Source organism: Neisseria sp. HMSC065C04 (genome assembly GCF_001815375.1).
GTDB lineage: Bacteria > Pseudomonadota > Gammaproteobacteria > Burkholderiales > Neisseriaceae > Neisseria > Neisseria flavescens_D.
The window spans coordinates 1-57,499 of sequence record NZ_KV820406.1; the positions used below are offsets into that span (position 1 = coordinate 1).

A 57,499-nucleotide genomic window follows, 5' to 3' on the forward strand; every position below is an offset into this window, starting at 1 on the left:
AACCGTAGCCGGTGGCGCACAGCTGAAACTGGCCGATGTATTGAATGTTGGTCAAGCTGCTCCGGTGAAAATCGATGGTGATAAAGGCGAAGTCAGCGGCTTGAGCAATACGACTTTGGGTGGCAGTGACTTTGCCCAAGGCAAACGTGCGGCGACTGAAGAGCAGCTGAATGCGGCCCAAGATCAGTTGGTGAATGTGTTGGGTGGCAATGCGGCCAATAATGGCGGCAACATCAGCATGACCGATATTGGCGGTACTGGTGAGAACAACATCCACGATGCGATCAAAGCCGTTAATGCAACTGCCAATCTGCCTTTGACTTTCGGCGGCGATAGCGGCAAAGACGTTGAACGCAAACCGGGTACGAAGCTGAATATTGTTGGCGGTCAAACCGATGCAGCCAAACTTTCAGACGGCAATATCGGCGTTGTAGCGAATGGCTCTGATAAGTTGGAAGTTAAATTGGCTAAAGACTTGGCAGTTGACAGCGTGAAAGCCGGCGATACCACAGTCAATACTGACGGCGTGAAAGTTGGCGATGTCAATCTGACTAAAGCCGGCTTGAACAACGGCGGCAACAAGATTACCAACGTTGCAGCCGGTACCGATGATACTGATGCGGTGAATGTTGCTCAGTTGAACAAAGCTGCGGCTGCGGCTAAGACAGAAGTCGTTCAAGGCGATAACATTGTTGTCACTCAGGATGTCGGCGCCAATGGCCAAACCATTTACAAAGTGGCTACCGATAAAAACCTGAAAGTCGACAGCGTTACCGCAGGTGATACCGTGATGAATAATGACGGTGTGAAAGTTGGTGATGATGTTGCATTGAACAAAGACGGCTTGAAAGCAGGCGATGTGAACCTGACCAAAGCTGGCTTGAACAATGGCGGCAACAAGATCACCAACGTGGCAGCCGGTACGGATAACACCGATGCAGTCAATGTTTCTCAACTGAAACAAGCTGCGGCGGCATCTAAAACTGAAGTCGTTCAAGGTAAGAACATCGTTGTGACTGAAAAAACAGGTGACAAAGGTCAGACCGTTTATGAAGTTGCTACAGATAAAGACTTGGACGTTGACAGCGTGAAAGCCGGTGATACTACTGTTAATAATGATGGTGTGAAAGTTGGTGACGATGTTGCATTGAACAAAGACGGCTTGAAAGCAGGCAAGGTAAACCTGACTAAAGACGGCTTGGACAATGCAGGCAATAAAGTAACCAACGTAGCTGATGGCGACGTCAACGCCAACAGCAAAGATGCAGTCAACGGCAGCCAGTTGTACGCAACCAATCAAAACGTAGCCAACAATGCTGCGACTATTGCCAAAGGCATCAACTTCGGCGGTACGACCGGCAGCAACAACTACGCATTGGGTGACACCATCAATGTCAAAGGCGACAGCAACATCATCAGCGAAACCGTAGCCGGTGGCACTCAACTGAAGTTGGCTGACGAGATTAGCGTGAAGACAGTGAATGCCGATACCTTCAAAGCAGGCGATACTGTGATGAATAACGACGGCGTGAAAGTCGGCGATAAAGTTGCGTTGAACAAAGACGGTCTGACCGCAGTCAATACCGTGGTCAATAACGATGGCGTAACCATCGCTGCGCCGACTGAAAACAATCCGAACAACCAAGTCAAACTGTCTCCTGTCGGTCTGAACAACGGTGGCCAACGCATTACCAACGTGGCTCCGGGTAAAGACGGTACAGACGCGGCAAACGTGAATCAGTTGATTGGTTTGGGTACCGAGTTGCAGAACAACATCAACCAAGTAGGTAAGAAAGCCTACGCGGGTGTGGCCGGTGCGATTGCCCAAGGCTCGATTCCGCAAGTAACCCGTCCGGGTGCTACCGGTATCGGTGTCGGCAGCGGCTACTACGGTGGTCAGTCTGCCATGGCCATCGGCGTATCTGCGATGAGCGACGGCGGCAACTGGATTGTCAAAGGCAACTTCTCGGCCAATACCGACGGTCATGTCGGTGTCGGTGCCGGTGCGCTGTATCAGTGGTAAGTTGGCAATGACAGGCAACTAGATTTGCTGCCTGAATAGGGAGGCCGTCTGAAATTTTAGGTTTCAGACGGCCTTTTTTTCTGAAAACACTTGAATTTAGGCTATCTGAAACGATATGCTTCATCTATTTACCGCATGACTCTGAAAGAGAACAAATGAGCAAAACCATCCATTATTTGAAAGACTACGCCGCGCCAGCTTACCGTATTCTGAAAACCGACCTGCATTTCGATATTTTAGAACCGCAAACCATCGTCAAATCCAGTCTGACCGTTCAACCTGAAAGAGCAGGGGAGCCATTGGTATTGGATGGATCAGCAAAACTGCTGTCTGTGAAAGTAAACGGTCAGGCCGTAGATTATGTGTTGGAAGACGAAAAATTGACGATTGCAGGCGTGCCGTCTGAAAACTTCACGCTGGAAGTAGAAACCGAAATTTTGCCGGCTGAGAACAAATCTCTGATGGGTCTGTATGCTTCCGGCGGCAACCTGTTTACCCAATGCGAACCGGAAGGTTTCCGCAAAATTACCTTCTACATCGACCGTCCGGATGTCATGTCTAAATTTACCACCACGATCGTTGCAGACAAAAAACGCTATCCGGTGTTGCTGTCTAACGGCAATAAAATCGATGGCGGCGAGTTTTCAGACGGCCGTCATTGGGTGAAATGGGAAGACCCGTTTGCCAAACCGAGCTATCTCTTTGCTTTGGTGGCAGGCGATTTGGCGGTAACGGAAGATTATTTTACGACCATGAGCGGCCGTAAGGTCAAAATCGAGTTCTACACCACTGAGATAGACAAACCTAAAGTCGGTTTTGCAGTGGAATCGTTGAAAAATGCGATGAAATGGGACGAGACACGCTTCGGTTTGGAATACGACTTGGATATTTTCATGGTCGTTGCCGTGGGCGATTTCAATATGGGCGCGATGGAAAACAAAGGTTTGAATATTTTCAATACCAAGTTTGTGTTGGCCAACAGCCTTACTGCGACCGATACCGACTTTGAAGGCATTGAATCTGTTGTCGGCCACGAATATTTCCACAACTGGACGGGCAACCGCGTGACCTGCCGCGATTGGTTTCAATTGTCGCTGAAAGAAGGTTTGACCGTATTCCGCGATCAAGAGTTTTCCGGCGACCGAGCCAGCCGCGTGGTACGCCGTATCGACAATGTCCGCATGCTGCGCTTGTTCCAATTCCCAGAAGATGCTGGCCCGACTGCGCATCCTGTCCGCCCGGCCAGCTATGAGGAGATGAACAACTTCTACACCATGACCGTTTATGAAAAAGGTGCAGAAGTAGTGCGCATGTATCACACCTTGCTCGGGGAAGAGGGCTTCCAAAAAGGCATGAAGCTGTATTTCCAACGCCATGACGGTCAGGCTGTGACTTGTGATGATTTCCGTGCAGCAATGGCAGACGCAAACAGCATCAATCTTGATCAGTTCGCCTTGTGGTACAGCCAAGCCGGTACGCCGGTTTTAGATGCTCAAGGCCGTCTGAAAGATGGAGCGTTTGAATTGACCATTAAACAAACCATTCCGGCCACGCCCGATATGGCGGACAAGCAGCCGATGATGATTCCGGTCAAAACCGGTTTGCTGAATGAAAAAGGCAAAGCGGTTGAGTTTGAATATCAAGGCAAACGGGTGAAAGAGGCGGTTTTGGTATTGACTGAAGCCGAGCAGACTTTTGTGTTGGGCGGCGTCAATGAGCCGGTTATCCCGTCTCTGTTGCGAGACTTTTCTGCACCGGTTACCCTGAACTATCCATACAGCGAGCAAGAATTGGCCACTTTACTGGCTGCAGATGAAAATGAGTTTACCCGTTGGGAAGCTGCTCAAACCTTGTACCATCGCGCCATTAACGCCAACCGACAGGCATTGGCGGAAGGCCGTCCTTTGCCTGAACACAAAGCATTGATGGATGCTTTGGCTTTGGTGGTTTCCGGTAACTTTGATCCGGCATTCCGTGCAATTTTGCTGCAAATGCCGTCTGAAACCGATGTATGGGCGGAAGAAGAAAATATTGACCCGATTCAGGTGCATCAAGCGCGAGAAGCTTTGCTCAATGCCGTTGCCGTCAAGTTCCTGCCTCAATGGCGCGAGCTGAACCGTCAAGCTGCCGAGCAAGAAAACCAAGCCGATGCTGCTGTTCGTTATGAATACAGTCCGGAACTGGCCGGCTGGCGCACTTTGCGCAATGCTTGCAGGGCATTTATCCTTCGTGCTGACGCAGCGCATATCGAACACGTTGCGGAGAATTACGAAGCAATGGCGCAAAATATGACTCACGAATGGGGCATCTTATCTGCAATCAACAGCAATGAAAGCGAAATTCGCGATCGCTTGTTGACGCAATTTGCCGATAAATTCGCCGATGATGCCTTAGTAATGGACAAATACTTTGCCCTGATTGCTTCAAGCCGCCGCAAAGATACTTTACAGCAAGTTCAGACGGCCTTGAGTCATCCTAAGTTCAGTATTGAAAACCCGAACAAGGCCCGTTCTTTGTTGATCAGCTTCAGCCGCAATATTCCGCACTTCCATGCAGAAGACGGCAGCGGCTACCGATTTATAGCCGATAAAGTGATGGAAATCGACCGCTTTAACCCGCAAGTTGCCGCCCGACTGGTGCAGGCTTTCAACATCTGCAACAAATTGGAAGCCAACCGCAAAGCCGTCATGACTAAAGAATTGCAACGCATCAATGCACAAGAAGGTTTGTCCAAAGATGTGGGCGAGATTGTCGGTAAGATTTTGAATGAAAAATAAATCTTGTTTGTTGACCTTATTGTAATTTGACAATAGGGATAGATAGACTAAAGGCCGTCTGAAACCGATTGGTTTCAGACGGCCTGGGGCCTTTGTAAAAATCCTCTTTTAGAAAAAAGATATTACAGAATAAACGACTACTTTCCATATCTAGTCTGTCTGTAAAAAACAACGTTTCCTAGCAAAAATCACTCAAAACAAGAGGAAAATTTGTTTTCCTAGGCCATAACCTTTATATTATGGTCATGGAATCGTTGAAAGAGAACGATATCGTAATAAGAAGAACGAATGCTCGCTTCTTCACACTTAAAAAAGGAAAACAGCAATGAAAAAATCTCTGATTGCCCTGACTCTGGCGGCTCTGCCTGTTGCAGCTATGGCTGACGTAACTCTGTACGGTCAAATTAAAGCTGGCGTTGAAGTATCCAAAGTAAAATTGGGTGAACAAACTGCTGCTAAACTGGGTCACGAGAAAAGCTCTAAAACTGCTACTGAAATCGCTGACTTCGGTTCACGCATCGGTTTTAAAGGCCACGAACACTTGGGTAATAACCTGAATGCTATCTGGCAAGTTGAACAAAACACTTCTATCGCAGGTGGCGACAAAGAGTGGGCTTCTCGCGAATCTTTCATCGGTTTGGAAGGTGGCTTCGGTAAAGTTCGTGCCGGTAAACTGGACTCTACTGTTAAAAACACTAGCGACAATGTTGACCAATGGGAAAGCAGCAACGGCGCTTTGAACATGTCTGTATTTACCCGTGTTGACGAGCGTGCAGTATCTGTACGTTACGACACCCCTGTATTCTCAGGCTTCAGCGCAAGCGTACAATACACTCCACGCGACAACGCTAACCCTTCTGACAAATACACTCACAACGACGCTACCCGTGACACTTACTACGCTGGCCTGAACTACGAAAACTCTGGTTTCTTCGGTCAATACGCTGGTGGTTTCCGTAAAAACGCCGTTTCTGAAAAAGACGGTCACGTACACCGCTTGGTAGGTGGTTACGATGCTAACAACCTGTTCGTGTCTGTAGCCGGTCAATACGCTAAAAACTGGGAAACTTTGGGTGACTACGCCGAAGCTCAATCTAACGGCGTTGTAAATTCTGCCACTACTAACGCTTCTAACGTAGTATTTGGTACTGCTGCTGCCTTGGATAGCCGTCCTACTGAAACTATCGAAGTTGCTGCTACTGCCGCTTACCGCGCTGGTAACGTAACTCCTCGCGTTTCTTACGCTCACGGCTTCAAAGCTAAAGTTGACGGTCAAAAACTGAAAGGCACTCAATACGACCAAGTTATCGTTGGTGCTGACTACGACTTCTCTAAACGCACTACTGCTCTGGTTTCTGCCGGCTGGTTGCGTGGTGCTGAGTCTGGCCCTCACAAAGTTGAAACTATTTCTGGTTTGGTTGGCCTGCGTCACAAATTCTAATCTTCGGATTAGTATGAAAAAGAGCCTGTTTTATGCAGGCTCTTTTTTTATTCTTATTCCCTACCCTCAACAAAAATTAATTTAAGCATTGATATATAAAAAGGCCTGAGATCTTTGCAAAATTCCCCAAAATCCCCTAAATGTTTTGGTGGGAATTTAAGGAATTTTGGGGAATTTTGCACAGCTTTCGGCCTTGGTAATTGGAATTTATAGTGTATTGGGTTTGCAAATATATAAAAAACCTGCCTGATTGCTCGGGCAGGTTTTATTTTATTGGAAGATAGATTAGTTTTTGTCTTGGTCAACCAGTTTGTTTTTGGCAATCCAAGGCATCATAGAACGCAGTTGAGCGCCAACTTTTTCAATTTGGTGGTCGGCGGTCAGACGGCGACGGGCTGTCATGCTGGCATAGTTGACGGCACCTTCTTGGATGAACATTTTAGCGTATTCGCCGGTTTGGATGCGTTTGAGGGCATTGCGCATGGCTTCGCGGGATTTGTCGTTGATGACTTCGACGCCGGTTACGTATTCGCCGTACTCTGCATTGTTGGAAATGGAGTAGTTCATGTTGGCGATGCCGCCTTCGTAAATCAGGTCAACAATGAGCTTCATTTCGTGCAGGCATTCGAAGTAGGCCATTTCTGGGGCGTAGCCTGCTTCGGTTAGGGTTTCGAAGCCGGTTTTGATCAATTCGACCACGCCACCGCACAATACAGCTTGTTCGCCGAAGAGGTCGGTTTCGGTTTCTTCGCGGAAGTTGGTTTCAATCACGCCGCCTTTGGTACCGCCGTTGGCTGCGGCGTAAGATAGGGCGATGTCGCGTGCTTTGCCGCTTTTATCTTGGTAAACGGCGATCAGGGAAGGTACGCCGCCGCCTTTCAGAAATTCGCTGCGTACGGTGTGGCCTGGGCCTTTAGGGGCAATCATGATAACGTCGAGGTCGGCGCGAGGTACGATTTGGTTGTAGTGTACGTTGAAGCCGTGAGCAAACGCCAATACTGCGCCTTCTTTCAAGTTTGGCTCGATTTCGTTTTTGTATACGATAGGTTGGTTTTCGTCAGGCAACAGAATCATTACAACGTCGGCTGCTTTGGTTGCTTCAGCAACGGTGCGCACGTCGTGGCCGGCTGCTTCGGCTTTTTTCCAAGAGCCGCCTTGGCGCAGACCGATGACGACATTTACGCCAGAATCTTTCAGGTTTGCTGCGTGTGCGTGACCTTGTGAACCGTAACCGATGATGGCAACGGTTTTGCCTTTGATCAGAGAAAGGTCAGCGTCTTTATCGTAATAAACTTGCATTTTATTTCCTTAGTGTAAGAGGGTTCCGGATAATCCGGGTTGAGTTAAAAGTAATAAGGGTTAAGCGGGGACTTGGTTCATCAAGACAATTTCCAATGCTTCGGTTTTTCCTTCGATGGATTTGACGAAGTTTTGGAAATGTTCGCTGGCATTGTGTTCGTCAATAGCTGCTTGGGATTTCCAGCTTTCTACGAATACGAAACGGTTGGGTTTGCAGATTTCTTGGTGCAGGTCGTAGCTGATGTTGCCTTCTTCTGCACGGCTGGCTTTGACCAATTCTTTAAACTGGGCAGCCAAAGCCTCGGTATATTCGGGTTTGACGGTAACTAATGCAACGATTTGGATGCTTGACATGTTTGTCTCCTACTGTTTTTCAGACGGCCTTTGTTGAAAGTAAAAGGCCGTCTGAACGATACAGCGTTAAATTTTCAAAATACGCTCGCCGCGGCCGATGCCAGCTGCGCCTGTGCGTACGGTTTCCAAAATTTGAGCACGACCGACTGTCTCGAGGAAAGAGTCGAGTTTTTCGGTAGAGCCTGTGATTTCGATGGTATAGCTGCGGTCTGTTACATCAATAACGCTGCCGCGGTAGATTTCGGTCAATCGCAGGAATTCGTCGCGGTCTTTGCCGACGGCGCGGACTTTTACCAACATCAGTTCGCGTTCGACAAAACGGCTTTCGTTCAAGTCAACCACTTTGACAACTTCAATCAGTTTGTTGAGTTGTTTGGTGATTTGCTCGATGACGTGCTCATCGCCGTGGGTAACAATGGTCATACGGGACAAGGTTTTGTCTTCGGTTGGGGCTACGGCCAGGGAGTCGATGTTGTAATCGCGTGCGGAGAACAAACCTACCACACGGCTCATCGCACCTGATTCGTTTTCCATCAGAATAGATAAGATATGTCGCATTTCTTTCTCCTTACGCTTTTGCAATATCGCGCATATGCGGCGGCAGAACCATTTCATCCAAACCTTTGCCGTTGCCGACCATAGGCAGTACGTTTTGTTTCTTGTCTGTCAAAAAGTCGAGGAATACCAAACGGTCTTTCTGGTTTAATGCTTCCAACAAGGCGCCTTCGACGTCGGATTTTTTGTCCACACGGATGCCGATATGGCCGTAGGATTCGGCCAGTTTGACAAAGTCGGGCAATGAATCGAAATAGGTTTCCGATTCGCGGTTGCCATAATACAGCTCCTGCCATTGGCGAACCATACCCAAATAGCCATTGTTTAATGTAACGACATTGATGGGAACATTATATTGGAAGCAGGTGGACAGCTCTTGGATATTCATTTGAATAGAGCCCTCGCCTGTGATACAGAAGACGTCTTGTTCCGGAGCCGCCAGTTTGGCACCGAGGGCGTAAGGCAGGCCTACACCCATCGTACCCAGACCGCCGGAATTGAGCCATTGGCGGGGACGCTCGAATGGATAATATTGAGCGGCAAACATTTGGTGTTGGCCAACGTCGGAAGTAATAATGGCTGAGTTTTTGGTAATTTCTGCCAGTTTTTGAACAACGTATTGCGGTTTAATGATTTCGCTGTCGTTTTCAAACCACAGGCAGTTGTGCGAACGCCATTCTTCGATGGTTTTCCACCATTTGTCCAATGAGTCGGCTGAAGGCGCAGTTTCTTGTTTGCCCCACAGATGAATTATTTCGGTCAATACGTTTTTGACATCGCCGACAATCGGAATGTCTACTTTAACGCGTTTGGCAATGCTGGATGGGTCGATGTCGATATGGATGATTTTTTTGGGTTTGTCCAAGAATTTTGACGGTACGGAAACAACGCGATCGTCAAAGCGTGCGCCGATTGCCAAAACGACGTCTGCATTTTGCATCGCCAAATTGGCCTCGTAGGTACCGTGCATGCCCAACATGCCCAAGAATTGGCGGTCGCTGGAAGGGTAAGCGCCCAAACCCATTAATGTGCCGGTACAGGGTACGCCTGTCATGCGGATAAATTGGGTCATTTCCTCGGAGGCATTGCCCAATACCACGCCGCCGCCGAAGTAAACGATGGGGCGTTTGGCAGAAGCCAGCATTTGTACGGCTTTTTTGATTTGGCCGATGTGGCCTTGTACAACCGGTTGGTAGGAGCGGATGAAGATGTCTTCTTGCGGATAGCTGAATTTGGCCATCGCTTGAGTAACATCTTTAGGAATATCGACGACAACGGGGCCCGGACGGCCGCTGGCGGCAATTTGGAAGGCTTTTTTAATCGTATCAGCCAGCTCGCCAATATTGGTAACCAGGAAGTTGTGTTTGACACAAGGGCGGGTAATGCCGACCGTATCCACTTCTTGGAACGCATCTGTACCGATGAGGGAATTGCCCACTTGGCCGCTGATGATGACCAGGGGGATGGAATCGCTGTACGCGGTAGCAATGCCGGTCAATGCGTTGGTTACGCCCGGGCCGGAAGTTACCAAGGCCACGCCGACTTTGCCGCTGACGCGGGCATAGGCATCTGCCGCATGTACGGCTGCCTGCTCATGGCGGGTCAGAATGTGCTTGAATTTGTTGAGTTGGAAAATGGCATCGTAGATTTCGATAACCGCGCCGCCCGGATAGCCGAATACATACTCGACACCTTCGGCTTTGAGACTTTGCACGACGATTTGTGCGCCTGATAATTGCATATTGACCTCTTTTATGCGGTTTCTAACCAATAGGAACAATCCGCCTCACCACAGCACCTGTAATGCAATTCCGCCAAGCAGCGATTTAGGGTACGCGCATTGAAGGAATACGGCGACAGTCAGACTGTCCAAACAATTGGAAAGGAACACAGAGTTTGTGAAAAAGAGTAGAAACGATAACGCAAACCGACTGTTCAATCAAGATAAAATCTTTCATCTTTTAACATTTGAAACGGGAAAATAGATTGAAGGTTGATTTTAAAGAAATAAAAAAACAGTTTTATTGATCTTGGTGTGGATGGATTGTTGACAGTTTGAGTAAGGAGAAGGTTTTTGCAAATGAAGAATAGCAAAAAACCTCTTGACTGAATCAAGAGGTTTTTTAAATTTGGTGCCCAGGGTCGGACTCGAACCGACACACCTTGCGGCGGGGGATTTTGAGTCCCCTGCGTCTACCAATTTCGCCACCTGGGCTAGCGAAGAAGTCGTCATTATAGCGAGTTCTCGAATCTTGTAAAGCAGTAATTGAAAAAAAATCGGATTATTTTTATATTTGTTTGATTTTTAATGAATTAAACTTTTTGTGTTTGATGGTTATCTAAATGGGAGGCAGATTTTTAAAACAAAAAAAGCAGTATTTATCTGCAAAAAGGGCTACATTTAATGTGTTAAACGCGTTAATATGAAGATGTTTTGTTTTTATATCGGCCGGGCGGTTGTTTGGCCTCACTTATTTGAAACGGTTTTGGAGAAAATTTATGCTTTCCGTCACACGAACTTTCTTACTCAGTGCTTTTGCATTGGCTGCTCTGGCTGCTTGTCAGCCTAAAGAGGAGGCCAAGGAGGCTTCTTCGACACCTGCCGCTTCTGCTGCGCCTGCTGCTTCCGGTGAGTCAGCACCCAAAGTGCAAGCGCGTGGTACCGATATGCGCAAAGAAGATATTGGCGGCGACTTTACATTGACCGATGGCGACGGCAAACCTTTCAGCCTGAGCGATTTGAAAGGCAAAGTGGTCATCCTGTCTTTCGGTTATACCCACTGTCCTGACGTATGCCCAACCGAGTTGCTGACTTACAGCGATACTTTGAAACAATTAGGCGATCAGGCTAAAGACGTGAAAGTGGTATTTGTCAGCATCGACCCTGAGCGCGATACGCCTGAAGTAATCGGCAAATACGCAAAACAGTTCAACCCTGATTTTATCGGCCTGACGGCTACCGGCGATCAAAGCCTGCCTGTCATCAAACAGCAATACCGTGTGGTATCGGCTAAAGTCAACCAAAAAGAAGACAGCGAAAACTATTTGGTTGACCACTCTTCAGGTGCATATTTGATTGATAAAAACGGCGAAGTGGCGATTTTCTCGCCTTACGGCAGCGAGCCGGAAACGATTGCAGCTGATGTGAAAACTTTATTGTAAAACCGTAGTTGGGGCCGTCTGAAATGGGTTGTGGATTTCAGACGGCCTTCTTGCTTTTGATACGGCAAAGGAAAAGAAAAATGACCGACACACTTTTAACGATTGCTTTATCCAAGGGGCGAATTTTTGAGGAAACCCTGCCGCTGTTGGCTGCTGCAGGTATTGTGCCTGCGGAAGAGCCGGAAAAATCGCGCAAGCTGATTATTGGTACGAATCATGACAATATCCGTTTGGTAATTGTACGTGCGACCGACGTGCCGACTTATGTGCAATATGGTGCGGCGGATTTCGGTATTGCCGGTAAGGACGTGCTGATCGAGCATGGCGGAGATGGCCTGTATCAACCTTTGGATTTGCACATTGCCTCATGCCGCATGATGGTTGCGGTTAAAAAAGGTTTTGATTACGCCGCTGCATCCAAACCCGGCAGCCGCTTGCGGATTGCCACCAAATATCCCGACATTGCCGCCGAACACTTTGCCGACAAGGGTGTGCATGTGGATATCATCAAACTGTACGGCTCGATGGAGCTTGCGCCTTTGGTCGGTCTGAGCGACGCGATTGTCGATTTGGTTTCCAGCGGCAATACATTGAAGGCCAATGGTTTGGAAGCTGTGGAACATGTGGCTGATATTTCCAGCCGCTTGGTGGTCAACAAGGCGGCGTTGAAAACCAAATATGCGCTGTTGAATCCGATTATTCAGGCATTTGAAAATGCCGCTAAGGCCGTCTGAAAAGTTTTTGGCAAAAGTTGTCTGCCAACCCAGTTTGAAAGCCCTGTCATGATGCAAAGCAAACCGACACTCGATACGATTCTTTCCCATCGTTCCATCCGCAGGTTTACTTTCGAACCGATTGCCGATGAAATCCTCAATACGCTGGTTCGCGCCGGACAACAGGCCTCAACTTCTAACAATCTGCAATGCGTTTCTATAATCCGTGTCTCCGACCTTGTGCTGAGGCAGGAAATACATGAAGCGGCAGGAAGTGCGCCTTATATTGTCCATTGTGCAGAATTTTTATTGTTTTGCATCGATTTTTCCAAACACAAGGCAATGTTTCCCGATGCGCAAATTGATTGGGCGGAAGTAACCCTGATTGGCGCGGTCGATGCAGGCATTATGGCGCAAAACGTATTGCTTGCCGCCGAATCACTTGGGCTGGGTGGCGTGTATATCGGTGCGCTGCGTAATAATGCACAAAAAGTATCGGACGTATTGAACCTGCCGGATTATTGCGTGCCTTTGGTGGGGCTGTGCCTCGGTTATCCTGACCAAGACCCACCGCTCAAGCCGCGCCTGCCTAAGGAAATGGTGTATGCCGAAAACGCCTGTCCGAGCCTGAATGCCGAGGCGGTTGAAGCTTATAATCAGGCAGTGGCGGATTATTATGAGTTGCGCAAGGGCAGTCCTATACCTTGGAAGGAATCGCTGGCCAAAACCTTGGGTAATCCTGTGCGGCCGCATATGTTGGCGTTTTTGCAGAAAAAAGGCTTTTTGAAAAGATAATGTTCAGACGGCCTGTGTGTGGCTGGTGCCGTCTGAAAACAATAGGAACGAAACAAGGAAGAGAGCAAACCATGAAGAAACTCGACACCCAATCCCCTGATTTTCAAGCCGAACTCAAAGCACTGCTTGCTTTTGAAACCGCGCAAAACCCTGAAATTGACCGTATTGTTGCCGACATCTGCGCCGATGTTCAAAAACGCGGCAATGCGGCGCTGATTGAATATACCAACCGCTTTGACGGCACATCCGCTCAAATCATCGATGATTTAATCCTGACGCAAGACGATTTGCAGTCTGCGTTTGAGCGTTTGCCCGAAAACATTCAGACGGCCTTGAAAACGGCTGCGAGACGGGTGGAAAGCTACCATAAACACCAAAAAATGGAGTCGTGGACTTACGAAGACGAAGACGGCACGCTTTTGGGTCAACAGATTACACCGCTTGACCGTGTCGGTATTTATGTTCCGGGCGGTAAAGCCGCTTATCCGAGTTCCGTCATCATGAACGCCATGCCTGCCCACGTTGCCGGCGTGAAAGAAATCATCATGGTCGTTCCCACTCCGAAAGGCGAGCGCAACGATATCGTGTTGGCGGCTGCTTTTGTGGCCGGTGTAACCAAAGTATTTACGGTCGGCGGCGCGCAGGCGGTTGCGGCTTTGGCTTATGGTACGGAATCTGTGCCTCAGGTCGATAAGATTACCGGCCCGGGCAATGCTTTTGTCGCTGCGGCCAAACGACGCGTGTTCGGCGTGGTCGGTATCGATATGGTGGCAGGGCCGTCTGAAATTTTGGTGATTGCCGATGGTACGACGCCTGCCGATTGGGTGGCCATGGATTTGTTCAGTCAGGCAGAACACGATGAAATTGCACAAGCGATTTTGATCGGTACTTCTCAAGCGTATTTGGACGAAGTTCAGACGGCCATGAACCGTTTGATCGAAACCATGCCGCGCCGTGCGATTATTGAAGCTTCATTGGGCAACCGCGGTGCAATGATTTTGGCTAAAGATTTGGACGAAGCCTGTGAAATCGCCAACTATATTTCTCCCGAACACTTGGAATTGTCGGTCGAAAATCCGCAAGAGTGGGCGAAAAAAATCCGCCATGCCGGCGCTATTTTCATGGGACGCTATACCAGTGAAAGCCTTGGCGACTATTGCGCAGGCCCCAACCACGTTTTGCCGACCAGCCGCACGGCGCGTTTCTCTTCTCCTTTGGGAACATATGATTTCCAAAAACGCTCCAGTCTGATTCAGGTTTCAGAACAAGGTGCGCAGAAGTTGGGCAAAACCGCCAGCGTGTTGGCGCATGGCGAAAGCTTGACCGCGCACGCCAGAGCGGCTGAGTTCCGTTTGAAAGACTGAGTGAAACGTTGGTTAAAGTCGTAAGAAATCAAAAAAAGGGCATCTTAACAGATGCCCTTTTTATTGTGATGAAGGTTTGGTCGATAAGGCATCAGGCCGTCTGAAAACAGGGTTAACGGTTTTTCAGCCAGTCATTACGCATTTGTGCGGCTTCTTCAAAATAGCGGTAAAGCTCGGTTTTGTTGCCTTCTGAAAGGAGTTGTTCCAATTTGGATAATTGTTCTTTCAAGTCGCCGGTCAGTTTGAGCAGGGCAGGGCGGTTGGCCATGCAGATGTCTGTCCAAACGGCAGGGTGGCTGGAAGCAATGCGGGTAAAGTCGCGAAAGCCGGTGGCGGCATAGGGGAGGTAGTCTTTGCCGTGCGGATGGTCGAACAAAGCGTGGACATAGGCAAAGGCGGTCAAGTGCGGCAAGTGGGAAACAGCGGCAAAAATATTGTCGTGTTCTTCGGCGCTCATGGTGAAAATCTGCGAACCAACCGCCTGCCACAGGCTTTTCAACCGTCTTAGGCCGTCTGAAGCCTCGTGGCCGTGCAAGGTAATAATCAGGCGGCTGTTTTGAAACAAACCGCAACGCGCGGATTTTGCGCCGCTTTGATCCGAACCGGCAATCGGGTGGGCGGCAAAACATTGCGGCAGGCGCTCGGACAAGTGGGTGCGGAAGGCATTTAGTGCCGATTGTTTGGTGCTGCCGACATCGGAAACGCAGGCCGTTTCTTTTAAGAAAGGCTTGATGTCGCGGCATACGTCAGGCAGGACGGAGACAGGCGTGGCAATTAAAACCAAATCGGCATTGCCGATGCTTTCGGCGCAAATATCCGGATATGCATGGTCGATGATGCCGCATTCGAGTGCGTAATTGAGGTTGTAGGCATTGGTGTCGATGCCGGTAACGCTTTGCACCAGCCCCAAACGTTTGAGGTCGAGCATGAACGAACCGCCGATTAAACCGACGCCGATAAGGGTAATGTGGGGGAAAAAGGCGGAAGTGTTCATGGTTTGAATCCGGTTTAAGTGGAAAAGCTTATTTTAATCCGTTATGGAGACCGTCTGAAAGTTGTTATCAAGGTTTCAGACGGCCTTTTTTATGATCGAATTTTCATGATTTAGGCATAGAAAACTCCGTTTAGTAGGAGCATGTAACCGATTATCAGATTTTCATACACTAAAATAATCATCTGAATTAGTATAACGTCTTAAAGTAAGTAATTGGTATCTTAAAATAAATTATTACATCATATTTTATTTTGATTGATATCGAATAAAATAATTCACTCAGAAAGAAGGAATTTATGAGTTTTTCACAAACCGAATTAGTCAACGCAATGCGTTTGCTTTCTACCCGTCTGCCGCAGTTTCCGGAGCAGCAAAACCAAGTATCCCGTATGTTGCGCATCGTAACCGAACGTTTGAGCAGCCATTTGAACGAAAACCTGAAAGCGTTCGGCATCAATGAAAACCTGTGGTTTTCCCTGATGGCGGTTTACGTCAGCCCAAACAGCGAAATCCTGCCTTCGCGCTTGAGCGACCTGATGGACTTGACGCGCACCAGTGCAACACGCCTGTCGGATGACATGGTTGAGCGCGGCTGGGTAGAGCGTTATATCAATCAGAAAGACCGTCGTCAGATTGTGCTAAAATTGACCCCTTCGGGTGAGACCTTTATCCACGAAGTATGGCCGCAAATTGCCCGCCAGAGCGGCCAGGCGTGGGAAGATTTCACGAAAGAGGATTATGATACGCTGCAATACCTGTTGGGTAAACTGTTGAACCGTTTGGGCAATTGACGACAGACGGCCTGATGGTCTGCGGCAGGCACACATAAACGGAGTCTGTATGAAATTAGGTTTGGTCAAATCAAGCGTATGCGTTGCCGCTGTTTCGTTGTTGGCGGCATGTGCGCCGTTCGGCAAACAGTCGCCTTTGGATGAGACAACAGCCTATCCGCTGCCTCAAGGCCAATCTGCCTCTACTGCCCAAGACGGCTGGTGGATGAAGCTGAAAGATAAAAAATTAAACAATTTGATTGCTTCCGCCATTCAGACGTCTACCAATCTGCGTGTCGTCAAGGCAAGGTTTGAACAGGCTCAGGCGCAGCTGGGCGTTGTGGGAGCCGCAAACAAACCGCAAGTCGGCTTGGGTGTAACCGGTATTGGTACCTATGTTTCACCCAAACCTCAAGCCGGTATGGTCGATACCGACCATACATTGGTTTTGGCGCACGCAGCCTTACAAGGCAGTTTGGTTTTCGACTTTTGGGGTAAAAACCGAGAGCAGATTCAAGCTGTTTTAGGAAAAAGTAGGGCTGCGGTGTATGAAGCTCATCATATCCGCACCGAGTTGGCTCACGCCGTTGCCGCCCAATATTTTGCGTGGCAGATGGCGACAGAACAATTGGCTTTGTTGGATACGCGTATAGAGCTGGCGGATAAAGCATTGAAACTGATGCAACAACGCGTTAAAGCGCAGCTGGCTCCTGCCGATGCCTTGCACGCTCTGGAAATGGCGCAACAGCAATTACAGCTTGAAAAATCGGCATGGACTCAGAAAAATGAGAAAATCCGCAACAGTCTGGCTGTATTGACCGGCCGTGTACCGGGTGTATTAAATGGACAGATTCCGGAAAAAATGGCGGCTGTGCCGTCATCGCCGGTTAGCCGTATTGAGGCGGATTTGCTGGCGGCCCGCCCCGATATCGCGGCGCAAAAAGCCTTGCTTGAGGAGAAATGGCATATCGTCAAATCGACCGAAGCAGAGTTTTACCCGAATATCGAATTAAAAGTTTTGGCAGGGATGACGCACATTGATGCGTTCAATCTGATTCGCGGACGGACATCCGGTATGTTGGGCATTGTTCCGGCTTTGAATCTGCCATTGTTTACTTCCGGCGCGCTGCAGTCCAAATTGGCGGGCAAACGCGCCCAATATAACGAGCAGGTTGCCGTGTATGACCAAACCGTTTTGAACGCCATGCGTTCGGCGGCAGATGCTGTAGTCGACTATCAAAGCCTGAAAAGCCGACAAGATACTTGGAATAAGATGGTCAATATTGCCGATAAATCTGTGCAAAATGCGAAAGGACGTGTTCGTGCAGGTTTGGATAACGGCTTGACCGCTTTGCAAAAACAAGACGAAGCTGCGCGTACAAAAATGTCGGCGGTTCAATACCATGCAGAATATCTGACAGCTTGGAGTAACCTCAATGCCCAGTTGGGTGGAGGCTTTAAATTAAATAAGAAATAAACGTTTTATTAAAACGTAGGCCGTCTGAAAGTGATTTCAGACGGCCTTTTGCTTACCTTATTTACATTTGCTACCGGAAGAAATTATTGTAATGAATAGAGTGTAACTATAAAATATGACCCTTTAGCGCGTTAAACGCTCGTATTGGGGCTGATGGTATAAGTCAGCTACCCAGCAAGACAATAATATCGTTATCACATGTGCAGAATTAAAGTTAGGACTTATGGATACTCAATCGGAAAAAAATAATGTCCAAAAAGAACCGGAAGTAGTCGCTTCCGGCGCTAAAACGCATCGCAAACGCAATTTGGTTATCGTTACACTCCTATTCCTTATTGCGGCAGCAGGAGTCGCTTTGGCGTATTTCCTGTTTTGGCAGCATGAAGAAGAAACGGAAGATGCTTATGTGGCCGGTCATTTGGTGATGATTACGCCGCAGGTGAACGGCACGGTGCGCAAAGTCATGTATGACGATACGGATGTCGTGAAAAAAGGCGATGTGTTGGTGGCTTTGGACGATAGCGATTTTCAGCTGGCATACGATCGCGCACAAAATGAATTGATTCAGGCCATCCGTCAAAACAAACAGCAAACTGCGGTCAATTCAAAAGCCAAAGCGCAAGTGTTGTTGCGCAAAGCCGATTTGGCCCGTGCGCAAGCCGATTTGCGCCGCCGCGAATCTTTGGCGGGTACGGAAGCGGTTTCCGGAGAAGAACTCAGCCATGCCCGTGCCGCTGTGGTTCAGGCTCAGGCTGCATTGAAAGCGGTTGAGGCGGAAGAAGTTTCCGCTCAGGCAGCGTTGGGCAGCAATATTCCTCTGCGCCAACAACCGGCAGTTCAGACGGCCATCAGCCACATCAAAGACGCTTGGCTGAATTTGCAACGTACGCAAATCCGTTCGCCGATTAGCGGCCAAATTGCCAAACGTAATGTCCAAGTCGGCCAACGTATCGTACAAGGTACGCCGATGATGGCTGTTGTGCCTCTGTCTGAATTGTGGGTGGATGCCAACTTTAAAGAATCGCAACTGCGCAAAATGAAAATCGGCCAGCCTGTTGAAATGACAGCCGATTTGTACGGCAGCAAAGTGGTTTACCATGGCAAGGTAATGGGCTTGTCAGCCGGTACGGGCAGCGCGTTCTCATTACTGCCGGCACAAAACGCAACGGGCAACTGGATTAAAGTTGTGCAACGTGTGCCGGTGCGTATCAGTTTGGATGCCAAAGAATTGCAACAAAATCCGCTCCGTGTTGGTTTGTCGATGACTGTTAAAGTCGATATTGCCGAGAAGGGCAGCGGTAAAGCCATGACTGCCGAAGCGGAACAAAATACTGCCTTGCCGGAAACGGAAAGTGTGGATTGGAAAGCCGCCGATGCTTTAGTCGATAAAATCTTCGAGCAATACGCAAAATAATCTTTTCAGACGGCCTGAGTCTTTTATTGAAGGCTCAGGCCGTCTGAAATATTGATTCTCTTCAATCGACCGCTTTGGCGGTTGTCTTATAGTTTAAAAATATGAATTATCCGCCGTTACAAGGGTTTAAGCTGGTGTTGGCAACTTTGGCGCTCAGCTTGGCCGTATTTATGGAAGTCTTGGACAGCACCATCGCCAACGTCGCCGTGCCTGTTATCGCAGGGGATTTGGGTGCTGCGACCACGCAGGGAACTTGGGTGATTACCTCATTTGCCGTAGCCAATGCCATCTCCGTCCCTCTGACAGGTTTTTTGGCCAAGCGGTTTGGCGAGGTCAAAATCTTTATCGCCGCCGTGATCGGGTTTGTCGTAACATCATGGCTGTGCGGTATGGCACATAATCTTCAAGCTCTGGTTTTTTTCCGTGTATTGCAAGGCTTCATCGCCGGGCCATTGATTCCCTTGTCACAAAGCCTGTTGATGGCTTCCTATCCGCCTGAAAAACGAACATTGGCACTGGCATTATGGGCAATGACCGTCGTTGTTGCCCCTGTATTGGGGCCGATTTTGGGCGGTTGGATTTCGGACAACTGGCATTGGGGATGGATTTTCTTTATCAATATCCCGATCGGGATTTTGTCTGCAACTATTGCTTGGAAGCAGCTTAGACACAGGGAAACTGAAATCGTCAGGGCGCCAATCGATTATGTCGGGCTGGTGTTGATGATTGTCGGTGTTGGTGCATTGCAAATGATGCTTGATAGGGGCAAGGAATTGGACTGGTTTGCCTCGGGAGAGATTATCGTTTTGGGCGTTACCGCTTTGGTGTTCCTGACCTATTTTATTGTTTGGGAGCTGGGCGAGAAATACCCAATTGTCGATTTGTCATTGTTTAAAAATAGAAACTTCACGATAGGCGTTGTTGCCACATCGTTGGGCTTTATGGTCTATATGGGCACATTGACCCTGTTGCCTTTAGTGTTGCAATCAAATCTCGGCTATACCGCTACTTGGGCCGGTTTGGCTGCTGCACCTGTGGGTTTTTTACCGATTATTCTGTCGCCGATTATCGGTAAGTTCGGGAATCGCGTCGATATGCGCTTGTTTGTCAGCGCCAGCTTCTTGGTATTTGCCTATACATTCCATTGGCGCACCGATTTCTATGCCGGTATGGATATGAGCAACGTCGTTTGGCCGCAGTTTTGGCAGGGTTTAGGCGTAGCCATGTTCTTCCTGCCTTTGACCAGTATTACCTTGTCGCATATGAAAGGTAATCAAATTGCTTCGGCCAGTAGTCTGTCTAACTTCTTGCGTGTCTTTATGGGCGGTGTCGGAGTATCTGTTGTCAGCACCATGTGGGAACGACGCGAAGCTCTGCACCATACTCAACTGACCGAACATATTAATTCATTGTCCTCAATCAGCAACCAATCTATTCAAGGCATGATGGCCAATGGCCTGAGCAAAGAGCAAGCCCTAGCTGCGATAAATAGTACCATTTCCCAACAAGGCTTTATTATTGGTTCAAATGAAATCTTTTTGGCAGGCAGCATCATATTTATCAGCATGATTCCCATTATTTGGCTGGCAAAGCCGCCATTTAACGGTTCCAGCGGGGGAGGGCATTAGATAAAAATTGTGTTGACTGAGTTAGAGGTAAAGCAGGTTGCTAACGGGGAAAGAGTAAGAGTGTATCTAGTCATGATTGCCTTGGACTTATCTTTAAAATAAGCCATTTATGAGACCTAGACTATCAATAATTGGAGTCTTGAGAATTTTAGAGGGAAGAGGAGGGGTAGCATTTAAGGCAATGACTTGTTTGATACATTTTTATAAGATTACATACTCTTATCTTTAGTGACTGTTAGATATAAAGAGGCCGTCTGAAAATGAATTTCAGACGGCATTTATTTTCGTAATGTGATCATTCAGGCTCTTAATGACCTTGTTTTGGAGAGTTTTGTTCTTTTGCTTTGATTCGTTTTCCGCGTTTGTATTTGGCTTTGTTTTGGGTGTTTTCTTTGCAATGTATTTTTGTGTTTTTCTTAAGGTATATGCTTGGTTTTTATCCGTGTGAGTTATCGCGGCACATGGCGGGCACCATCATCGGATCCAGTGTTCCGCCGCATTGCCAGTTGAGTAACCAAGTCGAATCGTTATTATTTCGATAAGGGGTCAGGGTCAGGACTTTGCCTTTGTTTTGCCCTTTATCGAAAGGAATACTGATTTTGCCTGTATCTGCTTCTACAGTTACGCCACCGTTTTGGATGTATGTACCGCCGATGCGTTTAGCAGTAACGCCGATTGCGCCTTGTTTGCTGACATCCTCTGCATTGGGCAGGCGGTTATTTACCGCTGAAGCGATGCTGATTTCGGTTTTCAGGTCATCGGCAAGGTATAGCGCTTCGGAGGCTTGCGCCCTACCGGTATAGTTTTGGTAAGTGGGTATGGCGATAACAACCAGAATACAGAGGATGGCGATAACTATCATCAGCTCAATCAGGGTAAAACCTTTTTGGGCTTGAAATGGGGTATTCATTTGAGTGTATCGTTTTCTTATTTTTATAAACAAATCCCATAACCGCGTTATGGGATTTGCTTTTATTTAGACTGCAATACCAATATTAGCGGCAGTTAGCAGGAACGTGTTTAGGTTCGCTGTCTTTATATTTACATGTCCAAGTAATTGGAGACTCAGAGTTTGCTTGAGCAGGAGTCAGAGTCAGTACAGGCTGTTTAGTTGCACCTGTATTTTGAGTAGTCACTGTGATTACACCAGAGCCTGGTGTGATAGCAATGCTCTTAACATAGTTAGTACCTTTTGCAGGGAAAGTGTAACCAGTATTGGTGGCAGTAATTGCTTTCAGGCTACCCAAAGCAGAAGCAGTTTCTGCTACAGCCAGTTTTGCTGGTTCAGCCAAGCTCAGGCCTTCAGATACTTTGGCGCGGATAGTGTAGTCTTGGTACGCAGGCAGAGCGATTACGGCCAGAATGCCCAAGATGGCGATGACGATCATCAATTCGATCAGGGTGAAACCTTTTTGGATTGCTTTCATTGATTAAAACTCCAGTTTGAAAGTGTGAATAATTATGTTTAAGTAAAAAGTCCGTAATGTGCTTGGCACTTTGTATTATGAGTAAACCATAAAGTAAGAAGGAATATACAGCTTCCGTCGGGCTTGCTGCTTTGAGGCTTGGGCCTTATCGGACGTGTTGTTTCAAGCAGTCGGCGTGCCAAGTGCGCAAAACTGATTAGAAATTTTATTTTTTATTTTTTATTTGTTGTTTTTATTGGGTTTATTTTTTAATTTTAAAGTTTTGTGAGGTTTTGTTTGAAAGTTTCAGGATTTTAGGGAAATAGGACGGTTGACGTTTTTTGTCAGTTTTGTGTTTTTTGTGACAGGGAAGGGAGATAAGTTTGGTTGTGTGACGTTTTTTGTCAGAAATTAAGCCTGTTCAATAATATGTTAATTGATTTGGATGGGCGGTGTTTTTTTGGATTAATCGGTGAGTTTAATATTCTGTAATTTTATTTTCTTGTTTTTTATAGGTTTTATTTTGTATGCGTATTTTGTTTGAATACGGATAAGGAGAAAATTTGGAAGGAAGGATTTTTAAAGAGGGTTTGGTGTAATAGGTGAATGAAATTTTGTCATTGGAATTATATTCATTTGGTTTATGATTTTAGAATGTAGTTTTGTGTCAGGAGGAAGTTCTGGTTTAGAATTTTAAGGCTTTGGATTTCTTGAGTGTTTGAGAAGGATATATTCAGGATGTTTATATATTTGGATGTGATTAGGGTGAGCAAAAAATGCTCACCCTATGTTTTTAAGATATTCAGACGGCCTTTATGGGGTTAAGACTTCGATCAATGCCTGTTTTAGGGTGTTTTGGGTTTGCGGGTCTTGCAGGGATGGGCTGTAGGTGATGAAGCTGTCCTCAATGCGCTGATCCAAGGTGGTGATTTTGGCGTAGCGCAGACTGATGTTGTGTGCGAAGAAGGTCTCGGCGATGTCAGCGAGGAGATGGGGGCGGTTGACGGCGGTGATGTCTATGGTGTGCCAGCCGGGATAATCTTCTTCGGGGGTGATGATTACGGTAGGCGGAATGGGGATGTGGCGGATGCGGCGGCTGATGTGCGGGCGACCGCTTTGTTTTTGGATGGTGGTGTTGCCGTGGATGAAGCTGTTGAGTTCGGCTTCAAGTGCGCTTTGGCGGTCGGGATATTCTTCGGGCGGGAGATTGTCGGGAAGTTGGAGGATAAAGGTGTCGAGGATGTAGTCGTGCTCGGTAATGAAGGCACGGGCGGCTTGGATATCGAAGCGGTGGCTGCTGAAGATGCGGCAGAGGCGTGCGAAGAGGCGGTCGCCATTGGGCATGAAGACCATGACTTGAAGGCTGTTGCTTTGGGGAAGGATACGGCTGCGGACGGCCGGACTTTGGGTGTCGTAGGCGAGGTTTGCGGTGTGCCAGAGGATTTCCCGCGCCTGATGGCGGACGTAGTATGCACTGCCGAGTATGCGGCGGAGTTTTTGTTGGTTTTTGAGGGGAACGGCCGCGCGCGTGAGCTGATCGGTCGAGGCTTGTTCGCGTCGGTTGGGGAGGCGTTCGGGATCGTGGTGTTTGCTGTTTAAAACGGCGGCGGTGCTGTGGTAGAGGGTTTGGAGCAGACTGGCGCGCCATGTGTTCCAAAGTTTTGGGTTGGTGCCGCGGATGTCGGCAATGGTAAGCAGATAGAGTGCGTCGAGGTATTCGCGTGTGGGAATACGGTGGCAGAAGGCTTGGAGGACATGGGGATTTTGGATGTCTTCTTTTTGGGCAACGGTGGACATGAGCAGGTGGTTTTCAACCAGCCATGCGAGGAGGTGGCTTTCTTCTTCGGTGTAGTAGTGGTTGGCGGCGAATTGTTGTGCGTCTTTGATGCCTTCTTTGGCGTGATCGCCGCCACGGCCTTTGGCGATGTCGTGCAGCAGGGCGGCGGTGTAGAGGACATGTGGTCGAGGGTAGGCCTGCATGATGGCGCTGGCTTCGGGCATTTCGTGGCTGTGGGTTTCAATGGCGAGACGGCGCATATTGCGGACGACGGTCAGGATGTGGTCGTCTACGGGGTAAATATGGAAGAGGTCGTGTTGGAGCAGGCCGGTGATTTTTTCCCATGCGGGGAGATAGCGGCCAAGTACGCCGTAGAGGTTGAGAAAACGGAGGGTTTGGGTAAGGCCGGTGCCGTGTTTGAAGAATTGGATAAAGCGGCGGCGGTTTTCTGGGTTTTGGGTGAAACGGGTGTTGATTTTTCGTGTGGCCGCCCACCATGCGCGCAGGGTTTGCGGCTCGATGGTGGTGATGTTTTGCTCCTGCATGGTTTGGATGATGGTGAAGATGTGTTCGGGATTTCGCTCGAACAGGGCAAGGTCGTTGGCGGCGATTTGGTGGCCGATGCGTTTGTAGTGGCTGTCGATGGGGTGGATATGTTGGGGACGGCTGGAGGTTTGATGGTTTTTGAGAACCGGTATGAGGATGCCGTTGAGTTGTTTAATGGCTTTGGTGGCGCGGTAGAATGTGTGCATCAGGGCTTCGCTTCTGCCGCGGATGTCGGGTTGGGTATAGCCTAAGCTTTCGGCAACTTGGGACTGGTAGTCGAAAAGCAGCCTGTCTTCGGGGCGGTCGGCGGTAAGGTGGAGGTGGATGCGGATGTTGGCGAGGCGGCGGTAGCCATGAGCCAGCATGCCGGCTTCGGTGCGTGTGAGGACGCCGGCGGTAACGAGGGCGGTGGGATTGCTGTCTATGCCTTGTGCTTTGGCTGTCCAAATCAGGGTGTGGATGTCGCGTAGGCCGCCGGGGCAGGTTTTGATGTTGGGTTCGAGTTGTGCGCCTGTGCCTTGGGATTTGGTATGGCGTTGCTCCATTTCGAGGAGTTTGGCTTCGATAAAGGCGGCTGTGTCGCGGCGTGTGTTGAGTTTGTTTAGAAGTTGGGCGGTAAGGTTAGCATTGCCTTGTAGGTGGCGTGCTTCAAGAAAGGCGGTTTCGCCGGTAATGTCGTTTTGGGTGCTTTGGAGGATTTCTTCTATGCTACCGCTTTTGATGGCCGGATTGAGGCGTGCGTCCCAAAGGGTTTGGATAAATTGGGCGGTTTGTTGTTGCAGGCCGTCTGAAAATGGGGCCGAGGAAATAATCGCTAAGTCCCAGTCAGAATGGGGATAGAGTTCGCAACGCCCGAAGCCGCCGATGGCAATGAGACTGATGTCGTTGCTGTCGGGGAAATGGATTTGCCAGAGGGTTTGCAACAGGGTTTCGGCAGCGGCGATATGGTCGCGGAAGTAAACAGTAGGGCGGTTGTTTTTGCGGTAGGTGGTTTCTGCTGCGGCTTTTTGCTGCTGGTAGGTTTGGATGGCTTGTTGGGCGGCGGTCATGATGGTGTCTGGCTGTGAATTAGGCTTGGGTATCGGCAGGCTCGGTCATTTGGCGGAGCATTTCTTGTGGCGGAAGGAGAAGTTTGTAAGGGGCGATTTTGAGTGCGGATGCGATTTTTTCGATGTTGGAAAGGGCGATGTTCCAGCGTTTGCGCTCGACGGCGGAGACGTAGGTACGGTCAAGTCCGCATTGGCGTGCGAGTTCTTCTTGCGACCAGCCGTGGTTGACGCGGTAGAGGCGCATGTTGTAGGCGATAACGGCGCGGAGGTCTTGCGGATCGGGCAGGCTGGGAGGGGGAGTGAGTTTGTTGACCATGGCGTTTTGAGTTTGTGGTTTGAACGATAAGGGGATTTTATACTATTTTTGTGAGGGGAAAGGAAAGGCCGTCTGAAAGTTTTCAGACGGCTTTAAAGGGGGTAGGTATAAAAAAAGGGGGTGGCTTTCGGCCACACCCAAACACACACACATCAAGAGGAAAGAAAAATCATTTAATAAGAGAGCTGGCTCTTATAGAGGAAAACTGGATGATTCGGGCTTGGCCCTGAAGCATTGAAAAGCATTATAAATGAAAATAGGGTTGGGGTATTGATACAGGTCAATTCGGGCTTAATTTAGAAAATATATTTTTAGGATAGTGGAAATAAATTAAAAATAAGGTTTGATTGTGAATAAAAGTCATTAGGCCGTCTGAAAGAATTGGTTTCAGACGGCCTGATCGGTTTAAAGGCTGCTACTTATATAAATTAATTATTAAGCCAGACCTTTATCTTTGGCTTCTTGCAGGCGGGCTTCAAAGTTGCTGAGGTTGACACCTGCCTGTTCGGCTGCGGCAACTACTTCGGCTACGGATGCGCCGTGTTGCACTTGATGATAACCCCAAAGCAGGGAGCAACGAGTGCCGGTGCGGCAGAAGGCAAGAATGGGAGCCGGAGATTGTTGCAACAGATTTTGGAAGGCTGTGACATCGGCTGCATTGATTTGAGGCGCAACGACGGGCTGGTGGGAAAATTGGTTGATGCCGTCCTCTTTAAACCAGTTTTGCACTTCGGCAAAAGCCGGTTGGTTTTCTTCTTCGCCGTCCGGGCGGTTGCAGATGATGGTTTTGATGCCGAGACGTACGGCTTCTTGGACATCTGCTTCGGTCAGTTGGGGGGCGATATAGAGGGTGTCGGTCAGTTTATGGATGGGCATAGTTTTTCCTTTCTTTATATTAAATGGATATGTTGATTTCAGACGGCCTAGGAAGTGCCAGGCCGTCTGAAGTTTTATTTAATGATTGTACAACCAGTTTTCGAGTTTTTGGCGATCGGTAATGTGCAGCAGGGCGGTATTGGCTTCTGCCGCTTGAACTGTGATGCTGGTTTCGCGCAACAGGCCTTGGCGGAAGAAATGGATGGTGGTGCGCGTGCCGATAGGCAGTTTGCTCCATTGCGCTGCAAGGTCGTTGCAGGCATAGCCGCCTAGGGCGATGATTTTGTCTTGCGGGCAGAGTCCGGCATTTTCTGCACTGCCGCCATTAAATACATGAGTCAGGACGGCATGGTTGCTGCTTTGTTTGAAACGTGCGCCCAAATCGTTGGCGGGGACAACCGATTGGGGTTCGCTGGCAAATGCTCCGCCGTGCTGGCGTGGTAGGGGAATAAAGTCGAGTTTGACACCTACGCTTTGCAGGCATTCTGCGAGTGGAAGGTCTTCGGTGCTGTATAAGGCCGTCTGAAAGAAGGTTTCTAAATCTAAACCGGTTATTTCTTGGCAACGGGTTTGCCAGTGTTTTTCGGGTATGCCTTGATGGGTGTTGCACCAGTCGCGATAGTGTTGCTGCATCACGCTGTCGAGGTTGTATTTGCCTTGGCTTTTTTCACGGATGATAAGGTCGAGGCAAAGTGCAGCCAGTGCGCCTTTTTGATAGTAGCTGACGATGGCGTTGGGGCTGTTTTCGTCTTGTTTGTAGAACTTGTCCCATGCGCTGAAACTGGATTGGGCAAGTGTTTGTTTCAGACGGCCTTGTGTCTGATGGACGCGTGTGATGCTTTGTGCAAGCAGGGTAAGGTAGGCTTCGGGGCTGATGGTTTTGCTTCGGGTTAGAAAGAGGTCGTCGTAGTAGGACGTAATGCCTTCAAATGCCCAAAGTTGCTCGGTGTAGTTTTCTTGGTCAAGATTGTAAGGTGCGAAGACGGCCGGTTTGATGGATTTAACGTTCCATGCGTGGAAGTATTCATGGGAGAAGAGGCCAAGCAGTTCGGTATAGGCTTTGTCGGCTTCGCCCATATCGTAAGATGGCAGGCTGTGGCGGTCGGCAAGAAGGGCGGTGCTGCTGATGTGTTCCAGTCCGCCGTAGAGGTTGTCGCCCAGATGTAGTAGGAAAAGGTATTCGGTAAACGGGGCAGGGGAGGGGAACATTGTCAACTCGGTTTCGCAGATTTTTTGAATATCGGCGAGGAAGCGGGTGCGGTCGAAATCAGGGTAAATACCGCTTAATGCAATACGGTGGGGGATGCCTTGTGCTTTAAAGTCGAGGAATTCGATGATGCCTGTTTCAACAGGGTGATCAATAAGCTCGGCATATGAGGCAGTCTGAAAAGTGGTCGCCGAAATTTTGGGCAGGGTTGTGGCTATCTGCCATGTGTGCGGCAGGGTGGAAAACTCGATTTGATGTGGCCGGTATTCTTGTCCGTGGACTTTTAAGAATAGACACGCGCCGTCGAAAAAGCCGCGCTCGGTGCTGAGGAACGAGCCGCGAACTGATAAGTCGAATGCGTAAACAGTGTAGTAAATTTCCCACGCTCCACTGAGAGCAGGGGTTTGCCAATGGTTTTTGCTGGTTTGTGTCAGCGGCTGGGCTTTGCCGTTGCAGTGCGCGTTGATGTGTGTGATGTGGCGGGCAAAGTCACGGATGAGGTAGCTGCCGGGAACCCAGTTTGGTAGGCTGATTTCTGTTTCAGAATCATCAGTTTGAGTGAATGATAAGGTGATGTGCCATTCATGAGACAGAAAGTTGGGAGTAATTTTGTAATTAATCATGGCTATTGGTTAATTTGCTAAAGTTTATTAAGAATAAGGGGGTTTAAAGGGTAGGCTTAATCTATATCAATAAAACTGTATGAAAAAGGGGGCTTGAAAAAATACCATGTCCGATTTAATGCGTATGTTTTAATAATTTATTGATTATAAAAGAAATGAATTTATGTCTTGCTAAATATTTTATGCAATGTGGAATGTAATTTTGCTTGGCATGTTGTGGTGTCTATGTTAAATTTAGAAAAATTTGAGCCTTGGCCGTATTGCGCTTTTCATAAACGTAATGGTTGAGGTGAGATAAAAATTTTTTATACCCATAATTTATGGAGACTTCCATGGACACACAAACTTATAACTACAAAGTGGTGCGCCAGTTCGCCATCATGACTGTAGTTTGGGGTATTGTGGGCATGTTGGTCGGCGTTATCGTCGCTGCCCAGCTTTTTGCTCCTGCCCTCGATTTATCCAATATCGGACCTTGGTTCCACTTCGGCCGCCTGCGTCCTCTGCACACCAATGCGGTTATTTTTGCATTCGGCGGTTGCGGTTTGATCGGTACATCATACTACGTTGTTCAACGTACATGTAATACCCGTCTGTTTGGCGGTTGGCTGCCTGCATTTACCTTCTGGGGTTGGCAGGCTGTTATCGTGGCTGCGGCCATCAGCTTGCCTATGGGTTACACCCAAGGTAAAGAATACGCCGAGTTGGAATGGCCTATCGATATTTTGATTACGCTGGTGTGGGTTGCCTACGCTATCGTATTCTTCGGTACGATTGCTAAACGTAAAATCAAACATATTTACGTTGCCAACTGGTTCTACGGCGGCTTTATCTTGGCCGTTGCGCTGTTGCACATCGTCAACAATATCAGCATCCCTGCCGGTTTGATGAAATCTTATCCGGTTTACGCAGGTGCGATTGATGCGATGGTTCAATGGTGGTACGGCCACAATGCGGTGGGCTTTTTCCTGACAGCCGGCTTCTTGGGTATGATGTACTATTTCGTACCTAAACAAGCAGGCCGTCCGATTTACTCTTACCGCTTGTCCGTTGTCCACTTCTGGGCTTTGATTTTCACTTATATGTGGGCTGGTTCTCACCACTTGCACTACACTGCATTGCCTGACTGGACTCAATCTTTGGGTATGGTATTGTCTTTGATCCTGTTTGCACCTTCTTGGGGCGGTATGATCAACGGTATCATGACTCTGTCCGGCGCATGGGACAAACTGCGTACCGACCCGATTTTGAAATTCTTGATCGTTTCTCTGTCTTTCTACGGTATGTCTACCTTCGAAGGCCCGATGATGTCTATCAAAACCGTTAACGCTCTGAGCCACTACACCGACTGGACTGTTGCACACGTTCACGCCGGCGCATTGGGCTGGGTTGGCTTTGTAACCATCGGTTCCGTTTACTATATGATTCCCCGCTTGTTCGGTAAAAATGAAATGTACAGCACCAAATTGGTTGAGGCGCATTTCTGGATCGCGACCATCGGCGTGGTTCTGTATATCGCTGCAATGTGGATTGCCGGCGTAATGCAAGGTCTGATGTGGGGTTCTTTGAATGACGACGGCACGCTGACTTATTCCTTCGTTGAATCCGTAAAACGTACCATGCCTTACTACATGATTCGTTTCACCGGCGGTCTTCTGTACCTGAGCGGTATGTGCATCATGGCATATAACGTTTACCGTACTGCTATCAGTGGTAAAGCAGTTGATGCTGAGATTCCTGCGGTTTCTCAAACTCAACACCACTAATGACAAGAAAGATAGGCTACCAAAATGAAATTACAACAATTAGCTGAAGAAAAAGTCGGTGTACTGATTGTATTCACCCTGCTTGTAGTCAGCGTCGGCCTTCTGATTGAGGCTGTTCCGCTGTTCTTCACCAAGGCAGTTACCGAACCTGCACCCGGCGTGAAACCATATAACGCCCTGCAAGTGGCCGGTCGCGATATTTATGTGCGCGAAGGCTGCTACAACTGCCACTCTCAAATGATTCGTCCATTCCGTGCAGAAACTGAACGTTACGGTCATTACTCTGTTGCCGGTGAGTCTGTTTATGACCATCCATTCCAATGGGGTTCTAAACGTACCGGTCCGGATTTGGCTCGTGTTGGCGGCCGTTATTCCGATGAATGGCACCGCATCCACCTGCTGAACCCGCGCGACGTTGTGCCGGAGTCCAATATGCCTGCATTCCCATGGCTCGCACGCAATAAAGTCGATGCCGAGGCAACTGTGGCGCATATGAAAGCCCTGCGTAAAGTGGGTACACCTTACAGCGATGAAGAAATTGCCAAAGCACCTGAAATGCTGGCTAACAAATCAGAGCTGGACGCTGTTATCGCCTATCTGCAAGGCTTGGGCTTGGCATTGAAAAACGTAAGGTAACATCATGGACGCTAACTGGGCTCGCTCGCTCTTTACTGTTTGGGTATTTATCAGCTTTATTTTAGTTCTCTATATTGTGTTCAATAGACGCAATAAGAAAAACTATGACGATGCTGCCAGCAGTATTTTCGATAATGACGAACAAAGGCCGTCTGAAAAGGACGATCAAGCTCAGTCAGTCCGTGATCACGGAGCAAAATAATGAACACAACATCCCAATTTACCAGTAGTTTCTGGAGTATATATATTGCCGTTATCGTCGTGCTCAGCTTCATCGGCCTGGCTTGGCTTCTGCTTTCGCAAAACGTTGTGAAACGCCCTAAAAAAGGCGAAGAAGTAAAAACCACAGGTCATGAGTGGGATGGCATTTCGGAGTACAACAACCCTCTGCCACGTTGGTGGTTTTGGCTTTATGTCTGCACATGGCTGTTTGGCGTCGGCTACCTGATTATGTATCCAGGTATCGGCGATTACAAAGGCCTGTGGGGCTGGAGCAGCCATGGTCAATATGAAGAAGAAGTTGCCAAAGCCAATCAGCAATACGGTAAAGTGTATGCTAAATTTTCCAATATGCCGATTGAGAAAGTGGCTAAAGACCCTGAAGCCCGTGCTATTGCACAAAACCTTTTCAATACCTACTGTATCCAATGTCACGGCTCAGATGCCAAAGGCTCCAAAGGCTTCCCGAATTTGACCGACGACGATTGGTTGTGGGGCGGTGAACCTGAAAAAATTCAGGAAACCATTGAAAAAGGCCGTACTGCCTCTATGCCGGCATGGGGTCCTGCTTTGGGTGAAGAAGGCGTGAAAAACGTAACACAGTATGTTATGTCTCTTTCTAAACCTAAAGGCCAATATGACGAAGAACGTGCAGAACGCGGTAAAGTCCTGTTTAGCGGCCCACCTGCCAACTGTTTCACTTGTCACGGCGACAAAGGTCAAGGTATCCAAGGCCTCGGCCCGAACCTGACTGACGATGTATGGTTGTGGGGCGGTACTCAAAAAGCGATTACCGAAACCATTACCAACGGCCGCAGCAGCCAAATGCCTGCTTGGGGTCACTTCCTCGACAAAGACAAGCTGCACATCATGACCGCTTATGTTTGGGGTTTGTCCAACAAAGACGGTAAAAAAGCTCCTGCTAAAAAAGCCGAGCCTGCTCCGGTAGCTCAACCTGCCGATGCTTCTGCTCCGGCAGCCGCTTCGGCTCCTGTTGCCGATAAAGCTGCTTCAGATGCTAAAGCTGCTCCGGCTGCTGAAGCCAAGCCTGCTGAAAAAGCAGAAGCGGCTCCGGTTAAGGTAGATGGCAAAGCTGTTTTTGAAGCCAACTGTAAAACATGTCATGGCGGTATGATTCCGGGCGCACCTGTTGTCGGTAAAAAAGATGACTGGGCTCCTCGAATTAAGCAAGGTAAAGATACTTTGCACAAACACGCGCTTGAAGGTTTTAATTCAATGCCTGCCAAAGGCGGCAACAGCAGCTTGAGTGACGATGAGGTTAAAGCGGCTGTAGACTTTATGGCAAATGAGTCCGGTGCAAAATTCTAATTTTGAGTCGGATTGAAAAAAGCGTACCTAATAAGGTACGCTTTTTTATATTTGATAAAACCAATAAGAGAAGACATATCAAAGAGATGAAATATATAAGGCCGTCTGAAACATTCAGACGGCCTTTGTTCTTGGTTCAACCAAAATTAATCAATCCAAAGTGGACGTACTGCGTTTCAGGAACCATTCGCTGAAAGGCCACTCGACGCTGTCGAGTAAGTTTTTGGTAATTAGCCCCAGTTCCGTATCGCCTTCGATTTGCAATTTACGGTTGAAAAATAAGGTATCGGGATCTTCCTCGCGCATCATCATGCGCATGAAGTCTATACCGTTGGCCGCCAGCCTCAGATCGGGGGCGCCGCTGAAGTTATCGTCCAGGAATTTTTCCGTATCGGCACTAAATCGCACTTTGATACCGGCATCCAAAACTTCGATTTCGAATTTTCTTCCGGCAAAAAGTTCCATATCGGCAGGCAGTAAACCTTTTTTCAGCATGGTATTCAATACGGAGACCAAAACAAAGCGTGGAGGTTTGCCGGGAAGTTTGGTACCGATTTTTGCCATCCATTTGGGTAATATGATTTCAGGCAGCGCCATAATATGCCTCCTTCACGGTTTCAATACCGGGCTGACCGCGCCAATAGCCGTCAACCAGTGTTCCGGTAGTCAGTCGTTCCAACTCGGGGCGGACATCTTCCCATGTGGCTTTTCCGTCCAATACATCGCGGTGAATTTGGATAATTTCAGCCATGCTGTGCATTTGTGGCGACAGTCTGAGCATATTCACGCCGATTTTATTCAAGTCTTCATGGTGGGGCAGTAGGTTTTGGCAACCGTAAGACATGGTTTGGATGCCATTGATGGTGAGAAACGGCTGGCCTTCTCGCGTATTCATAGCCATACCGTGCTCATGATCGAGGCAGCGGAACTCGCAACTGTCTTTATTCAGATTGTAATGGCGGGCGGTAAAGCAACGTGATGAATAGGCGAGCGGCATTTTACCCCAAGCGAAGAGTTCGGTCTCAATGCCGTCTGAAGCCTTAATAATTTCGGCAACCTTATCGCGGCTCAGCTCGGACGGTGCAATCCAGCGGAATGCCCCTAATTTTCGGAATACGTCCAAAGTGGTTTCGTTGTAGATATTCAGGCTTGCACCGGCAACAAAAGGAATGCCGTGTTCGCGTGCCAATTTGACCGCACCCATGTCGTTGGCTTCAACTTTAAACTTTCCCTGCTCCGTGATTTTGCGCAGGCGTTTCAGATCGGATTCGCTTTCGAGCAGGACTTGTGAAGAAAGAATAATCTCCTTACCGCTTTCCGCCAAGTCTTCAGCCAGTCCGAACCAGTCGGCAAAGCGCATTTTCTGACGGCGTGAGCAGACTACCTCGCCCAAATAGACCGTATCCAACGGCGTATCCAGCATGGAAACGTAAAATTCCAGTAGGGCTTCTTTTTGCCAGAAAAATAAAATAGGGCCCAGCGACAATTTCAATGAATTCATTTTTTTCCCCTTATTTCCATGGGCGGTTGTATGCGCCCAAAGTTGTCTGATGACCTTCTGAAACTTTGCTCAAGGCATTGTTCCAGGACGGATTGACTTTGAAATGCGATGGGTCGGCTGCAGCTGCATCCAGTGCTTGGCGCAGGGATTTGGTTACTTGCGCCGTATACATCGGACTGCGTTGGCGTCCCTCGATTTTGATGGCGGACACACCGATTTTGATGAGTTCGGGCAACATTTCCAAAACATTCAGGCTGGTCGGTTCTTCCAAAGCATAGTAAGTTTCATCATTGACTTCAAAGCGGCCTTTGCACAAGGTTGGATAACCTGCCGGTTCATTGGGTTTGTATTGGTCTATCAATACCTGGTTTAGACGTACGTTCATGCGGTCGGGCAGTTGTTCCCAGCGGACGGATTTTGCCGGAGAGCAGACCCCTTGCATATTGGGTGATTCGCCTGTTGCATAGCTCGACAAGATGCAACGGCCTTCCACCATCACACACAAACTGCCGAAGCCAAAGACTTCAATTTCCACATCAGTATTGTCAATTACATGTTTGACCTGATCGATGGTCAGCACGCGCGGCAAAACGGCACGACGGATGCCGAACAGCTCTTTCATCATATTGATGGCTTCGTAATTGGTGGCCGAACCTTGTACCGACATATGCAGGCGTAAATTCGGATGTTTGTCTGCCGCATACGCCATGATGGCGGGGTCGGCAACAATAATTGCATCGGCACCCAAATCCGCCGCCGTATCCACAGCAGCGTGCCAACGCTCCACTTGGCCGGCTTGTGCGAATGTATTGATGGCCATCAGTACATTGCGCCCGCGCGCATGGGCGTAAGCTACGCCTTCCCGTGCCGATTTCATATCGAAATTCAGTCCCGGAAAATTTCGTGCATTGGTCGCATCTTTCAAACCCATGTAAACCGTGTCCGCACCGTTGTCCACAGCGGTTTTCAGTGCAGGCAGGTTGCCAGCAGGGCAGACCAATTCTGGAATTTTCTGCATTTTGTGTTCCTCGTCTTGATGATAACCTCTATCGGGTTAATCAATATTTTGTAGAATTCCGAATATTTTATGGATTAATGACACAAGATATGCTGACTTAAATCAAATCGAAAAAATCAGGTTGACGTAGACATATTGTTTACAAAATCTTAACAGATGTTGTTTTTTATATATTTCATGTGCTTAAAAATTTTGATGACGGATTTTGTTTCAAAATTGGCTTATGTTTTTAACTATCGCATTTATTAATTTTTACAATAATAGCGATAGAAAAATGAAAAAAGGCCGTCTGAAAATCTGGTTTCAGACGGCCTTTCGCTTTAAAGGGGTAGATTTAAGAGAAACCCAAGCGTTTATCGGGTCGGGTAAACACAAAAATAAACAGAGAAGTTAACGCGCCCAAAGTATCGGCAAGCATGTCTTTTTGCGCGTCCCAAATATCGCCTTGAGAACCCAAGAATTCCAGTCCGGCCTCTCCGCCGTCGATGACGGCATATTGCCATTCGATGATTTCATAGGCGGCAGCCACGCTCATGATGAAGAACAGACCGAAAAACAAAGCCAGCGGCAGGTTGCACAGCTTGCGACGCAGCAGCCACTCGGCCATTGGATAGGCGTAGAAGCCGATAATGTAATGGGCAATACGGTCGTAATGATTGCGGTTTTCGCCCAAAATTGGCTCGACAAAGCGGTTGATGGATTCAAATGGCACATCGGCAAAAGTATAGTATGCGCCAATCGAATGCATAATCAGCCAAAAACTCATGAATAAGTAGGCCAGGTTGCTGAAGCGGAAAATGCGGTAGGTGGCAACCAGAAGGAAGAATACGGATGCTACGGGGATGATTTCGGCGTACCAGACTGCGCGATCATGAGGATTAATGCCTGACCAAACAATAAGGGCGAAGATAATCGTAGCAAGAAAAATGGGAAAGATTGGAGAGGGTTTATTCATTTTGTGTGTGTAATAACAATGGTTGCGTATTGTATAACGAATTGGCAGGGCTGGCAGTTTCATACATTCAAGGCCGTCTGAAAACATCTTTCAGACGGCCTGAAGTTTAGCCGTTCCAGAAATAACGGGTGATGTGGAAAAACACAGGTGCAGCAAAACAAATCGAATCCACACGGTCAAGCATACCGCCGTGGCCGCGTATCATATTGCCCCAGTCTTTGACACCGTAATCGCGTTTGATAGCAGACATAACCAGGCCGCCAAAGAAACCCATCAGGCAGACGATAAAGCCGATAACGGCTGCTTGGCCGTGGGAGAACGGCGTAATCGGCGCCATCAGCGCGGCAATGGCTGTGGCCGACAAAATACCGCCGACAGTGCCGGAAATGGTTTTAGACGGGGAAAGTGAAGGCATGATTTTTGCACCGCCAATCAATTTGCCCCAAACGTATTGCAACACATCCGATACTTGCACCACGCCAATCAGGAAGATCAGCAACAGGATATTGTTGCCGTTATCGAAGCCGTCCAAGTCCAGAAACATCAGCGCCGGAACATGAGACAGACAGAAGATGCAAATCATCGCCATCCATTGCGTTTTGGCGGCGCGTTCCAAAAAATGCGCGGTTTGGCCGCTGAGGCTGGCAATAATCGGCAGTATCAAAAAGCCGTAAACCGGAATAAAAATGCTGAACATGCCGTACCAGCCGTCATAGACGAAATAGTATTGCACCGGCAGCAGCAGGTAAAAGCAGACCACCATGCTGTAATAGTCGCTGCGGCGGCGATAGACTAGGGTCATAAACTCGCGCAGTGCGGCAAATGAAATCAGGAAAAACAGTACAACCGTCCCGATTTTGCCGAACCAAAACGCGCCCAGCAACACCAACGTCATCAGCCACCATGCGTAAATGCGGGCGTTGAGGTTGGCGATGGTGGCATTATCTGCGCCGTTTTGGCGCTTGAGCCATTGTCCGATAATGCTGGCAAAACACAATACGGCAAATACGCCGACAAAAATATAGCTGGCTTGCGGAGTCAGATGAGCGGCGGCTTGTTCGACAATGATTTGTTGGGAAGTCGTAGAAAGGCTCATGCTTGTCCTCCTTTGTTTTGATGAACTTCAGATTCATTTTGGCGAAGCTCGCTGCGGTCGTTTTCAGACGGCCTGAGTGCCAGCAGCGCTTCACGACTGCGTGTCAAAAAACTGTCTTTGTCTTCGTTTTCCTGCAAAGTAAGCGGCTGTCCGATATGGACTTCACACAAAAGCGGGATAGGCAGGATTTTGCCTTTGGGCAGTACGTGGCTGATGTTGTCTATCCAAATCGGCACAAATTCGGTATTGGGTTTGCTTTTCGCCAGATGATAAATGCCGGATTTGAACGGCAGTAGGATGGTGTTGTCGTCAGTGTTGCGCGTGCCTTCAGGGAAAATAATCAAAGAGTCGCCTGCGTTCAGCGCGTCTTTCATCTGTTCGGTAATCGCTTGCGGATTATCGCTATGGCGCGGAATCAGCAAGGCATTGAAAACGTTTTGAATGATGAAGCGTTTGAGTTTGCTCGTCAGCCAGTAATCCGAACCGGCGACAGGGCGCGTGGACAAGCGCCAGCGGCGGGGCAGGGAAATCCACACCAGTACAAAATCGCCATGGCTGCCGTGATTGGCGTAATAGACCTTTTGGTGCTGATTGAATGTCAGCTCGCGCGGGCTTTTAGGGCGTACGCCCGTAAGAAAAGAGACCGACAGACACAAGGCTTGGTCGGTCAGCCAGGCAAGTTGTTTTTTGAGGAAGTTTTTCATTGTTTCTGCCTTATGAAGTGAGATACCGCTAAGGATTTGGTTTGGGTAAATCAGCCAAAATAATCAAATGTTTTGGATAAGCAAAATTAAAAATTGTACGGCGGTCAGGTATAAGCTTTTGCGCCATAAGGAAAGTGCGCCGTTTATCCGTTGGGTCAAAGTACGGCTGCCTGAAATTTGACGCAAACCGTTTTGCTGTAAGGCGTGGTCGAAGTCTTCAGTAGAGTAACGGTTGTCGGCAAAGTCTTGGAACACGCGGCGATCGAAGTGAATGCGGATATGGCAGTACAGCAAAACTGCTGCCAAGACAAGTTGCACCACAAACCATGCGCCGCCATATTTTGCTGATAAGGCGAGCAGCAAGGCGTTGCAGGTGGCAACATAATGTGCGGTAGAGAGCAGGTGGGCAGTAATACGGCTATCGGTTGCGTTGTCCATCATTATCCTTGTTTTAAATAGTTGGCAGCAGCTTCGACTGCTTGGGCAGTGGCCAGCGATAATACCATTTGCGGCCGAGCCTGTTTGAGTTCAGCCTTCGCTTGCGCCAAGTTTGTGCAACCACCATAAACCAGTAGCCACGTCAGCACCACTGCGGCACTTCTTCCATAGCCCAAAGCGCAACATACCAGCACTTTGCCGTGTTTTTGGCGCAAGGTTTCCAATATCAAGGCCGTCTGAACCAAATCGTTTTCAGATGGCGTTACCATATCCAGTAAAGGCAGGGTGCGATATTTTCCTTGATAGCTACGGCAGGGATATTCGGCGCATACATCCAATACGGCAGGCAAATGGTTTGAAATCCCCAAAACGCTGCCAATCCATACATCATTGCGGACTGGTGCCGTTTTTGCCTTACCGCGTAACCAATACGCCATGTTTAGCCGTACGCCCACCAGATAAGGCAACAGCAAAACCGTCGCTGCCGCCGATAATTTACCGTTAGCCTGTTTTTGGAATATGTTTGCATTTCCAGTCAAATAGGCAAAAGCCACCATCAGCAAAGACACGCTAATCCATATCGACCACAGCCACGCGCCACCCAGCAACGCGGGCAACGCCGTCAAACACGCGCCAAGCAAATACAGCAGCACAATCTTTCTTGAGCGTACATCACTTGATCCCAGTTTTAACGGCGAAGTCATCTGACGCGGGAAAGCCCACAACACCAGCCAGCCGAGCAATGCTCCGGTTGGTACGTCAATAAAATGATGTTGATAAGTTGTCAGTACCGACAAGGCAATCAGGCTTTGCCATGAGAAAAGCGGCAGGCGGATTTTAGGAAAGCGCGTCCAATAAAATGCACCCACGATAATTGCCAACGCGATATGCAAAGATGGTGCTTGGTTATACGGCAAATCAAATGCAGCCAATGAATCAAACAGCCAGCCTGACAGCCCATCGGCAGGCGGTTTAGGCCACCCGAAACGCAGCGGAAACAGCACAAAGCAAACAGTCGCAATCAGTTGGGCGGCTACAAGGTGCGCTACATATCGGTTTTGTTCATGTGTATCACGGCAAAGAAAAAATGCCGCAGCATACATCAGGTTCAGCGACCAATAAGGCACAATCGTCCATGCCCAAAACGGAATATTGCGCTCCCATGCAAAAGCAATTTCAGGCACATAGTCCAGCGATGCCGCATAATGATTGGACAAGCCGTAGCTGGTGTAAAACAAGATACCGACTGAAATCAGCTTGAGTAGGGAGGTTTTGAGGGTGGGTTTCATGTTTTCATTTAGAACATTGCAATTCATCGCCATAATGGTCAGAACGCAAACAGGATAAAGCGTTTTCTTTTGGATGGTAGCGGAATTCCTGCCACGGACCATCTGTTGAAAGGGCTCGCCAGTAACGCTGTGAAGATTGGTATTCAGTCAACGTCCCATTTGCATCTTTGGCACAAAAATTCTTCGCCATGCCGACGGCCAACATACCGCGTTGTTTATTGGTTGGTATTGTGAATAAGGGGATAAGCTTAGATACATCGGCATTTCGGGCAAATTTCATTTTGATGTAGCCGTATCCTTCATTGGATTCGACGGTCAAAGCAGATAAGGGCAGCCCAAAAGCAACAGAATTTTTCAATTCAATGGTGAATGCCTCACCATCTGACGCTGTCTGCTTGCTGTGGCTTCGGGCAACGGATGCGCGGTATTTGGCAGGCAGTTTGCAGATGTCGGATTTTCCATAAGGCAAGGCTTCAGAATCAAACGCACAACCCTTCTTCATAGATTGCAATAACGGTGTCCAGTCAACCGCAGCAGCATGGGAGACAGCTGAAAATGTGGAAACAAGCAGTAATGTAAGTAACTTTAGCATTATGGGATTTCAACTTATTGAAATTTGAGCAAGCGCTCCCGAGCATTTCTTTGTATATTGGTATATCGTAGATTTTTTCGGAGTAGGTAAGATAAATGTTATACTTTAAAAGTGATGCAATGATGGCTCTGGATAGTCTATTCTCACTTTTTTTACCTTGCGGAGTAATACCGAATAAAACTCATATCTGGTAGTTATTTCGATAGAAATAACTACACTACTTCTGAAGTCATAGGTATTGATAAAGCATAACCACTTCATCATGAAAAACGACGAATCTGTTTACATCAATCTTTAATTCAAAGCGAAAGATTTAAGCCTCATTGAGGCCGTCTGAAAGTTAAAAAATTGTTCAGACGGCCTTTATTTTTATTTCTTCACTGCCAAGCTCACGGTGAAAATACCGTCTTCGTCTATCCATTGATGGATTTTTTCAAAACCGGCTTTTTCAACCAATTGATCCATTTCCTGCTGACTGCGGCGACGCATTACCCAGTTTGGGCTGCCTGCTTTGTGGCTGGTCAGGGCGCGGGCAATCATTTCCAGTTGGGGATGCCACGGCTGGCCGGTGTAGATCAGGTAGCCGCCGGTTTCAATGGCTTCGCCGAAGCCGTAGAGCGAGTTCAAAATCAAATCATTGTCGGCAAACAATTCATGTAGGCCGGAGACGATGCCCAGCGTTGGACGAGGCTGTAAATCGTGATAATTGGCGCGGTCGTAGGCATTGACTTCATTGAAGGTTACTGTGTTTTGCAAGCCGCGCTCGGCAATCAGTTTGCGTCCGGCTTCAACATTAATCGGGCTGTAATCGCGCAAGCGTACGGAATCAGGCAATGTGTCGGCAGTCAGGGCATCCAATACATAGCGGCCATGACCGGACGCGATATCCAAAACGTGTACAGGTTTGCCTGCTTCATGCAATTTAGCTGAGGCCGTCTGAATGGCTTTGCCAATATTGACTTTGCGTTGGCGGATACCGCGCCAGCCGATGGCGTTGAGATAGTATTTGTCCACCCATACACCGAAAGCATTGCTGCCTTGCGGTTGATTGCGGTAGACGTAATCCAGTGTACTGCCCGAATCAAAACCTGTTTCTTGACCGATTCTTAAGCCTTCACTCCAGCGCGAGCCCAGCTTGAGCGAGGCGCGATATATTGCCCAAAATGCGCCGCGAGGTGTACCAATAGGCAAAGGTGTAGCCAGTTCGTCAGCTTCGCGACGGCTGTCTCCAAATAAGTGCGCTTGAGTCAGATCGACTTGTTGCAAGGGTTGATTGAAACGCTCGCGGATAAAACAGCGCATTTCAACAAAAGCGATTTCACGGTTTTGCTCGCCTAAAGTATCGTGGTAGAAACCGGGTAGGATATGGCGCTCTTTAATATGGCTGCCCAAACGGTTGTAGAAATCGTGTTGCGGTTTGTGATGAACGACCCAATCGCTGCCTGAAATCAACAGTTGTACAGGCGTAGTAATCGCTTGTGCATCGGCAACCACACGCTCGGCCGTTTCATATAAACCCAGTAGGATACGAACGGAAATAGCGCGGGCAATAAGCGGATCATTGTCGTAGCTTTTTTGACGTTCGACGTTGTGGGTCAGATAGTGGGCTTTGACGTAGCTGTTGACAAAGAAATTGCCACGCCATTTTTGCATGATTTTTAAACCGGTACGGGCAAACGGAACATAGAGTTTGACTTTGAACGCAGGCGAAGCCAATACGGCGCAACGGATTTTCGGCGCGTAATCGTGCAACCAAGTAGAAACCAATACCGCTCCGACACTTTGCGCAATCACGCAGATGTTTTCAGGTTTGATGCCGTATTCGCTTTGGATGTGTCGGATAAAATCATCTACGTCTGCAACCGAAGTGCCAATACTCGGACTATCGCCGCGTTCACCAGGGCTGTAACCATGACCACGCGCGTCCCAAGCAAAATAGGAAAAATCATCAAAACCCAGCTCATCCGCCACAAACATCATCCGGCCGGAGTGCTCATGCCCGCGATGGAACAGCACAATGGCTTTGTCGGAAGAACCATCGACAGCAGGACGATAGCGGTAGAAAAGCGAAGTACCGTCTTGGGTAGAAAAGTATTTTTGCTGTTCGGACATGAGAAACTCCTAATAGTCATATTTTTTGAACAGTATCATGACATATCGGATAAATGTAATGATTATCCGATAGACGGACGAATGCAATGATAGGGAGATATGTTAAGTGCCGATTATGGTTGATACGATGAGTCAGTTAGTGGTTCATTTAAGATTTCTAGCATTTTTTTCTCATGATCTTTTATCTCGCTTTCTGTCCAGTTTTCGTAACTCATCATAATAGCTTGTTTTAAGCTATCATAAGTATCCTTTTCTTTGTAATACTGCCGTTTCCAATCTGGAAGTTTATTACTGAAACTGGAATTTTTACTTTGAGATAACAAATATAGATTGCCAAAATTATCTAAGACATTTGTATCTAATTTATCTAGGCCAAAATCTTGAGAGGGATTTTGTGGGTAATGGTGCTCAACCGAGCTTCTAAAACTAAATCTAAAATTTTTCCAGATAGATTGTTTAGATTGGTCAATAGCTGAAAAGACCTCTACCTTGTCTTGATATTTCCATAATTGATAATCCAATCGATTAAATACAAAATTTGGGACGTTTACTCCATCATTCCAAGACTTATGTACTGAAGGGGTGGTGTAATTATCATTTAAGATAATTTTCATAAAATCCCTATTTTCATTGCAGTTGTTTTCAAAATAAAATTTATCACAAAGATTTTCAAGAAACTGAATATATGTCTCTTGAGTAATACTTTTCTTATTCTCGAATAACCAACGCAATGTAGCATATAGCCAGTTTTTATAGATTCGGGATGGATTAGAAACATGAAACATAGAAAGCAACATTATTGCATTCTTGGTTTTATCATTGGTTTCTTGAGTATCAATGGAATTGCCATTGTCGATACCAAAAATATTTCTATAGTAATAATTCTTTGATTCTTCTTTTTTGATTTCCCATAAAGACCAATGCTCATTTTCTGAACGTAGTGAATTTGACTTAATAATATATTTATCAAATAAATATCGACAAGATAGCAATGTATCTATGAAATTTACAATCTTTTCTTTGTTCCAGTCTTCATTGTCAAAATCACGCAAAAGTTCTTTTTCATCCAGAGGAATCTCTTTAAAGGTAGTTTCGTTAATGCCAGTAGGAAATTTTTCTAGATAAATTTTCAAGATATGCATTAAGAAGTTAGGGAAATCAATAACGGAATTAAAACGCCCATCTGTCTGCTCGTTTGTTTTTTCTTGGGAGGAGTGGATATCTCCATTATCGGCGGTTATCAATTGAAGAATTGATTGTTCTTCATTTGCGGAGCCGTTATCTGAATGTTGAGTTTTTTCTGCATCAGCAATATTCTCAATAATTTCATTAAATTTTTTTGGAATAGTATTTTCCCAATTCTTGCCAAAAATATTTTCTCTAAGTGACTGGTTGATTCCTATTACAACATATCGGCTCATGTCAGAACACGCATCCCAAATTTTGGCAAAAATAGAGCGTTCACTATCTGTGTCTAAAACCTTCATCAAAGTAGCCTTGATAATCTCATGTTTTTCTAATTGCTCTCCCCGCGTATTCATAATTTCAAAGTAATGATTGAGGTCGGTGTCTTCGGGTACTTCGGTTCTAATAATTTTAACGTTTTCTTGTAAGAACTCTGCCAAACACCTTCCTTCTTTTTCTGTTCTCTCAGTTTCCCAATATTTTTTTATTGATTTTAAAGCATTTTTAAAAACATCAGGTATAGAGTCGGAGTCAAGATCTCCTAAGGCATCGTCGGAGTCATGTCTATGCTCAAAGTATACATTTCTAACAAAGGTATCTGATTTTAAGTAGTGCATGATTAAAGTCAGTGTGGTCAATCGTTGTTGTCCGTCTATGACTTCTAAATCTCCATTTTCTCTTTTATAAATGACTAAGCTGCCAATATAATAATTATTCTTATTTTTTGCATTCCATAGGTCTTGGATAAGAAGGCTGATCTCATCATCTCCCCATGCGTAATTACGTTGATAAATAGGAATAATATATTTGTCTTTATTTAAATTTAATAATTCATTTATGGTTAATGTTTTTACGTAATCATTATTTGTTTTCATCTTTAATTTCCAAAATCTCTTTTATTTTAGGGTCTACATGTTTTGAAAAATTGACTTTTCCGGTTTGTTGAATAAAACGCATTATTTGTTCGGGAGTAATGGATCTTTCAATATAAGAAATTAATCCGGCTGGAGCACTAGCCTTTTTCTCAATGGTCGTGAAGGTAATGCGCTGATATTCTACCCGAGTACGGTAAGCCCATAGAAAAGCTTTGGTTATAAATTCTTCAAAATGGCTTTCTCCAAATTTATCAAAGTAGAACAATACGGTACATTCAAATAAATTTCTAATGTATTTATCACCAGTTCGATAGCTGTATTTATGATTGTTTAAAAAAGTCATTACTCCTTTTTCTAAATCAATTCCATTAATAGAATGAATTTTATCTAACAATCCATCCTTTTCTTTGAATAGTTTTTCATAGATGGCTGTATAATGTTCAATGTAATCAAAGAAATATTTTCCATTGATTAACACTTGTGTGGCCTGAAATGCTGATATTGATCGATATAAAAATGGATTTTCATGTAATAATTTTTGTATGGTATGAGTAGCTAATATTCTGTGTAAGTAAGGATAATCAACTTTTTCATGAACGCCTTTAAATGTATCTAATTCATCTGATGTAAATATTTCTGCATTCTCTTTGTAATGCCAGCGGCGAAGTCTAAATAAGATATAATTGATAATTTTATCTAAATTATTTATATCATTAGACATTGCAGATTTTTCCCAGCGTTCGACACATTGGTGAATAATCCGCTCGTCTTTATCTCTCATGTCTCTTAAATGATAGGCTTTTAAGAGGTCATAAGATTCTAAAGGTTTGCCTCTGGCATTTTGTGAATCAAAAAATTGAAAAGCCTCATCTAAGTCATTTAATTCAATACAAACCATTTCACACCTGTTAAGGAGGTAATCCTTAAATTCATTTGTGAAATTATAGTTTTTAAGAAAATTATAGTTCGTTGTAATATTATTTTTGCTGATGCTATGATTCGGTTTTTCCTTTAAAAGAGACACATCCTTCCCCAGTTTATGAAGCAATAACGAGAGTGTAATAAGCCGCTGTTGGCCATCTACTATTTCAGAACAGTCGTTATTTTTATTTAAAACAATTGTTCCGATGCGGTATATTTTTTTCCCCTCCCTAAAATTTTGGAGCAGGTCATCGATTAATTGTTGTACATTTTTGATTGTCCATTTGTATGGTCTTTGATAATTAGGGATACTCAAATTTAATTTAAATATGTCATCAATCTTGAGTATTTCTGCTTTTTCTATGCTCATATAGATACCCCTTAGTATGAAAAATAGGTAAACATTATAGACTACAATCGGCAAACTACTACCGACATATCATCATAAACTCTTTGTTTCGCAATTAATTTACGAAATACAGTCAGACGGGACTTATCGTTATCATATTGTTGCCAAATTTTTTCTCTTATTTCTTCTGAAAGAGCGTCGCTTAGGCCGTCTGAACAAAGCAGCAGGCTTTCTCCTGCTTTAAGCGTAAGTTCGATATGACACATTTTGTCTTGGAATTCGGAATAATCTGCTGCTAGATAAGAAGAAACGCCGCCATATATGGTGGCGAACTCTTCTTCTTTTTTATCCGACAAATCATCCAGCAATTCGGAGAGTATCGAGTGATCTTGGGTCAGTTGCTTCCATTTTCCTTGTGTATCAATCAAATAGGCGCGACTGTCGCCTACGCTGATGATTTTGGTTTTGCCGGTGGTTTGGTCGATTTCGGTGGCAACAAAAGTGGTTGAGGAACCAAAATAATCCTCTGCCAGCTCTTGAGATAAAGCGGCTTGTACATGATTGATGATTTGACGGCTGAGTTTGGCTGTGCGGCTTAATAGGTGCATGGCGGATTTGCTGGCTTTTTCGGGATGGTTGCTATTGGAAATGCCGTCGGCTATCCCGATGATAAAGCGTGGACGGGTTTCAAGACGTGTTTCAGCGGTTTTGAGTTTATATTGAAACACTTGTTCACCGTTAAAAAGGGCATCCTGGTTGTGTTGTTTGTTGCTGCCGATTTGTTGGCAAAAGGTAATTTCGCAAAATTTGTTCATGATTTATCCATTTGTTGGGTGAATATTCATTGCAGGCTTTTCATTTTTTCTAACCATCCGGATTTACACTTGGGTAATACGTTTGAAATTTGATGATTAAGGTTAAAGGACGTCTGAACAGTTTTCAGACGGCCTTTACTGCGTTTAACCAAGCACTAATTAACTGCTAATTTTGTCATGTTTTAATACATCCATCGAAACCCGAATACACATTTAAAAAGGAAATCAAACATGAAAAAATTTTTATTGACCGCCATCGTTGCTTTGTCTGCCGCTACTGCCGGTGCCAGTGATTATATCGAACACAAAATCTACAGCGACAAAAACTTCGAGCAAAATCGTGCTAAAGCCGTAAAAATGTTGGAACAACGCGGCTATCAAGTTCACGATGTTGAAGCCGATAGCCGTCGGGGCCAGCCTGTGTTGGATATCGAGGCTTTTAAAGATGGTCGTGAGTACGACATTGTTTTGTCTTACCCTGATTTGAAAATTATTAAAGAACGCATCGATTATTAATATTTCGATATAAAGTGGATTGTCGCAGGGCTTTTGGTCCTGCGACAGTTTGCTATTTAGGCATTTAAAGAATGTAAATAGCATGTAAATTATCTGAAATAAATGAACTAAATATGCTTTTTATTTTCCATTTAATTCAAAGTGTTTGATGTTGTGAGTCATGATATGAGTTTGAATGATTGGAAGGAAGATGGTCAGTCGAAGCAGATGGGCAACCAAGAAAAACCTTTAAACGACGGCGCAGCTGCCGAATCCCAACAGGATGTTGATTTTTGGGATCACAATCAAAACGGTGTTGTTGAAAACGAAGTTGAGGCTGTGGCTGACGCGGTAGAAATTCCGGAAACGGTAGAAGGTCTGGGAGTGATTAAAAATCCTGAGATGCCGTCTGAAAAAAGTGAGAAGAAAGCCAAACGCAAAAAAGACAAGGCGAAGAAGAAAAAAATAAAGCCGAGGATTTGAATGCGCCTGATTTGTTGGGTACGAATAAGGGCGTGGAAACCATGTTCCGCAACGCCGTACGCTCGGAGATGGAATTGTTGGCACTGGCGGCGACCAAAGCGAACATTATGATTTCGCTGAATGGTTTTATTGTTTCTGCTCTGATGATTTCGGGTGCGTTTATTTTTTCATCGTCGCCTGAGTTTTTGATTCCGGCGAGTACCTTTATGATTACCGCCGCCGCGTCCATCGTGTTTGCGCTTCTGTCCGCTTCGCCGGAACGTATCGGTAAAATGCAAGCGGCGCGTACATGGTTGAAGGATTTTGTCCGCGGCCGTTCGAAACTGCGGGATTTGAAAACCCGCCTCAGCAGCACCGAAACGCGCTTTTTTGGCGGCAGCCAGCCCAATATTTTGATTTATGAAGACCGTGTGAAGCTGCAAAAAGATCAATATTGGGAAATGATGCAGGAGATTATGGGTGATCGTAAACAAATCTATGAAAAGATGAGCGACCATCTTTACTGGCTTGGTTTGTTGGCGGATAAACAGTTCAAATACATTAACTTATCTTACGCGGTATTCCGCTGGGGCTTGCTGGCTTCACTGGTGGCGTTTATCGGCGTGAAAACATTGCCGTCATTGCTGATACCGCCGGCCAACAATGCGGCAGAGCTGCGTTCGCTGGGGATCAATATGTTTAACGGTGTGTACGAGCCTTCCGCCGTACAACAGCTTCCGGACGGTAATTTGCTGATTGCGGAAGACGAACCCAACCATGCGTTTAGTATCATCAGCATTGATAAAACCGGTAGGTTTGTGGAAGACGAGGCATTGGATACGCGCGTGATTACCGGTTTCAAACGCCGTCTCAGCGACTTGGAGGCTTTGGCTCGCGACGATGAAGGCTTTATCTACGCGCTGACTTCACACTCGCGTACCCGTAAAGGCAACCGCTCGCCTGACCGCGAACACCTGATGCGTTTTAAAATCCAAGACGGCAATGTGTTGGGGCTAACCAGCTACGACAATCTGACGCAAGTTTTGGAAACCGATCATAAGCTGCATGATTTGATTCGCGAGCGAACCAAGGCAGAGGTTTCTTTTGAAGAAATCAATATTGAGGGCATGGCGTTTGATCCGGTGAAAAAACGTCTTGTTTTAGGGTTCCGTGATCCTGAGTTCAACAACATGGCTTTGGTCGCGTTTATCAGCAATCCGAAAGATGTGTTCGAGCGCAATGCCAAGCCTGAGTTTGATGAAGTGGCAGTGATTGATATTGATGGCGGCGGTATCCGTTCCCTCAACTATGATCCTGTGTTGAAAACCTACGTGATTGCCAATGAAGTGAAGGATGAGAATGGACAGAAATTCTCGCAACTGTGGACTTGGAGCGGCAACCCGACCGACGAACCGCAAAAAATCTCTCTGCCTAATCTGCAACACATCACCAACGTTGAAGCCGTCGATTCGATTACCGTTAACGGCAAGCCGCAGATGATTCTGATGGGTGACGAAGGCAATGCTTCACAGAAGATTACTGCCAAGTATATGTTGGTAGATTACAGTCAGTTGGGTAAACAGTAAGTTATCTCGGCTGATGGATAAAAGGCCGTCTGAAACCGATAGTTTATGGTTTCAGACGGTCTTTTTTTTGTTTTCAGTAAAACAGGGTGATGGGTTTAAATACTCTAATCAATGATGATTAACCCAAAAAAGTGGACAAATTTCAGACGACCTTCAAGCCATTGATGACACGTTTGTAGCAGGTGTAAACCAGTGCCGCGCAGGCCAGCCACATAAGGATATAGAAAAGCGAATGGAAGCTTCCGGCAATTGCATACCATACTGCCAATGCGCCGATAAAGAATGCGCGATCGCTTTTGCCGAATGGCCCGTCATAACGACGGCCGTTGCCATGGACTTGTCCCAAAACGCCGCAAAATTCAGTCATTGCCGCCAGCCAAATAAACAGGGCAATTTGCACGCCGCCGAAGGGTGCAATGAAGGCAAAAGGCAGATACAAAGCAGCATCGGCGGCAATATCGGTGATTTCATTCAAATAACCGCCTAATGCCGATTGTTGGCCGAACTCCCGTGCCAGCATACCGTCCATCGCATTCAGTGCCATACGGACGAACAACCAAATCGGCAAAAGCCAGAATAATGTGGATACACCTGCAAACAATGCTAAAAGCAAACCGATCAAAATGGAAACGGCGCAGGCAAACAGGGTAACCTGATTGGCAGTAATACCTTTTTGATACAGTCGCTTAACAATGGGGCGCAACAGGTTTTGAAATTTTGGTTTCAGGGCGTAGATGCTCATAATTATGCTATATAAAAGAAAATGAAGTGCCGTGATTATAGACGAAATCCGTTATAATCCGTCAATCTTCAAATCACGCGGTTCGCAAACCTCCCGCGTTAACAAAACTAGGAATTTACAATGGAAAAACAGCAGGCCCTCGTTATTTTTTCGGGCGGGCAGGATTCAACAACCTGCCTGATTCAGGCAATTCAAACATATGGCCGTGAAAATGTGCAGGCCATCACTTTTCAATATGGGCAACGCCACGCCATCGAATTGGAGCGCGCGCGTTGGATTGCCCAAGATTTAGGCGTGAAGCAGATCGTACTCGATTTAAGCCTGATGCAACAGATTACGCATAATGCCTTGATGGATGATACGGCATCCATTGAAACAGCTTCAGACGGCCTGCCTAATACATTTGTAGATGGACGCAATGCTTTGTTTTTGCTTTACGCCGCCATTTACGCCAAAGGGCAGGGGATACGCCATATCATTGCCGGCGTGTGCGAAACCGATTTTTCGGGTTATCCCGACTGTCGCGATGTGTTCGTCAAGTCGATGAATGTCACATTGAATCTGGCCATGGATTACGCTTTTCAAATCCACACGCCCTTGATGTATTTAACCAAAGCGCAAACTTGGGCATTGGCGGATGAAATGGGTGTGTTGGATTATATTCGCGAGCATACACATACCTGTTATAACGGCGTGGTCGGTGGTTGTCATGAATGTCCGAGCTGTATTTTGCGCGAGCGCGGTTTGTCAGAATATTTGGAAAGTAAAAAGGCCGTCTGAATTAAGAGGGGCATATATTTCCAATATCCAGTTGTACGAAAAGGCCGTCTGAAAAATTCATTTCAGACGGCCTTTGGCTATGTATTTTGTTCTGCTTAGAACAGCAAATCTGCCGGTTCGCTGCTTGCCGGAGCATCTTTCACAGGAGCAGAGGCAGGGGCAGTAGCCGGTTCGGAAGCGGCTTTAGGAGCGGAAGCAGGAGCATCGGCCGGAGTGGTTGCCGGTTTGGCAGCAGGTTTTGCCGGTTTCAGCGGAGTCGGACGAACGCTTTGTTTCGGTTCGGATGCTGCCTTATTTGTATCGTCGGTAGCATCGACTTCGATTTCAGTGCCTTGAGGCAATACCACATCTTTAGCAGGAGCCGGTTTAGGCATGACTTTAGGTTTGCTGTAAGCATCCGTGCCGCTGGTCCATGCCAAAGATTTCAAAGGCGATTTGAGTTTCACGCCTTTGGCGCAGGTCAGACAGTTTGCCGCGCCGGTGCGTCCTTTCAGGATTGCATCTACACGTGCGGCAGGGATGGTTTTACCGTGCGCTTTTGCCCAGGCAGCAATGCTTTTTTTCAGGGCAGCCGTATCAAGGTTTTTCTTGTCGTATGGGTCGCGATAGGCAGCCAGCCACAAGTTTTGGTTGGCATCTTCGTTCAGGCTCGCCATTTGGTAGATAACGGAGGCAGGAGAACCTGTTGCGATGGTTTTGGCGAATTCTAATGCATCAGGCGATTTCATGCGCACGCAACCATGGCTGCGGACGCCGGGTACGCTGGCAGGGGCATTGGTGCCGTGAATGCCAAGGCTTAATTTAGGGTCGCCAAGACGGACAAATACCGGGCCCAGCGGGTTATTTGGGCCGGCCGGTACGCTTTTAACGCCGTCATTGCGTTCTTTTTGGATAGATTTAGGGATGTGCCAAACCGGGTTGTAGGCTTTTGCGCCGATTTTATGTTCGCCCAGATTGGTTTGGGTCATGGCTTTGCCGACGGCAACAGGATAAATTTTGCTCAGTTTACCGTTGTCGTAGAGGAACAAACGCTGTTGCGTAATATTGATAACGACGTGTTGTCCGGAAGAGGCGGGGGAGACGTCTGGAATAAGTGTGTTTGCAGCAGCGGCTGAAGTTAAAAGGGCGGCTGTCAGGCCGAACAGTATTTTTTTCATGTCGTCTTTTTTTGTAGGGTTTGAAATGAAAGTTTTTGGCGCATGATACCTGAAACTCTGTGTTTTTGTGAGAAAATATGCGCTTTCGGTATTAGAAAACAGTCAAACGGTCGGGCAACTGCTGAGTGACGGAAACGGTATGGGTGTGAAAGAACAGTATCAAGAGGCGGAAGTTTTTTCTTTGGATTATGAGGGCAGGGGTGTTGCCAAAGTCGATGGGAAGACCGTATTTATCAGCGGTGCGCTGCCTGGAGAGCGTGTAACGTTTGTCATACATAAAGAGAAAAAGCAGTTTGCCGAGGCTCAAGTTGAAAAGGTTTTGAAGGCTTCTCCCGAACGTGTCGAGCCGACGTGTTGTTATTTTGATACATGTGGCGGCTGTTCGCTTCAACATGTTTCTTTCGGAGCGCAAGTTGCGTTAAAGCAACGGATTTTGGAAGAGCAGTTAGAACGGATAGGAAAGGTCAAGCCGGAAATAATTTTACCTCCCTTATATGGTTACTCCTGGTATTATCGCGATAGGGCGCGTTTGAGTGTTTCGGTGGATAAAAAAGGCCGTCTGAAACTCGGTTTTCAGGCCAAAAAGAGCCATGATGTCGTCAATATCCGCCATTGCCATATTTTGCCTAAACATGTATCCGATAGATTGCCTGATGTCCGCAATTTGCTGCAAAAGCTGCATGATGATGGTGTGAAAGTAAAATTTGTTGAGTTTTATTGCGGAAAAAATGTGACAGTGCTCAACATTCGTTTCGTAAATCAACCGTTTGGACAAATATTAAGCGAATTACGTAATTGGTTTGATAAGATATTGTCGGGTGCTGAAAAGGCATGGCAAATATGGTTGCAGGATCATTCCGAGTCCTTGCCGTTTTACCCTGAGAACGCGCCTGCCCTGAACTATACTTTTGCTCAATTTGATGTGGAAATGCCTTACAAACCCGGTGATTTTACGCAGATTAATGCGCAGCTGAACGAAGTGATGGTGGCAAGGGCTGTCAGGCTTTTAAATCCTCAAAAAGGGGAGCGGATTGCCGATCTGTTTTGCGGTTTGGGCAATTTCAGTTTGCCGCTGGCAAAAAGTGGCGCATCGGTTGTCGGTATTGAAGGCGCTGATTATTTGGTAGATAGGGCAAAGGAAAATGCCCACCTAAATCGTTGTGCCGAGAATATGACGTTTTCTGTTGCCGACTTGTTCGATACTGATGAAAAAACTGTTGAGTCATGGGGAAAATTTGACAAGATGCTACTGGATCCGCCGAGAAGCGGGGCTTATGCTGTTGTCAAATCGCTACACAAGCCGTTTTTGCCTCAGAAGATAGTGTATGTTTCGTGTAATCCATCAACATTTGCACGAGATGCTGGTGTCTTGGTTGATAAGGGCTATAAGTTTAAGGCGGCAGGAATCATGAATATGTTTGCACAAACCTCGCATGTTGAATCCATCGGTGTGTTCGAGTTGTAAATTGGTATCAAGTCCTTTATGTGAGTAGGGTTTTTAATGTAAAAATGAGTGCATTCATGTTATCATCATTCGTTTGGGGAATTCATAACGTTGAAGTTGCGTGTAAAGCAACAGATGTTAATAAATGCAGTTTGCAGCACAAGACCGGGAGGTGTTCTTGAACTATCAACTTTTAACTATTTTTTTGCTGGTGCTTTTTTTGCTGGTGTTGTTTTTTGTTCGTCATAAACAAAGTAACAATTCAGACAAACAAAGCGCACATGCATCAAAAGGCGGCCATAAATCTGCCGCTCATACAGCCTCCTCTGAGGATGGAAGTGACTGGATTGAGAAAGTCAACCAGACAGTTTCCAATGCGGATAATCAAGACTGGGAATGGGGCGGAAGCGGCTCAAACGATGCAACAGCTTCTGTTTCCGCACAAGAAGTCGATCCGCTGACCGAATATCAGGTTTATAAACAGTTCGGCTATGAAAGCAAAGCAGCGGAGTCTTTGGCCGGTTATCTCAATACCTTGGAAGACGGCGCTCCAGAAAAACTGGTTCATGAATTGATTGGTTTGAATCTGCGAGTTGGCAATATCGACATGCTGGCGGATACGCTTGAGCGTCATAGTGCTTCCCTTTCTGAAGACAGCGTAGCCGAATACCTGAAAGCCGGTCTGGCTTTGGATTCTACTAACCTGCGCCTGCGTGTTTTCGCCGAGCATCATCTTGGTTGGAATATGCAGGAAGTGGACCGTCAAATTGGCGAACAAAGCGGTTTGGAAGTTGCTTCCGACGAGCATATTGCCTTTGAGAACGACTCGATTGAACGCATTGTCGTTCCAGATATGGGCAAACGTGCGCCTATCGTATTAGGCAAGAAAGATTTTGGTGAAATTAGCCCTGAAGAGATGGGTGCGGTTATTGGTTTTGCCAAACCGGAACGCAGTGCAAAAATCCTGAAAGACAAGATTAGCTACGAGACTGCTTTGCATCAATACAATAAAGCAATCCAAACTTCTGCGAAGCCTGCTGGTCTCATTATCGATGCCTTGCGTCTGGATTATCAGAATGAAGAAGTAGGGCAGTTTGCCAAGCATCTGTGGAAGCTTTACCACTCTTTGGGTCAATATGGCCGTCAAGTAAAAGAACGTATGCTTGGTTGGGGTTATAGCCTTGGTTATCACGAAATTTTTGATGATTTGGAAAAAGGGCCGTCTGAACAGCAAATTAAAGAGATTGGCTTAAAGCGCGGCTATATTCAGCCAAGTTCTTTGCAAATGAAAGCCAAATATCGTGAGTTGGTTCAAAAAGACTCTTCGGTTATCAGCGCCAGCTCCTCACCTGCTGATGAAGCCCTGAAAGAAGTGGAATCTCTGTTGGCCTACGGTCAGTTGGATTTGGCTATCAGCACTCTGGAACAAGCTGTTTTGCAGTATCCTCAAGAATCGCAGCTGTACATTATCTTGTTTGATTTGTACGAACGCGTCGAAGACTGGGGACGTTTGGAGCAATTCCTGCGCTTGTTGCGCGAGCGTGTTGTCAGCCTGCCTGAAGAGGTTGTCTTGGCAATGAGCCGTCTCTTGCAACGAATGAACCAATATTCAAAAAAATAAGATAATCGTAGAAAGTACGAGTAATGAATAATCATTTACCAAAAATTAAAACCATACGGGTTATGTTACAGGAGATGGGTGAGCAACAGCAGGCGGTATTCCGTATGGCATTTAAAATGCACAATACGACGAATTACGTCATCGTTTCTCCTGATTCTGATGAAAAACCGGATTTGGTATTGGTTGATACCGATACGCCGGCAGGTGTAGAAGCTTGGAAAGAGTCGAAGAAAACTTATCCGGAAGTACCTGTGGCAATGTTTTCTTCTGAATTGCCAACCGTAACGACTCCTTATTTGGCCAAGCCGGTTAAATTCGATACCTTGTTTCCTGTTTTGCGCAGCCTGGCTCAGGGCGGGAATGTTTTTGAGCCGTCTGAACAACAAGCGGCTGAAGAGAATAAAAGACAATCTAATTCCGATGGTACAAGAAAAGCAACTATTCGCCGATTTAATCCAAATAAAGGCTTGTTGGGCGCGCTGAAATTTGCCAGTCAAGGACACCAAGATATTGCCGTCTTGCATGAAGGTAAGCCGATATTAATCGTGTTTCCTAGTATCCAGCGAGTACTGTTGACAGTCAGTGCCAATGAGTTGGAGAAATTGTGTAAAAACGATAACTTGGCTGTCGTGTGTAAGGCTGTCCCTGATAATCCTCAATGGAAAGAAAAAGCCAAAGTCACCATTATGTCATGCTTGTGGCAAATGGCTATTTGGACTGCATCAGGCCGTCTGATTTATCCAATGACGCCGCAAACTGTCTTTACACTCAAGCGGTGGCCAAACTTAACCCGTTTGGCACATGTTCCGGAATCTATGCGTTTGTCGGCATTTCTGACAAAAACGTCTGTTAATCTTAACATCCTCTATAAAGTCATGCCTTTAGAAATGCCTGATATTTTGAACTATTTATCGGCAACATATATGACGGGCTTTTTGGCGACAGATACAGAGTTTGCAACTGATGCGAACAATACGCCTTCGTTGAACGAACAGATTGATGTGAATAGCAAAGACGTACCTGAAACAGCAATGAGCAAAGAGGCTCAAAAAATTGCCGGTCCGTCGAAAGAACAACCTCGCGGCCTGTTGCAACGCCTGATGCGTAAGTTGCTGGGCAAATCGTAAAGGACACGTCATGAAAGAAAATAAAATTATCTTTACCGGTCCTGTCGGCGTAGGTAAAACCACTGCAATTTCAGCTTTATCTGATGAACCACCGGTTCAAACCGATGCATCTGCATCCGATATGACACTTGTCCGCAAGGGGTACACGACTGTGGCGATGGACTACGGTGTCATTCATTTGGATGAGGAAACCAAGGTTCACCTTTACGGTACGCCTGGTCAGGAGCGTTTTAATTTCATGTGGGAAATTCTGAGCCAAGGCAGTATGGGCTTAGTGCTTCTTTTAGATAATACAAGAAGCAATCCATTGAAAGACCTGCAATTCTTCTTGGATGCATTCCGGGAGTTGCTGAAAAAAGCGCCTCTGGTTGTAGGGGTAACGAAGATGGATATCCGATCCTTACCAAGCGTAGATGTTTATCAAAAGTATTTAGCACAGAATAATTTTAATGTACCGGTTTTTGAGATTGATGCGCGTCGAGAAGACGATGTAAAACAATTGGTTACTGCCATGTTGTTCTCAATTGACCCCGGATTAGAGGTATAAGATGGAAGCGACACTCTCTTTACAAGCAAATTTATATCCTAAGATTACACCGGCGGGTGCGTATTATGCTGTTTCAAGTGATACGCCCAGTGCCAGCAGAACTTTATTGTATGGTCTGTTGCGTGCAGAGCCGTCTGAAACCATCAGCAGCGAAAAAATCTTGGCGTGGGCGGATACCAGCGACATCAATACCGCTTTGAACCTGCTATACCGCCTCCAACGCTTGGAATTTTTGTATGGTGATGAAGAAATCAGCACAGACGATATCCATTTGACTGACGAGCAATTGCCTACATTATTGGAACAGTTGTCCAATTCTGGCAAAGCTTTATTGGCTGATGAAAACGGTTTGTATTTTGCCAATGCCAATTTCCATCACGAGGCTGCAGAAGAGTTGGGTCTTTTGGCGAGCGAAGTGGCCAAAATGGAAGACAATCACCGTCTTTTGATTCGCAATAACCTGCATATCAATAATAGCGCATGGGGTATTTGTGATCCTTCAGGCCAAAGTGAATTGACCTTTTTCCCTCTGTATATTGGCATGACCAAGCTGATTTTGGTAATTGGCGGAATGCCTGACTTAAATAAAGAGGCTTTTGTTACTTTGGTTAAAGTGCTGTACCACCGATACGGCAGCCGTTGATTTTTGCCTGACCGATATTTATTTTAGAATGGAGCGACTATGCAACAACTATTAATCTCTGTATTAAGCGATTTGAACAATACCTCTGCTGATATCACTGCTTCTGCAGTTATTTCTACAGACGGCCTGCCGATCGCAACCATGCTGCCTTCCCACTTGAATGCAGACCGTGTAGGTGCGATGTCGGCAACGCTTTTGGCATTGGGCAATCGTTCCGTACATGAGTTGGCTTGCGGTGAGTTGGATCAGGTAATGGTTAAAGGTAAAAATGGCTATATTCTGTTGAGTCAAGCAGGTGAGAATGCAGTGTTGGCATTGATGGCAAAAGAAAGCGGTAAATTGGGCTTGATCTTGTTGGATGCGAAACGTGCAGCCAAACAAATTGCTGAAATCTTATAAAAGTTTTATAAATTAAAAAGATATAAAAATATTTTTGTTTTTATATAGATTGTTGCTTGACAGGTTTCTGATATTTTCTATATAATTTTATCTTTAATTCCCCGATAGCTCAGTCGGTAGAGCGACGGAC

At 46.7% G+C, this 57,499-nt stretch carries 49 protein-coding genes, 1 tRNA gene, 1 pseudogene and 1 riboswitch; of the genes and pseudogenes, 24 read left to right on the forward strand and 27 right to left on the reverse strand.

The window, feature by feature from the left end:
* The 3 genes from HMPREF3022_RS03845 to porB form a co-directional block, all read left to right on the forward strand.
* Positions 1 to 2,023, forward strand: a 2,023-nt coding sequence (locus HMPREF3022_RS03845) for a YadA family autotransporter adhesin (RefSeq protein WP_210399654.1), incomplete at its 5' end; no start/stop codon positions are given.
* Between the two features lie 155 nt (positions 2,024 to 2,178).
* Entirely contained in the window at positions 2,179 to 4,800 is a 2,622-nt protein-coding gene (pepN, locus tag HMPREF3022_RS03850; protein WP_049330742.1) for an aminopeptidase N, read from the forward strand.
* Positions 4,801 to 5,125: 325 nt separating this feature from the next.
* The gene (gene porB / locus HMPREF3022_RS03855; RefSeq protein WP_049330741.1) at positions 5,126 to 6,241 is read left to right on the forward strand and encodes a trimeric porin PorB; all 1,116 of its coding nucleotides are present in this window, start codon (positions 5,126 to 5,128) and stop codon (positions 6,239 to 6,241) included.
* Between the two features lie 285 nt (positions 6,242 to 6,526).
* On the opposite strand, the gene ilvC is transcribed toward porB, so the two are convergent.
* From ilvC to HMPREF3022_RS03880, 5 genes are all read right to left on the reverse strand, one after another.
* Positions 6,527 to 7,540: a ketol-acid reductoisomerase gene (gene ilvC, locus HMPREF3022_RS03860; protein ID WP_049330739.1), complete on the reverse strand. Its 1,014-nt coding sequence runs from the start codon at positions 7,538 to 7,540 to the stop codon at positions 6,527 to 6,529.
* 60 nt (positions 7,541 to 7,600) lie between these two features.
* Positions 7,601 to 7,894 (reverse strand): putative quinol monooxygenase, encoded by a 294-nt coding sequence (locus tag HMPREF3022_RS03865; RefSeq protein WP_049330738.1) that lies wholly within the window; start codon positions 7,892 to 7,894, stop codon positions 7,601 to 7,603.
* A gap of 66 nt (positions 7,895 to 7,960) precedes the next feature.
* Positions 7,961 to 8,452 (reverse strand): acetolactate synthase small subunit, encoded by a 492-nt coding sequence (gene ilvN / locus HMPREF3022_RS03870; RefSeq protein WP_003748480.1) that lies wholly within the window; start codon positions 8,450 to 8,452, stop codon positions 7,961 to 7,963.
* Positions 8,453 to 8,462: 10 nt separating this feature from the next.
* Positions 8,463 to 10,190, reverse strand: coding sequence for a biosynthetic-type acetolactate synthase large subunit (gene ilvB / locus HMPREF3022_RS03875; RefSeq protein WP_004521033.1), 1,728 nt, complete (start codon positions 10,188 to 10,190; stop codon positions 8,463 to 8,465).
* A 389-nt stretch (positions 10,191 to 10,579) separates the two neighbouring features.
* A tRNA-Leu gene (locus tag HMPREF3022_RS03880) sits at positions 10,580 to 10,664 on the reverse strand.
* A 284-nt stretch (positions 10,665 to 10,948) separates the two neighbouring features.
* Here HMPREF3022_RS03880 and HMPREF3022_RS03885 point away from each other — a divergent pair.
* The 4 genes from HMPREF3022_RS03885 (at position 10,949) to hisD (ending at position 14,483) form a co-directional block, all read left to right on the forward strand.
* Complete coding sequence (locus tag HMPREF3022_RS03885; protein ID WP_003680035.1) at positions 10,949 to 11,611, forward strand: SCO family protein; 663 nt, start codon at positions 10,949 to 10,951, stop codon at positions 11,609 to 11,611.
* A gap of 80 nt (positions 11,612 to 11,691) precedes the next feature.
* Complete coding sequence (gene hisG / locus HMPREF3022_RS03890; RefSeq protein WP_036473098.1) at positions 11,692 to 12,345, forward strand: ATP phosphoribosyltransferase; 654 nt, start codon at positions 11,692 to 11,694, stop codon at positions 12,343 to 12,345.
* Positions 12,346 to 12,393: 48 nt separating this feature from the next.
* Positions 12,394 to 13,119 (forward strand): oxygen-insensitive NADPH nitroreductase, encoded by a 726-nt coding sequence (gene nfsA, locus HMPREF3022_RS03895; RefSeq protein WP_004521037.1) that lies wholly within the window; start codon positions 12,394 to 12,396, stop codon positions 13,117 to 13,119.
* Between the two features lie 71 nt (positions 13,120 to 13,190).
* Entirely contained in the window at positions 13,191 to 14,483 is a 1,293-nt protein-coding gene (hisD, locus tag HMPREF3022_RS03900; RefSeq protein ID WP_039862559.1) for a histidinol dehydrogenase, read from the forward strand.
* 112 nt (positions 14,484 to 14,595) lie between these two features.
* On the opposite strand, the gene HMPREF3022_RS03905 is transcribed toward hisD, so the two are convergent.
* Positions 14,596 to 15,477, reverse strand: a complete 882-nt coding sequence (locus HMPREF3022_RS03905) for a prephenate dehydrogenase (protein ID WP_070765160.1) — start codon at positions 15,475 to 15,477, stop codon at positions 14,596 to 14,598.
* A 296-nt stretch (positions 15,478 to 15,773) separates the two neighbouring features.
* Between HMPREF3022_RS03905 and HMPREF3022_RS03910 the strand changes: the two genes are divergently transcribed.
* The 4 genes from HMPREF3022_RS03910 (at position 15,774) to HMPREF3022_RS03925 (ending at position 20,766) form a co-directional block, all read left to right on the forward strand.
* Positions 15,774 to 16,268 (forward strand): MarR family transcriptional regulator, encoded by a 495-nt coding sequence (locus tag HMPREF3022_RS03910; protein ID WP_070765161.1) that lies wholly within the window; start codon positions 15,774 to 15,776, stop codon positions 16,266 to 16,268.
* Between the two features lie 49 nt (positions 16,269 to 16,317).
* Positions 16,318 to 17,724 carry an efflux transporter outer membrane subunit gene (locus HMPREF3022_RS03915; RefSeq protein ID WP_070765162.1) on the forward strand — a complete coding sequence of 469 codons (1,407 nt, stop codon included), beginning with the start codon at positions 16,318 to 16,320 and terminating at the stop codon, positions 17,722 to 17,724.
* Positions 17,725 to 17,947: 223 nt separating this feature from the next.
* Positions 17,948 to 19,138: an HlyD/EmrA/EmrK family protein gene (locus HMPREF3022_RS03920; protein ID WP_004521042.1), complete on the forward strand. Its 1,191-nt coding sequence runs from the start codon at positions 17,948 to 17,950 to the stop codon at positions 19,136 to 19,138.
* A gap of 101 nt (positions 19,139 to 19,239) precedes the next feature.
* Positions 19,240 to 20,766: a DHA2 family efflux MFS transporter permease subunit gene (locus HMPREF3022_RS03925; RefSeq protein WP_049330731.1), complete on the forward strand. Its 1,527-nt coding sequence runs from the start codon at positions 19,240 to 19,242 to the stop codon at positions 20,764 to 20,766.
* Between the two features lie 436 nt (positions 20,767 to 21,202).
* Here the strand turns inward: HMPREF3022_RS03925 and HMPREF3022_RS03930 are convergent, their stop codons facing one another.
* The 6 genes from HMPREF3022_RS03930 to HMPREF3022_RS03955 form a co-directional block, all read right to left on the reverse strand.
* A complete protein-coding gene (locus HMPREF3022_RS03930) occupies positions 21,203 to 21,676 on the reverse strand; it encodes a pilin (RefSeq protein WP_070765163.1) in 474 nt (157 codons plus the stop codon).
* Positions 21,677 to 21,761: 85 nt separating this feature from the next.
* Positions 21,762 to 22,193, reverse strand: a complete 432-nt coding sequence (locus tag HMPREF3022_RS03935) for a pilin (RefSeq protein WP_049330730.1) — start codon at positions 22,191 to 22,193, stop codon at positions 21,762 to 21,764.
* A 792-nt stretch (positions 22,194 to 22,985) separates the two neighbouring features.
* The gene (glnD, locus tag HMPREF3022_RS03940; protein WP_070765164.1) at positions 22,986 to 25,544 is read right to left on the reverse strand and encodes a [protein-PII] uridylyltransferase; all 2,559 of its coding nucleotides are present in this window, start codon (positions 25,542 to 25,544) and stop codon (positions 22,986 to 22,988) included.
* A 19-nt stretch (positions 25,545 to 25,563) separates the two neighbouring features.
* Complete coding sequence (locus HMPREF3022_RS03945; RefSeq protein ID WP_003680870.1) at positions 25,564 to 25,860, reverse strand: helix-turn-helix domain-containing protein; 297 nt, start codon at positions 25,858 to 25,860, stop codon at positions 25,564 to 25,566.
* Between the two features lie 435 nt (positions 25,861 to 26,295).
* Positions 26,296 to 26,736 carry a TIGR01244 family sulfur transferase gene (locus tag HMPREF3022_RS03950; RefSeq protein ID WP_070765165.1) on the reverse strand — a complete coding sequence of 147 codons (441 nt, stop codon included), beginning with the start codon at positions 26,734 to 26,736 and terminating at the stop codon, positions 26,296 to 26,298.
* Positions 26,737 to 26,814: 78 nt separating this feature from the next.
* Positions 26,815 to 28,566, reverse strand: coding sequence for a M61 family metallopeptidase (locus tag HMPREF3022_RS03955; protein WP_070765166.1), 1,752 nt, complete (start codon positions 28,564 to 28,566; stop codon positions 26,815 to 26,817).
* Positions 28,567 to 28,898: 332 nt separating this feature from the next.
* Between HMPREF3022_RS03955 and ccoN the strand changes: the two genes are divergently transcribed.
* Genes ccoN through ccoP form a run of 4 tightly spaced genes read left to right on the forward strand, consistent with a single transcriptional unit; the run spans position 28,899 to position 32,516 of the window.
* Positions 28,899 to 30,332, forward strand: coding sequence for a cytochrome-c oxidase, cbb3-type subunit I (gene ccoN, locus HMPREF3022_RS03960; protein ID WP_003748780.1), 1,434 nt, complete (start codon positions 28,899 to 28,901; stop codon positions 30,330 to 30,332).
* A gap of 24 nt (positions 30,333 to 30,356) precedes the next feature.
* On the forward strand, positions 30,357 to 30,968 hold the full coding sequence (ccoO, locus tag HMPREF3022_RS03965; protein ID WP_003748778.1) for a cytochrome-c oxidase, cbb3-type subunit II: 612 nt from the start codon (positions 30,357 to 30,359) through the stop codon (positions 30,966 to 30,968).
* 4 nt (positions 30,969 to 30,972) lie between these two features.
* Positions 30,973 to 31,170 (forward strand): cbb3-type cytochrome oxidase subunit 3, encoded by a 198-nt coding sequence (locus HMPREF3022_RS03970; RefSeq protein ID WP_003748776.1) that lies wholly within the window; start codon positions 30,973 to 30,975, stop codon positions 31,168 to 31,170.
* Positions 31,170 to 32,516: a cytochrome-c oxidase, cbb3-type subunit III gene (gene ccoP, locus HMPREF3022_RS03975; RefSeq protein WP_079454207.1), complete on the forward strand. Its 1,347-nt coding sequence runs from the start codon at positions 31,170 to 31,172 to the stop codon at positions 32,514 to 32,516. The genes HMPREF3022_RS03970 and ccoP overlap by 1 nt, the downstream gene beginning before the upstream one ends.
* A gap of 150 nt (positions 32,517 to 32,666) precedes the next feature.
* Here ccoP and HMPREF3022_RS03980 read toward each other — a convergent pair whose 3' ends face one another.
* From HMPREF3022_RS03980 to HMPREF3022_RS04040, 13 genes are all read right to left on the reverse strand, one after another.
* Entirely contained in the window at positions 32,667 to 33,113 is a 447-nt protein-coding gene (locus tag HMPREF3022_RS03980; protein WP_049323906.1) for a ubiquinone anaerobic biosynthesis accessory factor UbiT, read from the reverse strand.
* Positions 33,100 to 34,017, reverse strand: a complete 918-nt coding sequence (locus tag HMPREF3022_RS03985; protein WP_049330725.1) for a U32 family peptidase — start codon at positions 34,015 to 34,017, stop codon at positions 33,100 to 33,102. The genes HMPREF3022_RS03980 and HMPREF3022_RS03985 overlap by 14 nt, the downstream gene beginning before the upstream one ends.
* Before the next feature lie 10 nt (positions 34,018 to 34,027).
* Complete coding sequence (locus tag HMPREF3022_RS03990; RefSeq protein WP_003748766.1) at positions 34,028 to 35,035, reverse strand: ubiquinone anaerobic biosynthesis protein UbiU; 1,008 nt, start codon at positions 35,033 to 35,035, stop codon at positions 34,028 to 34,030.
* A gap of 334 nt (positions 35,036 to 35,369) precedes the next feature.
* The gene (locus tag HMPREF3022_RS03995) at positions 35,370 to 35,990 is read right to left on the reverse strand and encodes a DUF2238 domain-containing protein (RefSeq protein WP_049330747.1); all 621 of its coding nucleotides are present in this window, start codon (positions 35,988 to 35,990) and stop codon (positions 35,370 to 35,372) included.
* 106 nt (positions 35,991 to 36,096) lie between these two features.
* Complete coding sequence (locus HMPREF3022_RS04000; RefSeq protein WP_049330724.1) at positions 36,097 to 37,086, reverse strand: phosphatidate cytidylyltransferase; 990 nt, start codon at positions 37,084 to 37,086, stop codon at positions 36,097 to 36,099.
* Positions 37,083 to 37,790 (reverse strand): lysophospholipid acyltransferase family protein, encoded by a 708-nt coding sequence (locus tag HMPREF3022_RS04005; protein ID WP_049330723.1) that lies wholly within the window; start codon positions 37,788 to 37,790, stop codon positions 37,083 to 37,085. Before HMPREF3022_RS04005 ends, HMPREF3022_RS04000 begins: the two co-directional genes overlap by 4 nt.
* 63 nt (positions 37,791 to 37,853) lie before the next feature.
* On the reverse strand, positions 37,854 to 38,228 hold the full coding sequence (locus HMPREF3022_RS04010; RefSeq protein ID WP_049330718.1) for a hypothetical protein: 375 nt from the start codon (positions 38,226 to 38,228) through the stop codon (positions 37,854 to 37,856).
* A 2-nt stretch (positions 38,229 to 38,230) separates the two neighbouring features.
* Positions 38,231 to 39,517, reverse strand: coding sequence for a phosphatase PAP2/dual specificity phosphatase family protein (locus HMPREF3022_RS04015; RefSeq protein ID WP_049330745.1), 1,287 nt, complete (start codon positions 39,515 to 39,517; stop codon positions 38,231 to 38,233).
* A 4-nt stretch (positions 39,518 to 39,521) separates the two neighbouring features.
* Positions 39,522 to 40,109, reverse strand: a complete 588-nt coding sequence (locus HMPREF3022_RS04020; protein WP_049330716.1) for a hypothetical protein — start codon at positions 40,107 to 40,109, stop codon at positions 39,522 to 39,524.
* Positions 40,110 to 40,478: 369 nt separating this feature from the next.
* Entirely contained in the window at positions 40,479 to 42,221 is a 1,743-nt protein-coding gene (locus tag HMPREF3022_RS04025) for a bifunctional alpha/beta hydrolase/class I SAM-dependent methyltransferase (RefSeq protein ID WP_070765167.1), read from the reverse strand.
* 113 nt (positions 42,222 to 42,334) lie between these two features.
* Positions 42,335 to 44,281, reverse strand: coding sequence for a DUF262 domain-containing protein (locus HMPREF3022_RS04030; RefSeq protein WP_070765168.1), 1,947 nt, complete (start codon positions 44,279 to 44,281; stop codon positions 42,335 to 42,337).
* Complete coding sequence (locus HMPREF3022_RS04035) at positions 44,268 to 45,572, reverse strand: DUF262 domain-containing protein (protein WP_049330712.1); 1,305 nt, start codon at positions 45,570 to 45,572, stop codon at positions 44,268 to 44,270. Before HMPREF3022_RS04035 ends, HMPREF3022_RS04030 begins: the two co-directional genes overlap by 14 nt.
* A 41-nt stretch (positions 45,573 to 45,613) precedes the next feature.
* A complete protein-coding gene (locus tag HMPREF3022_RS04040; protein ID WP_049330711.1) occupies positions 45,614 to 46,366 on the reverse strand; it encodes a PP2C family protein-serine/threonine phosphatase in 753 nt (250 codons plus the stop codon).
* A gap of 231 nt (positions 46,367 to 46,597) precedes the next feature.
* On the opposite strand from HMPREF3022_RS04040, the gene HMPREF3022_RS04045 reads away from it, so the two are divergent.
* Positions 46,598 to 46,882: a PepSY domain-containing protein gene (locus HMPREF3022_RS04045; RefSeq protein ID WP_003684382.1), complete on the forward strand. Its 285-nt coding sequence runs from the start codon at positions 46,598 to 46,600 to the stop codon at positions 46,880 to 46,882.
* 165 nt (positions 46,883 to 47,047) lie between these two features.
* A pseudogene (locus tag HMPREF3022_RS04050) lies at positions 47,048 to 48,909 on the forward strand (Pycsar system effector family protein).
* Between the two features lie 142 nt (positions 48,910 to 49,051).
* On the opposite strand, the gene HMPREF3022_RS04055 reads toward HMPREF3022_RS04050, so the two are convergent.
* A complete protein-coding gene (locus HMPREF3022_RS04055; protein ID WP_049330709.1) occupies positions 49,052 to 49,651 on the reverse strand; it encodes a CDP-alcohol phosphatidyltransferase family protein in 600 nt (199 codons plus the stop codon).
* A 71-nt stretch (positions 49,652 to 49,722) separates the two neighbouring features.
* A riboswitch (PreQ1 riboswitch) is annotated at positions 49,723 to 49,768 on the forward strand.
* Positions 49,769 to 49,771: 3 nt separating this feature from the next.
* On the opposite strand from HMPREF3022_RS04055, the gene queC reads away from it, so the two are divergent.
* Complete coding sequence (queC, locus tag HMPREF3022_RS04060; protein ID WP_049330708.1) at positions 49,772 to 50,431, forward strand: 7-cyano-7-deazaguanine synthase QueC; 660 nt, start codon at positions 49,772 to 49,774, stop codon at positions 50,429 to 50,431.
* A gap of 95 nt (positions 50,432 to 50,526) precedes the next feature.
* Here the strand turns inward: queC and HMPREF3022_RS04065 are convergent, their stop codons facing one another.
* On the reverse strand, positions 50,527 to 51,588 hold the full coding sequence (locus tag HMPREF3022_RS04065) for a L,D-transpeptidase (protein ID WP_049330706.1): 1,062 nt from the start codon (positions 51,586 to 51,588) through the stop codon (positions 50,527 to 50,529).
* Positions 51,589 to 51,727: 139 nt separating this feature from the next.
* Here HMPREF3022_RS04065 and rlmD point away from each other — a divergent pair, with 139 nt between their 5' ends.
* From rlmD to HMPREF3022_RS04095, 6 genes are all read left to right on the forward strand, one after another.
* Positions 51,728 to 53,053, forward strand: coding sequence for a 23S rRNA (uracil(1939)-C(5))-methyltransferase RlmD (gene rlmD / locus HMPREF3022_RS04070; RefSeq protein ID WP_049330704.1), 1,326 nt, complete (start codon positions 51,728 to 51,730; stop codon positions 53,051 to 53,053).
* Positions 53,054 to 53,177: 124 nt separating this feature from the next.
* Positions 53,178 to 54,653, forward strand: a complete 1,476-nt coding sequence (locus HMPREF3022_RS04075; protein ID WP_049330703.1) for a hypothetical protein — start codon at positions 53,178 to 53,180, stop codon at positions 54,651 to 54,653.
* A 23-nt stretch (positions 54,654 to 54,676) separates the two neighbouring features.
* Positions 54,677 to 55,780, forward strand: coding sequence for a response regulator (locus tag HMPREF3022_RS04080; protein ID WP_049330701.1), 1,104 nt, complete (start codon positions 54,677 to 54,679; stop codon positions 55,778 to 55,780).
* A gap of 10 nt (positions 55,781 to 55,790) precedes the next feature.
* Positions 55,791 to 56,327, forward strand: coding sequence for a GTP-binding protein (locus HMPREF3022_RS04085; RefSeq protein WP_003748733.1), 537 nt, complete (start codon positions 55,791 to 55,793; stop codon positions 56,325 to 56,327).
* Between the two features lies 1 nt (position 56,328).
* A complete protein-coding gene (locus tag HMPREF3022_RS04090) occupies positions 56,329 to 56,970 on the forward strand; it encodes a hypothetical protein (RefSeq protein ID WP_003679679.1) in 642 nt (213 codons plus the stop codon).
* Between the two features lie 39 nt (positions 56,971 to 57,009).
* Positions 57,010 to 57,369: a roadblock/LC7 domain-containing protein gene (locus tag HMPREF3022_RS04095; protein WP_003679682.1), complete on the forward strand. Its 360-nt coding sequence runs from the start codon at positions 57,010 to 57,012 to the stop codon at positions 57,367 to 57,369.
* The last annotated feature ends 130 nt before the right edge of the window (positions 57,370 to 57,499 follow it).

Bases quoted from the DNA above. Each gene is read 5' to 3' on its own strand.
- pepN (WP_049330742.1), top strand. From the start codon at position 2,179: ATGAGCAAAACCATCCATTATTTGAAAGACTACGCCGCGCCAGCTTAC.
- porB (WP_049330741.1), top strand. From the start codon at position 5,126: ATGAAAAAATCTCTGATTGCCCTGACTCTGGCGGCTCTGCCTGTTGCA.
- ilvC (WP_049330739.1), bottom strand. From the start codon at position 7,540: ATGCAAGTTTATTACGATAAAGACGCTGACCTTTCTCTGATCAAAGGC.
- HMPREF3022_RS03865 (WP_049330738.1), bottom strand. From the start codon at position 7,894: ATGTCAAGCATCCAAATCGTTGCATTAGTTACCGTCAAACCCGAATAT.
- ilvN (WP_003748480.1), bottom strand. From the start codon at position 8,452: ATGCGACATATCTTATCTATTCTGATGGAAAACGAATCAGGTGCGATG.
- ilvB (WP_004521033.1), bottom strand. From the start codon at position 10,190: ATGCAATTATCAGGCGCACAAATCGTCGTGCAAAGTCTCAAAGCCGAA.
- HMPREF3022_RS03885 (WP_003680035.1), top strand. From the start codon at position 10,949: ATGCTTTCCGTCACACGAACTTTCTTACTCAGTGCTTTTGCATTGGCT.
- hisG (WP_036473098.1), top strand. From the start codon at position 11,692: ATGACCGACACACTTTTAACGATTGCTTTATCCAAGGGGCGAATTTTT.
- nfsA (WP_004521037.1), top strand. From the start codon at position 12,394: ATGATGCAAAGCAAACCGACACTCGATACGATTCTTTCCCATCGTTCC.
- hisD (WP_039862559.1), top strand. From the start codon at position 13,191: ATGAAGAAACTCGACACCCAATCCCCTGATTTTCAAGCCGAACTCAAA.
- HMPREF3022_RS03905 (WP_070765160.1), bottom strand. From the start codon at position 15,477: ATGAACACTTCCGCCTTTTTCCCCCACATTACCCTTATCGGCGTCGGT.
- HMPREF3022_RS03910 (WP_070765161.1), top strand. From the start codon at position 15,774: ATGAGTTTTTCACAAACCGAATTAGTCAACGCAATGCGTTTGCTTTCT.
- HMPREF3022_RS03915 (WP_070765162.1), top strand. From the start codon at position 16,318: ATGAAATTAGGTTTGGTCAAATCAAGCGTATGCGTTGCCGCTGTTTCG.
- HMPREF3022_RS03920 (WP_004521042.1), top strand. From the start codon at position 17,948: ATGGATACTCAATCGGAAAAAAATAATGTCCAAAAAGAACCGGAAGTA.
- HMPREF3022_RS03925 (WP_049330731.1), top strand. From the start codon at position 19,240: ATGAATTATCCGCCGTTACAAGGGTTTAAGCTGGTGTTGGCAACTTTG.
- HMPREF3022_RS03930 (WP_070765163.1), bottom strand. From the start codon at position 21,676: ATGAATACCCCATTTCAAGCCCAAAAAGGTTTTACCCTGATTGAGCTG.
- HMPREF3022_RS03935 (WP_049330730.1), bottom strand. From the start codon at position 22,193: ATGAAAGCAATCCAAAAAGGTTTCACCCTGATCGAATTGATGATCGTC.
- glnD (WP_070765164.1), bottom strand. From the start codon at position 25,544: ATGACCGCCGCCCAACAAGCCATCCAAACCTACCAGCAGCAAAAAGCC.
- HMPREF3022_RS03945 (WP_003680870.1), bottom strand. From the start codon at position 25,860: ATGGTCAACAAACTCACTCCCCCTCCCAGCCTGCCCGATCCGCAAGAC.
- HMPREF3022_RS03950 (WP_070765165.1), bottom strand. From the start codon at position 26,736: ATGCCCATCCATAAACTGACCGACACCCTCTATATCGCCCCCCAACTG.
- HMPREF3022_RS03955 (WP_070765166.1), bottom strand. From the start codon at position 28,566: ATGATTAATTACAAAATTACTCCCAACTTTCTGTCTCATGAATGGCAC.
- ccoN (WP_003748780.1), top strand. From the start codon at position 28,899: ATGGACACACAAACTTATAACTACAAAGTGGTGCGCCAGTTCGCCATC.
- ccoO (WP_003748778.1), top strand. From the start codon at position 30,357: ATGAAATTACAACAATTAGCTGAAGAAAAAGTCGGTGTACTGATTGTA.
- HMPREF3022_RS03970 (WP_003748776.1), top strand. From the start codon at position 30,973: ATGGACGCTAACTGGGCTCGCTCGCTCTTTACTGTTTGGGTATTTATC.
- ccoP (WP_079454207.1), top strand. From the start codon at position 31,170: ATGAACACAACATCCCAATTTACCAGTAGTTTCTGGAGTATATATATT.
- HMPREF3022_RS03980 (WP_049323906.1), bottom strand. From the start codon at position 33,113: ATGGCGCTGCCTGAAATCATATTACCCAAATGGATGGCAAAAATCGGT.
- HMPREF3022_RS03985 (WP_049330725.1), bottom strand. From the start codon at position 34,017: ATGAATTCATTGAAATTGTCGCTGGGCCCTATTTTATTTTTCTGGCAA.
- HMPREF3022_RS03990 (WP_003748766.1), bottom strand. From the start codon at position 35,035: ATGCAGAAAATTCCAGAATTGGTCTGCCCTGCTGGCAACCTGCCTGCA.
- HMPREF3022_RS03995 (WP_049330747.1), bottom strand. From the start codon at position 35,990: ATGAATAAACCCTCTCCAATCTTTCCCATTTTTCTTGCTACGATTATC.
- HMPREF3022_RS04000 (WP_049330724.1), bottom strand. From the start codon at position 37,086: ATGAGCCTTTCTACGACTTCCCAACAAATCATTGTCGAACAAGCCGCC.
- HMPREF3022_RS04005 (WP_049330723.1), bottom strand. From the start codon at position 37,790: ATGAAAAACTTCCTCAAAAAACAACTTGCCTGGCTGACCGACCAAGCC.
- HMPREF3022_RS04010 (WP_049330718.1), bottom strand. From the start codon at position 38,228: ATGGACAACGCAACCGATAGCCGTATTACTGCCCACCTGCTCTCTACC.
- HMPREF3022_RS04015 (WP_049330745.1), bottom strand. From the start codon at position 39,517: ATGAAACCCACCCTCAAAACCTCCCTACTCAAGCTGATTTCAGTCGGT.
- HMPREF3022_RS04020 (WP_049330716.1), bottom strand. From the start codon at position 40,109: ATGCTAAAGTTACTTACATTACTGCTTGTTTCCACATTTTCAGCTGTC.
- HMPREF3022_RS04025 (WP_070765167.1), bottom strand. From the start codon at position 42,221: ATGTCCGAACAGCAAAAATACTTTTCTACCCAAGACGGTACTTCGCTT.
- HMPREF3022_RS04030 (WP_070765168.1), bottom strand. From the start codon at position 44,281: ATGAAAACAAATAATGATTACGTAAAAACATTAACCATAAATGAATTA.
- HMPREF3022_RS04035 (WP_049330712.1), bottom strand. From the start codon at position 45,572: ATGAGCATAGAAAAAGCAGAAATACTCAAGATTGATGACATATTTAAA.
- HMPREF3022_RS04040 (WP_049330711.1), bottom strand. From the start codon at position 46,366: ATGAACAAATTTTGCGAAATTACCTTTTGCCAACAAATCGGCAGCAAC.
- HMPREF3022_RS04045 (WP_003684382.1), top strand. From the start codon at position 46,598: ATGAAAAAATTTTTATTGACCGCCATCGTTGCTTTGTCTGCCGCTACT.
- HMPREF3022_RS04055 (WP_049330709.1), bottom strand. From the start codon at position 49,651: ATGAGCATCTACGCCCTGAAACCAAAATTTCAAAACCTGTTGCGCCCC.
- queC (WP_049330708.1), top strand. From the start codon at position 49,772: ATGGAAAAACAGCAGGCCCTCGTTATTTTTTCGGGCGGGCAGGATTCA.
- HMPREF3022_RS04065 (WP_049330706.1), bottom strand. From the start codon at position 51,588: ATGAAAAAAATACTGTTCGGCCTGACAGCCGCCCTTTTAACTTCAGCC.
- rlmD (WP_049330704.1), top strand. From the start codon at position 51,728: ATGGGTGTGAAAGAACAGTATCAAGAGGCGGAAGTTTTTTCTTTGGAT.
- HMPREF3022_RS04075 (WP_049330703.1), top strand. From the start codon at position 53,178: ATGCAGTTTGCAGCACAAGACCGGGAGGTGTTCTTGAACTATCAACTT.
- HMPREF3022_RS04080 (WP_049330701.1), top strand. From the start codon at position 54,677: ATGAATAATCATTTACCAAAAATTAAAACCATACGGGTTATGTTACAG.
- HMPREF3022_RS04085 (WP_003748733.1), top strand. From the start codon at position 55,791: ATGAAAGAAAATAAAATTATCTTTACCGGTCCTGTCGGCGTAGGTAAA.
- HMPREF3022_RS04090 (WP_003679679.1), top strand. From the start codon at position 56,329: ATGGAAGCGACACTCTCTTTACAAGCAAATTTATATCCTAAGATTACA.
- HMPREF3022_RS04095 (WP_003679682.1), top strand. From the start codon at position 57,010: ATGCAACAACTATTAATCTCTGTATTAAGCGATTTGAACAATACCTCT.